This window comes from Halanaerobacter jeridensis, from assembly GCF_016908315.1.
Taxonomy (GTDB): domain Bacteria; phylum Bacillota; class Halanaerobiia; order Halobacteroidales; family Halobacteroidaceae; genus Halanaerobacter; species Halanaerobacter jeridensis.
Map to the genome: position 1 here is coordinate 230,686 of NZ_JAFBDQ010000002.1, position 57,671 is coordinate 288,356.

Below are 57,671 nucleotides of genomic sequence, written 5' to 3' on the forward strand. Positions count from 1 at the left end.
AACTTATATGAAATAAAGCCTCAAGTAATAGACCTTTTAGAGCAAGCCCAAGAGAGAGTTGATATCGAAATGGCCTATTTTGGTGATTGTGATATTACTGATAAAATCATTGAAATTTGTCAACGAGGAATTGAGGTTACAATTATAACTTCTAGAAATTCTAATGTACAGCGTGATTTAAATAAATGTGTGCTGCGCAAATTAATCAAGAAAACAGGTTCTGAATTAACAATTTATTTATCAGAACAATTAATTCATTCTAAATTTATGTGTATTGACCAGCAGGCTTTTTTCCTAGGTTCTGCTAATTTCAACAAATTAGGAATGGAGCAGTTGTCTGAATTAAATGTGTTAGTAAAGAATAGCTCTCAAATTTATCAGCAGTGGAAAGAATGGCGTAAAAGGCATTTAAACGAATGTGTTTTAATTTCTCAAGAAGAAGATTTAGATTATAATAAATTAGTAGCTTTAACCGAGAGAGTATTATGTTAATTTAATAGTTTTATTATACCTGCCTTTGAGTTCTTAAGGTAGGTTTTTTATTTTGCTAATTTAGTTAAAATTAAAGAATTAGTTGTGTTAATTAAGATTAATTACTAATAATTTTGATTTTTTGCAGGTATTATAATCATTTTATTGAAATTCTTTGATAAGATAAATTTTTAAAATTAATTTAAGGAGGTGGAGAACTTGGTTATGTTAAAATAACCAAGTCAATAATGAGTGAATTAAAAGGTAGTAATACAGAAGAAAATTTGTTAATGGCATTTGCATTAGAATCTCAGGCACGAAACAGATATGATTATTTTGCACTGCAGGCTAGAAAAGAAGGTTATGACCAAATTGCTAGAATTTTTGCAGAAACTGCTCAAAATGAAAAAGAACATGGGAAAATATTCTTTAATTTTTTAGAAGGTGGCCAAAGAGAGATTAAGGCAAGTTATCCTGCAGGTAAGATTGGTACAACAAAAGAAAATTTGAAATTATCAATTGATGGTGAGCATAGAGAAAATTCTGATTTATATCCTAAATTTGCTGAAGAAGCTGAAGAAGAAGGCTTTCCTAAAGTTGCTAAAGCCTTTAGAAATATAGCCCAGATAGAAGAGGGGCATGAAAATAAATATCGGGCTTTATTAGATAAAGTAGAGGAGTTAGATTTAGAACCTGAACAAGAAAGTAAAAAGAAATGGGAATGTGTTAAGTGTGGTTATGTACATCAAGGAGAAGAACCACCTGAAGTATGTCCAGTTTGTGACCATGCTAAGCGGCACTTCAGACCACAAAATCGTTTTTTAAGTAGTTATTATAGAAGTGAAAAATCTGACCATAATAAAACTTATTATCAAGGCAAGAAAAGTGAAAAAGACTGTTATTCTGGGTGTTAAAGTTAATAATTTAAAAAGCCAAAATAAGTGCCAGTGAATTTTCACTGGCACTTATTTTGTTTTGGTATTTTATAAAGGTTATTGTATATTTTTGTAGAATAATATATTTTAGATGGCTTTTTATGGGGAGGGAGGAATATGAAAAAATTTTTTAATAAATTTAAATATATAATTATAGCAGTTCTTTTGTTAGTTATAATATTTATTTCTTACCTTAATTATCATAATACTAAGGAAATCATTAAGGATAAATATAATGATCAGCAAGAATTTGTTGAAACTAATATTTTACATACAGTTAACCATGTTAGTGATGCCTATAAAATAGCTGAGAAGCAACTTAATCAAGAAATGAAAAAGTATTCTTTAATGTTAAAAGCTAAATATCGTCGTAATCCTAATATTGCAGAGTGGAATTTAAAGCGATTAAAAGATGAATTTGAAGGGTATAATATATATATTATTAATAAAAAATTAAAAGTAATCAGGTCAACTTTCAAGCCGGATGTTGGGTTGGATTTTAGTAAATTTCCTGGTTTTGCTAGTTTGCTGCGTAAGAGAATTAAAGGGGATGAATTTAGAGTTGATCGTCTTGATTTATCTACAAAAACAGGTGAACTAAAGAAATATAGTTATATGCCGACGCCAGATCATAAATATTTATTAGAGCTGAGTATTGATGTCAAAGATAAATTTCCATCTTTAGAAGATTTAAGTATGTTTGCTAATGCAGTAGAATTGACTAATAGATATGATTCTGCAGAAGAAATTTCCTTTTATAAGTTTAATCCTAATAATAAAACAGTGGGAAAATTACGTAATACAAAGAAACCATATATTACAACTGATATTTCTGAAGAAGAGAGTAATCTTGTTCGTAAAGCTTTTGTGACTAAAAAAGAACAATCAACTGTAGTAAAAACAAAAGATAATCATTATTCTAGTAAATATATTCCTATTTTAGTGCCCTCGAGTGAAGAAGAAGACAGTTGGTGGAACTCTTTTGTAATCGGAATTAAGTACAATAATCAAAAGAGGATACAAGAAATTAGATCACATAGAACTCTATTTATAATTAATGCTTTAATTATTATAATAGTAGTTATTGTTTTTATATTAGTGATGATGCATTTATTACAACGTTTTGAATATTTAGCTTATCATGACCAATTAACTGGACTGCCTAATAGAGATTCTATGGCAGAAAAAGTGAATGAATTAAAGGCGGATGCTAAAAAAGAAAATAATAAATTAGCTATTCTATTTTTAGACCTTGATGATTTTAAAGCAATTAATGATAATTATGGTCATGATATTGGGGATAAATTATTAGAAGCAGCAGCAAATAGATTAAGAACTAGTCTAAGAAAGAGAGATGCTGTATCGCGTTTAGGTGGAGATGAATTTGCTATTGCCATAGCTGATATAAATGATAAAGAAGAATTAGATGGAGTAGCAACTAGAATTATATCTGCTTTTGCTGAGCCAATTATGATAGATGAGAAGCAGATTCAAATTAGCGTGAGTGTAGGGGTCAGCCTGTATCCTGATCATGGAGAGGGTTTAGAAGAATTAATTAAGAAGGCTGATTATGCAATGTATAAAGCTAAAAATGAGGAGGAAGATCTGGTTGTTTATCAGTCGCAGATGATAAAAGAATAAAATTCTATAAATATTTAATAATTATTTTAAAGCAAGGTTAAAATAGTATAATATTAATTATTGAATTTCAGGACAATTAATGTTATACTAATAATATACTAATGATAAAGATTACTAATAAGGAGGAGAAAATTTATGAGTCCATGTATTGATCCTGCAGGAAGAGACGAAGAAGAAGTAGAAACAGAAGAAACTGCTCAGCCTGTTATTAAGAAGGCTAAAGTAGAAAAAGAAGCTAGTGTAGGTGTTGAAGCACCTGATTTTGAAGCTACTGCACTAATTGATGGTGATTTTGAACAAGTTAAGTTGTCTGATTATGCTGGACAATGGGTAGTGCTTTGCTTTTTTCCAGCGGACTTTACTTTTGTCTGACCAACTGAACTATCAGCAGTTGCTGATAAGTATGATGAATTGCAAGATTTAGACGTAGAGGTATTAGCAGTGAGCACAGATAAGGTGTTTGTACACAAAGTATGGGAAGAACAAGAATTATCTAAAATGGTTGATGGTGGTATTCCATATCCAATGGTAGCAGATCCTACTGCTGAAATTGGTAAGAAGTATGGAGTATATGATTCTAACTCTGGAGTACATGTTAGAGGTAGATTCATTATTGATCCTGATCAAGTAATTCAAGCACAGGAAGTACTTACTGATCCAGTAGGTAGAAATGTATCTGAATTGATTCGTCAGGTGAAAGCATTCCAGCATAACCGAGAAACAGGAGAAGCTACTCCATCTGGATGGGTACCAGGTAAGAAAACATTAAACCCAGGACCTGAATTAGTAGGTAAGGTTTGGCAAGAATGGAATCCGAAAGAGAATTATGACGAGTAAAGCGGATACTAGAGCTAAACTTTACTAAGTTACACATAACTAGACCAGGGTCTTTGGCCCTGGTCTTTATTATTGAATTATTAGATTTTGAATTTTATTGATTATTGCTTAAATTAGCAGTAAAGTTCATGATTTCTTCAGTAACTTTTTCTAGGTTATCTTCTTGGATTATTAAAGAAAAATCATCATGCTGTTGCTGAGAATGATTGTACATCGGATCATAATATTTAGTTAATAGAATTTCAATTACTTTTCTTAATCGTCCTTGTTGACAGTGCTCGATTAATTTATTGTAACCATTTTTACCTATCTTTTGAATGATATATTTTTTGACTGCTTTAATAGATTCTAAAGTGCGTTCAATAAAAGCTGATTTATCTTGTTGATAACTTTGGGAATATTCGCTATAGATTTGTTCTATCCGTGCCTCGGTTGACCGTTGTAATAAGATATGGATACCTTGATTCATTTCTTCTAAGAAGAATTCAGGTAATACCGACATGCCAATGCGTTTACTTTCTGCTTCTACAGCAATTAGAGGAGCCTGTGATAATTCTTCTAGCTTTTCCCAAAGTAGAGAATCAAAGTGTTTTTGATTAGTGGGTTTACCTAATCCAATACTGCCGAAGGCAGAACCGCGATGATTGGCTAATCCTTCTAAATCAATTATTGCTAAACCTTGTTCTTGTAATTTATAAAGCAATTCTGTTTTTCCAGTACCAGTAAAACCATGAATTACTAGAAGTTGTCCATTTAAAGAGTAATTTTCTAGTTTATCCATGATGAAGTGGCGATAAGATTTGTAGCCCCCTTCTAATTTAAATATATTACTTAAGCCAATTAATTTGCAAAATGAAATAATACTTTCGCTTCTAAGTCCGCCTCTATAACAGAAAACAACAGTATTCTTATAATCTTGAGTTAAAGATTTTATTTCTTTTAATAGTTCAGGTAATTTAGGTGCTACTAATTCTACCCCTAACATTCTAGCTTGGGCTGGACTATCTTGAGTATAGGTTGTGCCGACTTGCTCTCTTTCTTCATTAGTGAAAATAGGAATATTAATTGCTCCAGGAATTGTTGATTCTTCAAATTCAGCTGGGGTTCTAACGTCTAAGTAGAGAGTTGAGTCTAAATTTAAACTTTCTTGATATGTGATTAGTTGTCTATTGGACATATTTTAAGTCTCCTTTAAAATTTGCTAAGTTTCATTACTTGTAATCATAACTATATTATATTTTTCTTTGCTAATCAAATATAATCTATATAAATTGGCACTATCGTGCCACTAGCTAGTAGATAAAAGCTAGTAGCTAGTAGTAAATTCAAAACCAAAAAACAATTCATAGCTTAGAATTATTGACTACTAGGTTAATGTTTTAGGTTTTGAATTTAATTTTATGTTTTTAACTACTAGCTCCTAGCTACTTACTTTTAGCTATAAATTTGCACTGAAAGTGCCACTTTATAGTGAGTAATTGTAAAAAGAGAGGAGAGAACAATTATGGATCAAAAACGGAAAAATCATTTACGTTCTATTCCGGCTGTCAATGATTTATTGGCTCATGAGCAGGGAGAAAAATTAGTAAATGACTATTCTCATGAGCTAGTAGTAGAAGCAATTAGAGAAGTCACAGAAGAATTGCGGGGAAAGATTTTTAATATTGAATTATCAGGACTAAAAGAATTGAAAATAGATAGCAAAAGTATTTTAGCTCAGGTGCAGCATTATTTAGAAAGTAAAATGAGTGATCAGCTTTTAACTGCAGTTAATGCTACAGGGGTTGTAGTTCATACTAATTTAGGTCGTTCATTACTTTGTGATGCTGCTAAAGATAAGCTATTAGATGTGGCAAGTAATTATTCTACTTTAGAGATTAATCGAGATACTGGAGAACGTGGTTCTCGTTATGAACTGGTTGAAGAGTTATTGACGGAGTTAACAGGTGCTGAAGCTGCATTAGTGGTTAATAATAATGCAGCAGCTGTTTTATTAGCAGTAAGTGCTTTGGCTTCGGGCCAAGAAGCAATCATTGCCCGCGGTCAATTAGTAGAAATTGGCGGTTCTTTTAGAATTCCAGAAGTAATGGAACAAGGTGGGGCGGAGTTAAGAGGAATCGGTACCACTAATCGCGTTCATTTAGCGGATTATAAAAATGCGATTAATGAAGAAACAGGCATGATTTTGAAAGTACATACTAGTAATTATCGGGTGGTAGGTTTTAGTAAAGAAGTAGAATTAGAAGAATTAGTGGATTTAGGAACTCAATATGAGCTGCCAGTAGTTGAAGATTTAGGTAGTGGAGTATTGTTAGATTTAAGGGATGAAGGATTAAGTTATGAGCAGACTGTGCAGGATTGTATAGCTGCTGGAGCAGATGTGGTGACTTTTAGTGGTGATAAGTTATTAGGAGGACCCCAGGCAGGAATTATTGTTGGGCAAGAAGAATATATAGAGCAAATGAAATCTCATCCTTTGAATCGAGCTTTACGAGTTGATAAATTTACTTTAGGCTCCTTGGAAGCAACTTTGCAGCAATATCGTGATTTAGAACAGGCTAAAGAAAAGATTCCAACTTTAGAAATGATTACTCGTACTCAAGAGCAATTAAAAACTAGAGCGCAAGAGTTTGCTACTGAGTTAGAAGAAGTGATTACAGATAATTTAACCTTGGAGATTAAGCAAGATAGCTCAAGAGTAGGTGGTGGGGCTTATCCTAATGAGGGACTTCCTACTTATGTATTAGCTCTTGAAGATGAGAGTTTGACTGCTGAAGAATTGGCTGAAGAATTGCGTCTACATGACCCACCTATCTTTAGTAGAATTTCAGATGAACAGGTGATCTTAGATGTACGAACATTACAATCAGAAGATGAAGAGCATATTATTTCAGCAGTTCAGAATTTATCAATTGTTAGATGATGAAAAATTGAAAAATATACGTTGAAGTTGATTGTGTTTTTAACTAGCAACTCTAAACTTTAAATTGTAAATTAATTTAAGGAGTTGAAAGTATGGCTGAAAATTTGATTATTGGTACAGCAGGTCATGTTGATCACGGAAAAACAACTTTAATTGGAGCCTTAACAGGTGAGAATACTGATCGTTTAGAAGAAGAACAAGAACGGGGGCTTTCAATTGATTTAGGTTTTAGTAGATTAAATTTTGATAATGGATTGCAAGCTGGAATTATTGATGTGCCAGGGCATGAAAAGTTTATTAAAAATATGCTAGCTGGAGCTGGCGGAGTAGATATAGGATTATTAGTAGTAGCTGCTGATGAAGCAATTATGGAGCAAACAAGAGAACATTTAGCTATTTTAGAATTGTTGAATGTAGAACAGGGAGTAATAGCAGTTACTAAGAGTGATAAAGTGGATTCAGAATGGCTAGAATTAGTAATTGATGAAATTAAAGAGTTTGTTGAAGATACATTTTTAGAGGATGCTGCTGTGATACCTGTATCTGGCATAGAAGAGACAGGTATTGAAGATTTAAAAGAAGAATTAGGGCATTTGATGCAGCAACTGCCGGATAAAGATAAAGAAGCTAATGTCTACTTTCCGATTGATCGTGTTTTCTCCATTGGTGGTCATGGTACGGTTGTTACGGGGACTTTAATGCAGGGCCAAATCCAATTAGAAGATGAATTAGAGATTTATCCTTCGCAGTTAAAAGCACGAGTGCGCGGATTACAAGTTCATGAAAAAGATGTAGAAGTAGCTCAGCCGGGACAGAGAATTGGTATTAACCTATCTGGAGTTGATAAAGATGAAATAGAGCGTGGTGATGTACTAGCTGCACAGGATAGTTTGGTCAAGACTGAGTATCTTGATGCTCGATTAGAACTAATTGAATCTGCTCCTTTGGTTTTAGAGCATGGTGAACGGATTAGATTACACTTAGGTGCTAAAGAAGTAATTGGTCGGGTTTATTTATTGGATAGTGAAGAATTACTGCCAGGTGAAGAAGGGTTAGTACAGTTTCGCTTAGAAGATACAGTAGTAGCTAACTTCAAAGAACGATATGTGTTGCGCCGCTATTCGCCGATGACGACAATTGGGGGCGGTAAAATATTAGAAGCTAATCCAGCTCAGCATCGTAAAAATGATGAAGCAGTGATTAAGGCGCTGCAAATTAAAGAAGAGGGTACGACGGCAGAGAGGATTAAACTAGCGCTGCAGCGGGAGGAAGATAAAGCACTTACTGTCGATGACCTTGTGACGCGGACGAGTTTGGCTCAAGAACAGATTAGGGAAGAATTGATGGGGTTACAAAGCCGAAATGAGGTCATAGAGTTAGATGTAGGTACAGAGTCAAGTTTGCTGCATAGTGATGATTATCAGCAGTTAATGGAGGAGATAATAGCTAACTTAAAGGACTATCACCAAGAGTATCATCTGCGGCTGGGGATGCCTAAGGAAGAGCTGCGGACTAAGCTGAGCTTGGCCCTGACTGCTAATGAATATGATAGATTACTAGATGACTTAAAAGAGCAAGAAGTGATCGAAGAAAAGCAAGCGAAGATCAGTTTAGCAGATTTTGCAGTAAAATTAACTGCAGATGAGAAAAAAATCAAAGCTGAAATAGAAGAAAAGTTTGCACAGAATAAATACCTGCCGCCTAAATTAGATGGATTGATTAGCAGTTACTCTGATGAACAGGTAGCCGAAGAAATTTCTAATCTATTAATTAATAATGGAGAATTAATTAAAGTAGCTCATAATATATATTTTGATTATCAAGCAGTTAAAGAGGCAAAAGAACTTTTAATAAATTATTTGAAAAAAAATGAAACTATTGATGTTGCTCAATTCAGGGATTTATTAGATAGTAGCCGCAAATATGCCCTGCCTTTATTGGAATATTTTGATCAGCGAGGTGTCACAAAGCGAGAAGGAGATATCAGAAGATTATCATAATAAGGTATTTTAAAATTATTATTTACAATGGTTACTGATTGTGCTATAATTTATAATAGTGCATCTGGGAATAGCTGTATCCATGGTGGATGCCCTAGACTTCAAATCTAGCGGCAGGCAACTTTAGTTGTCTGCGGTGGGTTCGATTCCCACATATTCCCGCCAATTTAGAAATCATCATTAATTTAATACATATATGAAAGAATTATAGCCCTTTGTTTTCTATCATAGAAAACAAAGGGCTTTTTTTATTATAAATAATTTATTTGGAATAATCTTATTTTTTGTTTAATTTGTAAAAAAATAAAGGTAAATGATTAATTTTGTAGAAAAATATAAACAACTACCACAAACAACTAATATTTATTAGCTATTTGTGGATATTATTAACAATTTATTTGGTACTATCTCATAAAAAAAGGAGGGGTTAAAATGGCGGATTGTCCATTTTATGCGGATTGTCCATTAGCGAATGAACTGTTATTAGCTGATGATATAGAATTAGTTAAAGAATATTTAAATACACCTGGAGTATTGACAATTGATGGTTTAAGTGAATCTTATAGAGAAAAATATTGTAATAATTATTATACTGAATGTGCTCGGTATCAAGTGGTTGAAGAATTAGGGTTTGAATACTCACCAAATAATTTATTACCTCATCAAGAAAATCGGGCTGAACTGATTTTAGATGATAATTCATAGGCTAGATTACAATTTTAAATTACTGCTATAAATAAGCAAGCACCTATTTTTAAAATTAGGAGCTTGCTTTATTTTAGTTTACAATTAAATTCTAATGTAATATTTGAAATTTAATTGTAAACAGGAAAATAGCTCTCAAGATAGAAACAATAAAAAAAGGTAAATTTTTAACTAAGGGGGAGTAAAATGAATGATATAGCATATTTAAATGGTGAATTTATTAAACGAGACCAAGCTAAAGTCTCTATTGAAGATCGCGGGTTTCAATTTGGAGATAGTATCTATGAAGTAATAAAATTATATGATGGACAATTGTTTGCTTTAGAAAGGCACTTACACCGTATGTTAAAAGGAATAAATAGGATTGATATTAATTTCAATTATAATTTAGAAGAATTAAAAAAGATTTGTAAGCAAGTTATAAAGAAGAATCAGGATTATCCTAAATCTAAATCAGGCAGTTTATATATTCAGATTACTAGAGGGGCAGCGCCTAGAAGCCATGAGTTCACCTCTGATTTAGAACCGACAATTATTATGTATCTGTTGCCTACTAAAAAATATAGTCAGGCACTAAGAAAAGAAGGAGCAGCAGCAATTACTATGCCTGATAGAAGATGGGAATTGTGTAGTGTTAAAAGTACTAATTTGTTGCCTAATATTTTAAGTAAACAAGAAGCTAAAGAAAAAGGAGTCATTGAGGCATTATTTGTTGCTGATAATAAAAAAATAACTGAAGGAAGTAGTAGTAATGTGTTTATTGTAAATGAAGGAGTAGTTAAAACACATCCTGCTACTGATGATATTTTGAATGGAATTACTCGTAGTATAATATTAGATTTAGATTATCATGATTTTGTAGTTAGAGAAGAAAAATTTAGTTTAAATGATCTATATGATGCAGATGAAGTTTTTATCACTAGTACAACTAAAGAAGTATTAGGAATAGTAGAAATTGATGATAAGAAAATAAATAATGGTCGAGTGGGTCCGATTACTCAAAAAATTCATCAGAAGTTCAAAAACTATTTAAATGAATATTTAGATTAAGAAAAAACAATTTAATCAATTAAAGTAATAAAAAGAGTAGGAGGCTAAGATATGTTAGCTATATGGAAAAAGTATCGGTCAATTCCGTTGATTTCAAGAATTGCAGTTGCTTTTGTTTTAGGATCAATTCTTGGTTTGATTTTTGGACAATCAATTACAGTTTTAAAACCTTTAGGAGATTTATTTGTACGATTATTAAAGATGATTATTATTCCAATTGTTTTATTTACTTTAATAGCTGGAATGAGGAAATTAACTCCATCTAAATTGGGACAAGTGGGAGTTCAAACTGTAGTTCTCTATATTATAACTACTGCTATTGCTATTGTTTTTGGATTATTAGTTGCAAATCTAATAGAACCAGGAGTAGGTATGACGCTGCCTGGTAATGCAGAAATTCAAACTAAAGAAGCTCCCGATATTGTGCAGGTGTTTATGAATATAGTACCAAAGAACCCCATCGGGGCCTTAGCTGAAGGCAATGTATTACAGACTATTTTTATTGCTATAGTTTTTGGTTTGTCTTTAGCTATACTACAGGAAAATGCTGATGGTAAAATCAAAAAAGGTGTAGAAACTATTTTTAATGTTGTAGAAACTGGAGCAGAAGCAATGTTTAAAATTGTCTGGGGAGTTATGGAATATGGAGTAATTGGAGTATTTGCCCTAATGGCCTCAGTTTTTGGTCAAACAGGTGTAGATGCTATTGTGCCTTTTGGGAAATTAATTCTTAGTTTAACCTTAGCTGTAGCATTACATATTACTATCACCTATTTATTTATTATTATTATGGGTTTGGTAGGCAAGTCACCTATTTCTTTTTTAAAAGGAATCAAAGATGCGATGTTAACTGCTTTAAGTATTCGTTCTAGTAGCGGGACGCTGCCGGTTACTATGTCTGATGCTGATGAAAATCTAAGAATTAATGAAGAAATATTTAGTTTTTCTCTACCGCTAGGGGCTACTATTAATATGGATGGTACAGCTATGTATCAAGGAGTAGCTGCTATATTTGCTGCTAATTTAATTGGAGAGTCTTTAACTATTGCTCAGCAATTAACAGTATTACTGACCTCAGTGTTAGCGAGTGTAGGAACTGCTGGCGTACCTGGTAGTGGTCTAATTATGTTAACTATGGTGTTAACGCAATTAGGTTTACCGCTATCGGTTGTAGGTTTTGTGGCAGGAGTAGACCCAATACTAGATAGATTAAGAACAATGAATAATGTGACAGGAGATTTAGCGGTAACTACTCTTGTAGCCAAATGGAATGATGCTATTGATTTCACTACAGGAATTTGGACTGCAGATGATAATTAAAGTCTAATATTAAATTATTAAGTGCCCTAAATTTTAACTTATAGTTGGAATTTAGGGCTTTTTTTGTTTAATAATTTAATAATCAATGATATAATTTAAATTAAGTTAAATATAATTGGAGGGTAAAAGAAAATATGCTTTATCTAATAACTATAGCACTAATTTTTATTTTATATTTTAAAGATAAAAACAAAACTATTAATGGTGTTAAAAAAGGAATAAAGAAATTGAAGAAGAACTTGCCAGCTTTTTTAAATATGATGATTTTAGTAGCATTATCTTTGCATTTTGTTTCTAAAGATTTAATAGTTGAATATTTAGGGGCAGGTAGCGGTTTAACTGGTTTATCTTTAGCAGGTTTTTTTGGCTCAATAACTTTAATGCCGGGGTTTATTGCTTTTCCTTTGTCAGGGATTTTATTAGAGCGGGGTGTTAGTTATACAGTTATTGCAGTCTTTACAACTACTTTAATGCTAGTAGGGATTTTGACCTATCCAGTAGAGAAAGAGTATTTTGGAGTTAAAGTGACTATTATAAGGAATGTGATTAGTTTAGTGATAGCATTAATTGTTTCTTTACTAGTCGGAATATTTTATGGCGAGGTGGGGTTAATATCATGATTAGTCAGATTAAGAAGTATAGTTTAGCTATTGTATTTGCCTTATTTGTAATAGCTAGTTTTATTTTTAATTATAATCCTGGTTTGGATATATTCAATAAATTTTCAGATTTTTTATTAACTATGCTTAAGTTTTTACCAGCTGTTTTTATTTTAATTGGTTTATTTGAAACATGGGTTGATAGAGAGATTATTGAGAAACATTTAGGGGAAGAATCTAATCTTATAGCTTATGGCTGGTCAATTTTGTTAGCTGGTACTACAGTCGGGGGTTTATATATTGCTTTCCCGATTGCTTATGCTATTTATAAAACGGGAGCAAGCTTAAGGATTGTTTTTACTTATGTAGGTGCTGCTGCTGTAGCACGGATTCCGATGACTTTATTTGAAGCTTCTTTTGTGGGACTAAAATTTACTTTAATTCGATTATTAACTACTATTCCGTTGATTATTATTAGTAGTATTTTATTAGAAAAGTACTTAGAGGGCAAGGGTTTTCAAGTACAGTCCCCAGAAGAAAATTAATTTAACTGCTGATGAGGGTGAGGATTATGGAGAGAATCTTCAGAAATTTAAAATATGTAATGATTGGGGCCTTTATATTTGTAATTATTTTCTTTTATTTTATGGTGTACACGCCTTTAAAAGATGAATTAGAAACAAGCTTGACTAATGAGTTTAAAAAAGAGCTTTCGATTATAGAATTAGATGTAGAAAATCATTTTAAACAGCAAATAGAAGATATGAAAAGTCTATCAAGCCGAACAATGATCCGTAAAAAATTATATCAATATCAGCAAGAACAAATAACTTTAGAAGAATTGCAAGAGTATACTCAACCTAAATATGTTGATGGCATAAAAGCACTAGATGATCTAATAGGAGCTTATAGAATAAGTAATCAGCAAATAGTGGCTAAATGTGGGCAAACAGAAATTATTAATTTAGAGAGATACTATCAGTCTGAAAATAAAAAAAGCAAACTTGAAATATTTCCCCAGCAAAAAATGGCGATTATAAGTTCTCCAATTTATGAACAAAACGAGTTATTAGGTTATGATATTGCTAGTTTTGATTTGAGTGAAGTCTTTAAGAGACTTGATAGCTCAGATATTAATTATAGTATTGTTCATTCTGCTCCTGCGACTAATATTTTTCAGCAGAGTAAAGATAAAATTGAAAGTTTTCGCAGAATATTAAATACCCATTATTTTTTAAAAGCTGAAATGCCGAAGAATGATTTATATAATACTTTATATAATTTTTCAATGCTTTTGATTGTAGTAATTATAATTATTATAGTAATTATTGGCATGACCTTTAAATTTGTGATTGATAAGACATCAAAACAAGTAATTAATGAATTAGAAGATAAAAATCAAAAGATTCAACAGGCTTTAGAGTATCATCAAAAATATGAAAAATTGTTTAATAATATTAACAGTGGAGTAGCAGTCTATGAAGCAGTGAATGATGGCGCAGATTTTAAATTTGTAGATATTAATAAACAGGGCCAAGAAATTGATAATGTAGATAAGAAAGAGTTAATTGGGAAAAGTATTAAAGAAGCATTTCCAGCAGTAGAAGAATTCGGTTTATTTGCAGTGTTGCAAAGAGTTTATCAAACAGGAGAAGCAGAAAAATTTCCGATAACAGAATATGAAGATAATAGAATGACAGGTTATAGAGAAAATTATATTTATAAATTGTCTACTGATGAAGTTGTAGCTGTATATGATGATGTAACTGAAGAAAAGAGAAAAGAAGAAGAATTAGAAGAAACTAAAAATAGATTAGAAATGGCGATTGAAGGGGCTAACTTAGGTTTGTGGGATTGGAATAAGAACACAGGAGAAATAGAAATTAATGATAACTGGTTGGAAATGCTTGGTTATGAAGATAAAGAAGCAGTACAGACTTATCAGCAGTGGAAAAGTAAAATTCATCCTGAAGATAAAAAGCGAGTTCTAAAAAAATTAAATCAACACACTCATGGTCAAGATTCTTATTATGAGAGTGAATATAGATTAAAAACTAAGTCAGGAAATTGGAAGTGGATTAAAGCAATTGGTAAAGTGATGGAGAAAGATGAGAATGATAATCCGCTTAGAATAGTTGGAATTCATCAAGATATAGATGATAGAAAAAAAGCAGAAGAACAAATAAAATATTTATCATTTCATGATGAACTGACGGGCGTTTATAATCGTAGATATTTTGAAAATGAGCAAGAGCGATTGAATTCGTCACGACGATTACCAATTAGTATTATAATTGGTGATATGGATGGGTTGAAATATATTAATGACAACTATGGTCATCAAAAAGGCGATAAGTATATTAAGAAAGTAGCAGAAATATTTGAATTAGTGACCCGGGAAGAAGATGTTGTGGCTAGAGTTGGTGGCGATGAATTTGCTGTGCTATTACCTGAGACTGATGCTGATGCTGCAGAAAAGTTTTGTCAGCGTTTTGATGAAAAGATAATTAAATTCAATAAAGAGCATCAGTTAGTAACTTCATTAGAAGTGTCATTGGGATATGCTACTAAGACAAAAGATACTCAAGATCTCAAAAAAGTTTTTGATCAAGCCGACCAAGCTATGTATAAAAATAAAGAAAATGGGCGTTAGCCCATTTTCTTTATTCATATTTTTCTTTGATGATTCCTTTCTTATAGGCCTGTAACAGTTCCATTAAATTGTTGATTTTATTGTTTAATTTCTCACCAATATCTGTATCAGCAATTTTTTCTTTTTTCTTTAATTCAACAATTCTCATTGAAGAGATAATATCATTTCCACCTTCTAAGGCAGCTTCTTTAGAGACAAAAGGTTTGTGTGAAATCAATCTCATTTCGTCAGAATTATAGATTAAGGTATAACCTGCAATCCCAGTTTTTGGCTGATAGAAAGCAGAAATACCACCATCGATGACTAGTAATTTTCCGTTACCTTTAATCGGTGTTTCTCCCTTTTTCTCTTTGACTGGAGTGTGTCCATTTATAATATGTCCTTCTTCAGGGTCTAAGTTAAATTCATTTAAAATTTTATTACAGATTGCTTCTTTTTCTCGAGCCTGATAATATGGATTTTTCTGCTCTTGATGTAGAGATTTATCATCTATGAAATAACGGCAGAAAGTAGTCATTTTATCTTTTCCAAAGAGAGGAGATAATTCACCTCGCCATAAATACCAAAGCCAATCTCTATAATCTTTTTCTTCAAACTTATATGAGTAACTTTTTCTAACTACATCATCAAAGAAATCTAATAGTTTTTTACCCTGGTAGAGTTCACCATTAATTTCTATAGTAGAGAAGTCCCCTGCTTCGTTTAAAGGGATACAACCATGAAATAAGAGGTTACCATTATATTTTAAATACATACTACCATTATTAAATAAAAATCTAGCATGTTCTTGTAATTTTTCATTGTTCTTAAATGAATAACTAAGTTGATTAATAACTTCTTGTTCTTGTTGATTAAGTTGATAAGGGTTTTCAGGGTCAATGGTAGGGAAATCAGTATTATTTAATTCGTATTCCTGCCCATCTAATTTAATTGTACCTTGTTCATAATCTATTTTATCTAGATACAGAGCTTCATTCATATTGAATTCTGATCTTCTTTTAATTAAATTCCCTTCTAATTTAAATTGGATAATCGCTATTGCTTTTTGCATTTTAGAAGTTATATTTTTATCCTGTTGGTCTAATTCTTCATCTATTAATTTCGGACAAAAATTATTACAATCAATATTTTTATAAAATGATCTGGCTAATCTTGCTAGGGGTCTCATATTAATTCCGTAAGCTTCTTCTAGCAAGTCAAGGTTGCCGTATCTTAAGGTAGTACGAATAGCAGTAGCAATTAAAGACTTTTGACCTAAGGCAGCTCCCATCCATAAGATATCATGATTACCCCATTGGATATCACAATTATGATGGTCTTGTAGTGTGTCTAATATTTTATGAGGAGCAGGCCCTCTATCAAAAACATCTCCAATAATGTGTAGTTTATCTACAGCGAAGGTTTGGATTAAATTTGATAGAGAAATTATGAATTCTTCAGCTTGTCCAATGTCAATAATTGTTTTTATTATTTCATCACGGTAACCTTCTTTATTTTTATTTTCTCCTTTCAAATGGAGAAGTTCTTCTATAATGTAAGAAAAGTTTTCGGGTAGAGCTTTTCTTACTTTAGAGCGAGTATATTTAGAAGAAATTACTTTACAAAGCTTAATTATTCTCTCTAAAGTAGTTTTATACCACTCGGTAGTGAGTTCTTCTTCACTTTCTTTAAGTTTTTTTAGTTTATCTTCAGGATAAAAAATGATTGTTGCTAATTCTTTTTTATCAGCGTCAATAACACCAGTGAAAATTTGATCTATTTTAAATTTGATCAGACCAGAAGCAGTTTTCAACATATGTTGAAATGCTTCATATTCTCCGTGTAGGTCAGTTAAAAAATGTTCAGGGCTTTTAGGTAAGTTCAATATAGCTTTTAAATTAATAATTTCAGTACTAACAGCGGGAATATTAGGATACTGTTTAGATAAAAGTTTTAAATATTTTAAATCATTCATTTCTTTCACCATCCTTAAGATTAATAATGACTTACCTGAAGGGCAAGCCCATTCAGGTTTCTTCATTCATTGAAACGAGCCTAATCTGAACCTACCGTAAATGGCAAGACAAATTAGGTCTTACAGTTTCTAGACTAGCCAAAAGACTAGTTGAGGCAACTTACAATGCCTCCAGAAGCTTTAATTCCCGTCAGCCCGACGGTAATGTATTATATTTTTACCCTTTGCTAATTTAGAGCAGCTTGGTTGTCGCTTACTCTTTATCGTAGGGTTTGATTTTTTTGACTTATATTTAGTATATCATATTTTAGAAATAATTGAATATTATTTCTAAAATGTTATCATTCAGCCCAAAGGCAAGCCCATTAGGGTTTTCTGATAACTAATGCAATAACCCTGTTAATTATATTATTCTAATTAAATTAAATTTTACCTTTTAAAAATTTGAATAAAAGTTTTAAAATAATAGCGAGAGAGATTAAAGCAGATTATTGATTTTATGTCTGAAGTTTTGGTTTTGGTGATTTATGCTGCAGAAGGTCTAGTTTTGATTGAACCAGAGCGCAAGGTAAAAAAGGAGATAAATTAGGTTAAAAAAGAATATTATTTAAGCAGGAGAATATATTTTATTATCTAAATATTATAATGGGAGAAATATAGAATTTTAAAACTTGTAAGGAGGCAAATTATGAGTCGAGAAAATCAACCAGAAATTGAAATTTATACTTTAACATGGTGTCCTTATTGTAATAAAGCTAAGTCTTTTTTGAAGAGCAAAGGTTTTTCATTTAAAGAATATAATATTGATGAAGGGTCCGGAGTCAAGAAGGAAATGGTTAAAAGAACTGACGGAGCCAAAACAGTGCCCCAGATCTTTATTGATGATCAATTAGTTGGCGGCTATGATTCGATGATGGCCATGAAAGAGAGTGGAGAATTATATGATTTGCTTGATATTGACCCCGGGAAAAATTTTGAACAGTTGTGGGATGTAATAGTTATTGGTTCTGGTCCGGCAGGATTAAATACTGCTCTTTATGGTGCTAGAAAAGGATTGGATATATTAATTCTTTCTTCTGCACTAGGTGGACAGATGATTGATACTGGAGAAATTGATAATTATTTAGGAATGGAAGGTGCACAGGGCCCAGATTTATTACAATCATTTTGGGAGCATGTAGATAAATATGATGTTAGTTTAGAATTAGGAGCAACAGTAAGCAATGTAGAAAAAAATGATGAAGAGATAATCGTAGAAACTAAAGGAGGGCAGCAAGGACGAGCTAGATCAGTAGTAGTTGCTAGTGGGACCACTAATCGAGAATTAGGAGTAGATGGTGAAAAGAAATTGAAAGGAAAAGGAGTCCATTATTGCGCTACTTGTGATGGTTATATGTATGAAGGAGAGCCAGTTGCAATTATTGGTGGTGGTAATGCTGGATTAGAAGCTGCTTTGGATTTAGTTAAATTAGGTTGTGAAGTTGATTTAATAGAAGTTCAATCTGAATTGACTGGTGATGCAGTATTAAGTGATAAAGTATATGAAAGAGATGGAATTAATGTTCATACAGCTACTAATGTCAAAGAAATAGTTGGAAATAAAGAAGCAGGAAAAGTTGACTCATTAGTAGTTGAAGATAGTAATACAGGAAGTGAAAATAAACTAGATGTTAATGGAGTATTTATAGAGATTGGATTACTACCAAATAGTGACTTTATAAAGGATAAAGTAGAAGTTAATGAAATGAATGAAATTGTAATTAATGATAATAATGAAACAAGTGTAGAAGGAATTTGGGCTGCTGGAGATGTGACAAATGTTAAAGATAAACAGATAATAGTTTCTGCTGCAGAGGGGGCTAAAGCAGCTTTGAGAATTAATGAATATTTAGATTAATATAAGTCATCAAAAAAATAATTTCATTTACTATACAAGCCTGTATTTATTCAGGCTTGTATGTGTTTTTTGATTATAAATTAGTAACTGAAGTAATGCATTTACCAATAATATTCACTTTGTTTTTATCAATAGTTATTGCTTTATAATCAGGATGAGCAGCAGTTAGAGTGATTTTCTCCTTTGATTGCTCTATTTTTCTAATTAATTCTCTCGATTCAACAGTACAAGCAATTATATCTTTATTATTGATAGTGGCCTGTTGGTCAATTAGTATTAGGCTATCTTTTTTTATGCCTTGATTAATCATAGAATTATCTTTAGCATGAAAAAAGAAAGGGTTAGTTATATCTATACTTTGAAAATGTATTGTCTTGTATTGTTCAATATTAGCTGTATTAAAAACACGCTGCCTGAGGTCTTTAATCACAGGGCCTTTGACTAAATTTTCTTTTTTGATAGAAGTATTTATTTGTGATTTATTTAAATAACCTGCTACTAACATTAATTCTTTATAAGATACTCTACCTTCTGAATAGCTAGCTAACTTTTTTAATATTTCGGGGCTAGGAGGATTATCTAGACTTTCGTTGATAATTTTAGAGATATAAGTTCTATTGACATTACTTTCTTCACTATATTGAGTGATTGATCTATCTCCTATAGCATGGTTTATTAGTTCTTTGAATTTCTTCTTATTAAACATTCTATCACCTCTTTTATTTATGAAAGCCTCTTATAATTATCCCTAATAATTATGATAACCCTAATAGTGAATTTTTTCAACATATATTTGTCGAAAAAATAAAATAAAGAATATTTAATGACAAGCCTTGTCAGTTATCACCAAAAATGTTATTATAATAAGTATAAGACGTGAAAAAAATTAACAACAAGGGGGGTAGTTTATTATATATCCTAATATTACTAAGATCAAAGAGTTGATAAAAAAACATTTTGATAATAATAAAGCTGCATTTGCCAGAAAAATTGGGGTTAGTCGCACAACTGTTTCTAAAGTGATTAAAAGAAAAAAGGCTGGTAGTAAATTTTTTGGTGGTCTAATGAAATTGTGTGATGAGAAGGGACTTAATTATAGAGATTATATATATTTAGACTCAACTAAGGAAGAAGATTAAATAATTCTATTTAGTGAGAAGGTGAGAATCCTATGGGAGAAATACCTAGTCAAGAAGAAGTAAAAGATATATTAAAGAAAAAGTTAAATCAAGCCCATGAAAAATTGTGGAGTTTTGGATTTTTTATTTTAAGTATTAATAACTTAGATGAGTTAGTGAAAAAATATGGAGCAAAGATAAGAAGTGATATCTTAGAAAATATAATTGCAATAATAAATAATAGTTTAAGAGAGTTTGATAAATTTGGTATGTGGTCAGATAATAAAATTATCGTAATTATTATGAATGTTTATAGAGGTGACTTAAGGATAATAGCTAATAAATATAAACGGATTATAGAAGCCCAAAAAATGACTAGTGATGCTGAAAATGTTGGTTTATCTTTTGATATTGTAGGCAGTATAAATAAAGTTGATGATAATCTTAATTCCTTAATAAAAAGAATAAAGCAGTTGCTTAGTGATAAAAATTATTATCAGCAAGCAGTCAGAATAGTAGAATAATAATTGGAATTTTTCTCTGAAATATTATTGTAGGGGGTGGATTAGTGGGAGAATTGATCCGTAATAAAAAATATTTATTAATTGCGATACTAATAATTGCTATTATAGTGTTTGTTTTTAATTTTTTCTCCCTTATTAAAGGCGGATTAAATACTGAAGCTAAGAAAGAAATAAAAGATATTATAAATTTAGATAATAAAAGTTTAAGCTCCCTAATAATGATAATAGTTAGTGGAGGATTAATTATAGCGCTACTGATTATTTTTTTAATAGATCAAGTTTGCAACAGGCTAAATATAGAGCAAAGAGAGAAAAAGCAGAAAATAAAAGAAAGGCTTGAGATGGCAATTAAAGGTGCTAAGATTGGAGTCTGGGATTGGAATAGTAAAACTGGTGAAGTGAAATTTAATCAGCAGTGGGCTCAAATGTTAGGTTATGAATTATCTGATTTAGAATCTAATATTCAAGCCTGGGAAAAGAGAATTCATGCTGATGATAAAAAACGAGTTTTCAAAAAATTAAAGCAACATTTAGCACAAGAATCTGAGTATTATAGGAGTGAACATAGATTGAGAACTAAGGATGGGAATTGGAAATGGATTAGAGATATAGGAAAAGTAGTAAAAAGAGATGAGAATAATAATCCGGTGCGGGTAGTAGGAATTCATCAAGATATAGATGATAGAAAAAGAGCTCAACAAAAAGTTGAGTATCTATCTTTCCATGATGGATTAACTGACTTATATAATAGAAGATATTTTCAAATTGAACAGAAGAAACTTAATAAATCCAGAAGGTTTCCCATTAGTATTATTATTGCAGATTTGGACGGGCTAAAATTGATTAATGATAATTATGGTCATAAAATGGGAGATAAGTATATCAAAAAAGTAGCTGATATATTTACTTCAATTTGTAGGGGGGAAGATGTAGTAGCTAGGATAGGTGGCGATGAATTTGCTTTGCTTCTTCCTGAGACTAATAGTCAAGATGTTAAAAAAATATGTAACCGCTTTAATAATAAATTAGAAGAGGTTAATAAGCAAGAACAGTTAGTGATAAAATTAAGTGTTTCCTTAGGTTGGGCTACAAAAACAAGTTCTGAAGAAAATTTAGAGCAGATATTTGAAGATGCTGATAAAATGATGTATGAAAATAAAAATAGTAGAAAAGAACTTATTTTTAATTAATCCTTGTCTTTGCAGGCAAGGATTAATTTCATTATTATAGAAAGAATATGTTATGAGAAAAAAGGAGGAATAAATATAATGGCGAAAGAAAAAATCGGTATAGCTCTAGGCGGTGGTGGTTCAAGAGGTTTTGTTCATTTAGGTGTATTGAAAGCTCTAGAAGAAAAAGGGATTACTCCAGATGTTATTTCAGGAGTCAGTGCTGGTTCTATAGTAGGAGTCTTTATTGCGGCTGGTATGTCCCCTGAAAAGGTAATGGAGTTAATGAAAGAAAACAAATTTACTGATTATGCTAAAGTGAATATGCCGGTGAATGGGTTATTAAATTTAGATAATTTGAAGAAAAGTCTTGAAGAATATTTACCTGTAGATAGATTTTCTGATTTGGAATTACCTTTTTATGTAGCAGTATCTAATTTGAATAGTGGAGAAATTGAGTATTTGCAGCAAGGAAAACTTATTTCAGCTATTCAAGCATCTTCTTCAATTCCAGTATTATTTTCGCCTGTAGATATTGATGAGAACTCTTATGCTGACGGAGGATTGTTGGATAATCTACCTATTACTCCCTTAGAAGGTCAGTGTGATACTATAATTGGCGTTAATATTATGCCGATTAAAGAAAAAGAAGAAGTTGATAATTTAATGGAGGTAGCAATTCGTACTTTTGAGTTAAGTGTAAGTGGGAATAGAAAAAAATTTAAAGAAGATTGTGATCTATATATTGAGCCAGATGGTGTAGAAGAATATCATATTTTAGATCCAGAACATGCTGATGAATTATTTGAATTAGGGTATGATTATACTAAAAAAATATCTATATAAAGTGGCACTATCGTGCCACTAGCTAGTAGATAAAAGCTAGTAGCTAGTAGTAAATTCAAAACCAAAAAACAGTTCATAGCTTTGAATTATTGAATACTAGGTTAATGTTTTAGGTTTTTGAATTTAATTTTATGTTTTTAACTACTAGCTCCTAGCTACTTACTTCTAGCTATAAAGTTGCACTAAAAGTGCAACTTTATATAGATAAATCTTTTTTGGAAGAAAATACTAAGAATGAAAAAGAATATTTATTCACAAAATATCCCTTGAATGAAGGAATAATAAATAATAATTATTGTAAATAAAGGAAAAAAATATTTCAAAGAGAAATAATAGCTTAAGGATAATTTATAGAGGGGGATAAGATGTGAACTTTTATCAAGAGCAAGTAGAAAGTGTTTTTGAAGAATTAAGTACTAGTCAAAATGGGTTGGCTAATAAAGAGGTACAAAAAAGATTAGAGGAATATGGACCAAATAATTTAGATATTGCCCGTGGAACTCCGAAATGGTTATTGTTTTTACTACAGTTTAAAGATGTATTAACGATTATGCTTGTAGTAGCATCAGGAATGTCTTTTTTAATTCAGAATTATCGTGATGCTTTTGTAATGTTAGCTATTGTATTTATTAATGTAGTAATTGGTTTTTGGCAGGAATTCAAAGCCGAGAAGATAATGTCCTCATTGCAAAAGTTAGTACAATCTCCTGCTAAAGTATATCGTGATGGGGAGGTACAGGAAGTTTCACAGCAGGATTTAGTTCCTGGTGATATAATCAGCTTAGAAGAAGGGGATAAAGTTCCAGCTGATATGAGAATCATTGAAGCTTATAATTTGCGGATTAATGAAGTAGCTTTAACTGGTGAATCTTTACCTCAAGAAAAGCAGAGTAATCATATTGAAGAAGAACTTTCATTAGCTGATCGGGATAATATGGCTTATATGGGCACTAACGTAGCTTCTGGTTCTGCTAAGGGAGTAATTGTAGCTACTGGTTCTGATACTGAAATGGGTAAAATAGCTACTATGACGCAGGAGGAAGAAAAATCGCAATCTCCTTTAGAAGAAGAATTAACAGTAGTGGCTAATCGCTTAGCTATATTTGGAATTATAATTGGTTTTTTACTCTTTGGAGTTAGTATTTATCGGGGACTTGATTTGTATTATGCTTTAGTCTATGGATTAGGCATTACTGTAGCTATTGTTCCCCAAGCCTTGCCAATGCAGATTACTGTAGCTCTTTCTAATGGTGTAGCTAAAATGTCTAAGCAGAATGCAATTGTTAAAAAGCTCTCGTCTGTAGAAACCCTTGGTTCAACTAATGTGATTGCTACAGATAAAACTGGAACATTGACTAAAAATGAAATGACAGTACATAAGGTGTGGTTTAATAATCAGCAGTATGAAGTGACTGGATTAGGATATCAGCCTGAGGGAGATATTCTTGATACCGAAGGTAATTCTTTATCGCAAGAACAGATTGATGAGTTGGAGATTATGTTTGATGCTGCTACTATGGCCTCTAATGCTGAAATTCATCCTCCAGATGATGAGCATGAAGGGTGGTATCCGATTGGAGACCCTACCGAAGCTGCTTTGATAACTTTATCTACCAAATTAGGAACTCGCTCTCCTAATGAAGATGAGGAAAATCCTGAACTGCATGAGTTTAGCTTTGACTCGGATCGTAAACGGATGAGTTCAATCAGACAATTTGAAGATGGCAAGTTTTTGACGATGAAAGGCGCGCTGAATAGTGTTTTATCTGTAACTAAACATATTTATAAGGATGGCGAAAAAGTAGAAATTACTGAAGAAGATAAGCAGAGATTAAATGAATTAAATGAAGAGTACTCTAATGGAGCTTTGCGGGTGTTGGCCATTGCTTATCGTAAGCTTGGCCTAGATGAAACAGACTATGTAATGGAAGAGATTGAACGTGATGTAGTATTTTTAGGTTTAGTAGCAATGATTGATCCTCCTAAAGAAGGAGTTAAAGAAGCTATTGCTGGGGCCCATGAGGCTCAGATTGATACTTATATTATGACTGGTGATCATGCTATTACTGCTAAAGCAATAGCAGAAGAAATTGATTTAGGACATGGAGAAGAAGTAGTTGCTATTTCCAATCAAGAATTAGATGAGTTTTCTGATGAAGAATTGAGTGAGGTAATGCAGGGGGACACTTCAATTGTATTTTCTCGTGTTTCTCCAGAGAATAAACTCAAAATAGTCAAAAACTTAAAAGAACAAGATAAAATTGTTGCAGTGACAGGAGATGGAGTTAATGATGCTCCAGCTTTGAAGAGTGCTCATATTGGAGTAGCAATGGGCCAAATGGGAACCGATGTCTCCAAAGAAGCATCAGAAATGGTGTTATTAGATGATAGTTACCCTACTTTAGTGCATGCAATTGAACAAGGACGAACAATTTATAATAATCTGAAGAAGACAGTACTTGCCTCCTTAACTAGTAATGGTGCTGAACTATCAATTGTCTTATTAGGGTTAATTGGTGCTGCTATTTTTGCTTGGCCAATTCCAATCTTAGCTATTCAAATTTTATCGATTGATTTATTAGCAGAAATTTTACCTCTGACAGCTTTAACTTTTGATCCCGGGTCAGAGAATTTAATGACTACTCCACCGCGCGAACAAGATGAACATATTATCAATCAACGTAGTATTTCAGAAGTTGCTTTTTTAGGGATTTTAATGGGGGGGTTAGCTTTTGTTAATTATGGGTTATTTGCTAGTGGAGTAGATGGTGGTTTAACAGAAAGTCATCAATTATATCCGCGGGCAACAACAATCACTTATTTAACAATTGTAGTTTGTCAGTTGATTAATATTTTATCAAGACGCTATGAATTGACTAGTTTATTTAATAAAAATTTATTTAGTAATTCTAAAATGACTTATTCAATTTTGTTATCTATTGGATTAGTATTAGTAGTTATCTATACTCCTGGTCTAAGTTCTTATCTTGATTTTGTGCCTCTACCATTATCAGATTGGGGTCGAGTATTAACTGCTGGTGGAGTATTTTTATTAGCTTTTGAAAGTATTAAGTTCTATAAGCGTCAAAGAAGAGAGAAACAAAATTAAATATAAAAATTTTAGAGAAGAGTGGTTTTTAGTTACCTCCTCTTCTATTTGAAATTATTAACAGCAGGGGATATAATAAGAGTTGTTGGACTTGATAAAAAAATCATTTAATTGAAAGGATGATATTAATGACTGAAGAAAATAATCCACTAGTTACAATTACTTTAGAAGATGATAAGCAGATTAAAGCAGAGTTGTATCCTGAAGTTGCTCCTAATACTGTTAATAATTTTATTTCTTTAATTGAGCAGGACTTTTATGATGGATTAATCTTTCATCGAGTGATTGAAGGATTTGTCTTACAGGGTGGAGATCCTGATGGTACTGGACGAGGCGGACCTGGTTATAGTATTAAAGGTGAGTTTAAGAGTAATGGAGTTGATAATGAACTTAAACATAAACGAGGCGTAATATCTATGGCTCGCTCACAGCATCCTGATTCTGCTGGTTCACAATTTTTTATTATCCATCAAGATGCACCTCATTTAGATGGTAAGTATGCTGCTTTTGGAGAGGTAATTGAAGGAATGGAATATGTAGATGAGATTGCTAGTGTTGCAACGGGTAGAAATGATAGACCAAAAGAAGAACAAGTGATGAAAGAAGTGACAGTAGAAACTTTTGGTGTTGATTATCCTGAACCTGAGAAAGTTTAAGTGAAAGACTAAAAAATTATTATTAAAACCTTTGTGAAAGTGTTAATGCACTTGAGCAAAGGTTTTTCTATTTTTTTTGCAATAAATTAATTTAAATTTAAACTTGATTTAAAGGCATGTGAAAATTATACTAATAATTACAGTTAGATAAGTAACAATTATTATTACTATCATAAAGAAAGGGGGCAGAAGGCAGAAGCTTATTATTTATTTTCAAAAAAAATTAAGTTTTTAAAGGAGGGTAAATTGTGAAAATTAAAGGAAAAATAACTACAGCAATTTTAGCATCAGCAATTGGATTAGCAGTAATTATTGGCGGTTTTAGTATCTTTCAAAGTACAACAATTCTTGAATCAGAAATTAATGACAAGTTAACTTATCTAGCTACTAGTGAAGCTGAAAAAATTGAGACTAAATTAGCAGAGATTGAATCTAAAGCTGATTATGTTAGTTCAACTATTTTAAATAGTGTTAATTCTCAAAAAATACAGCAAAACAAAGAATATTTATTAGATTATAAAGAAACTACTATTGATAATTTAATTAAGCGAACAGCTCAAATGAAAGGGATGAAAGGGGCTTACTTTTATTTCAATCCGAAATTAATTAATGAGGCTCATGATGTGTGGTATGCAAATCCTAAAGGGGAGCCTGATAAGTATCAAAAGCAAGCTGAAACAGGTATTGATAGTTATTCAAAAGATAATGAAGATATGAGTTGGTACTATCAGCCAATAGAAAAAAAGAAGGCGGTGTGGAGTGACCCTTACGAAAGTTGGTCGGATAATTCAATTGTTGTATCTTATACCAAAGCTGTCTTTAAAGATGGCACTTTGATTGGTGTTTTAGGTATGGATTTCGAGTTTGCCAAAATTAAGGGGCCAATTGAAGATATCCAAGTTTATAATAATGGTTATGGCTTCTTATTGAATAATAATCATGATTTTTTAGTTCATCCCCAATATAAACAAGAGCAAAACTTAGCAAAAGTTGCTAATGGTGCTCTTAAATTTATAACTGATCAAATAAAAGGTCAAAAGACAGGAACAGCAACATATAATTTGGATAATGCAGGCAAAGAGATGGGCTATGCTAAACTATCGAATGGCTGGGTACTAGGAGTTACCGTTCCTCAGTCTGAATTATTTGCCCAAAGAAATAAGCTTATTTTCTTATTAGTAGGAATTTGTTTAGTAGGAAGTTTAATAATTATAGGTATTAGTTACATATTAGGAAAAAGATTTTCTCAACCATTAGAAGCAGCAGTAGAACATTGTGAACAAATGGCGCAGGGAGATTTTTCGCAATTAATGGCCGAAGAGTATCAGGAGCGAGAAGATGAGATAGGAGATTTGGCCCAAGGATTCAATAAAATTAATACTAGTATGCAGAAGATGATATCAGAAATCAAAGAATTCATAGAGAATCTTTCTGCTCAGGGAGAAGAACTATCAGCTTCAGCCCAAGAAGGAAACGCAACTATCGAAACGACTAATGATTTGATTTCTAATATGTCAGCAAGTATCCAAGAAATTTCAGCTAGTGCAGAAGAAGTGGCTAGTTTTGCGCAGGAAGCTGATTCTAAAGCTGGCATGGGCCAAAATAATATGGAAGAAACTTTAGAGAGTATGAATCAAATTAATGAAACAGTAGAGGAAACAGTAACTGTAATTGAAGAATTAGATAATACTTCTGAAGAAATTCAGGATATAGTAGAGATGATTACAGATATTGCTGAACAGACTAATCTATTAGCTCTAAATGCTGCTATTGAAGCAGCTCGTGCGGGCTCTAATTCAGGTGGAGGCCAAGGTTTTGCAGTAGTAGCTGATGAAATAAGGGAGTTAGCTGAAGAGACCAATGAAGCTACAGACCAAATTTCTCAGTTAGTGCAAAAAACCAAGACTAAATCTCATGCTGGATTAGAAGCAGTCAGAGAAGTTAAGAAAAAAGTTGAGATTGGCCAGGATAAAGTAGTTAATACTAATCGCATCTTTAATGAAATTAAAGAGTCTAGTTCTCAAAGTGCTTCTCAGGTTGAACAGACAGCACAAGCTACACAAAATTTAGCTGAAAGTAGTGATCAAGTTCAAGAGGCAGCAGGAGAAATTGAGGAGATGTCACGAGAAATCACTTCTTCATCAGAGGAATTAGCAGAGATGTCGCAGAAGTTACAGGGGTTAATTGAAAAATTTGATATATAATAATTTCTTTAATCCGGGTCAAATATTTGGCCCGGATTATTCTTTTGTCTATAATCTGATAGTTGTGTTAATTATCACAATATTTAAATAATTCAATATAATTAAAGGTGATTCGACAACTATCTACAATATATATAATAAGGAATAATTATTATTTAGAGAAAGGGGAGGGTGCTGTGAAAGTAGTATTCGTTGATGTAGAGAGATGTGTGGGCTGCCGACACTGTGAAATGGCTTGTGCAGTTGAACATTCGGAAAATAAGACTTTAGCTTCAATGTTAGAAGAGACCCCTCAACCAGAACCAAGAATTAAAGTAGGATTAGGAGTAGATTTAATGACATTTCCTAATAAATGTCAGCATTGTGATCCTGCTCCGTGTGAGGATGCGTGCCCGACGGATGCAATTTATCATGATGATGAGTTTGATTCGGTACAGGTGATAGAAGAGAAATGTATCTCTTGTGGGATGTGTGCTATGGTTTGTCCTAATGATGCTATAGCTTACCGTAAGACAGAAGAGGATGGTAATGATGTAGCTTACAAATGTGACCATTGTATTGACCGACTCCACGAAGGTGAAGAACCGGCATGTGTAGAAGCATGTAGAACTGATGCTATGATTTTTGCGGAGGCTAATGAAGTTAGTAATATGAGACAGACGAAATTATTTAGAAATATAACTAGTCAAATTAGAGGTCAAGGAAGTCATAAAGAAGTACCAAAAAATATTAAAGAGTATAAGAAATTGCAGGAGAAAATTGCCCATTTAGGACCGCTACCATCATCAAAAAAAGAGGAGGATTCTAGAGTATGAGTAATGAAATTGATCAAAAAGTAAATGAGAGAACAATAGATAAAGATGAAAAGCAGACGTTAAAGAGAACTTTAGAAGAAGATATTGAGACGGCTTGGGATAGATTAGAAGAACAGCAGCCGCAGTGTGGTTTCGGTCAATTAGGTGTCTGTTGTAATTCATGTAAAATGGGTCCTTGCCAGGTAGACCCTTTTGAAGAAGGTCCGCAGCGGGGAGTTTGTGGAGCTGATGCCAATCTGATTGTAGCAAGAAATTTACTTAATGACATTGCTGCTGGAGCAGCCTCTCACTCTGATCACGGTCGTGAGATTGTGGAGACTTTTTATGAAACTGCTAAAGGTGAAAGTCAAGGCTATGAACTGTTAGATACAGAAAAATTGAAGAATGTAGCTCAAGATGTTGGTATAGAAGTAGAAGACCGTTCTGATGAAGAGATAGCTAAAGAACTAGGTGAAACATTCTTAGCGGAGTATGGAATGATTAAAGGCGGCTTAGATTTTACTGAGCGAGTACCAGAGAAGACGAGAAAGATTTGGAATAAAGCAGGGATTATGCCGCGTGGTGTTGACCGCGAGGTAGTAGAATCTATGCACCGAGTTCATATGGGAGTTGGCGCTGATTATACAAATATGTTACTCCATGGCCTTAGAACAGCACTATCTGATGGTTGGGGCGGTTCAATGATGGCTACTGAACTATCGGACATTCTGTTTGGAACTCCTGAAGTTACAGAATCTACAGTTAATTTAGGGACATTAAAAGATGATATGGTTAATATTGTTTTACACGGTCATAATCCTATTCTATCAGATGTGGTAGTTAAAGCAGCTAATAATGAAGCATTAGTTGAGAAAGCTAAAGAAGCAGGAGCTAATGGGATTAATTTAGTGGGCTTATGTTGTACAGGAAATGAGTTATTGATGAGAAAAGGAGTACCAATGGCTGGTAATATGCTGAATCAGGAGTTGGCCCTTGCTACAGGAGCTGTAGATGCGATGATTATTGACTATCAGTGTATCTTCCCTTCTCTACCGCAGGTGGCAAAATGTTTTCACAGTAAAATAGTTTCTACAAGTGAAAAATCAAAAGTTCCCGGTGCAGTGCACAAAGAGTTCCATCCAGAAAGTGCTTATGATACTGCAACTGAGATAGTTGAACTAGCAATTGATACTTATAAAGAGAGAAATCCGCAGAAAGTAGAAATACCTTGCGAGCCAATGGAGATGGTGGCAGGTTTTTCTGTAGAAGCGATTAAAGATGAATTAGGAGGAACTTTTGAACCATTAATTGAAGCAATTACTTCTGGGCAAATTAAAGGAGTTGTAGGAGTTGTAGGTTGTAGTAATCCTAAAGTGCAGCATGATTATGGTCATGTTAATTTAGCAAAAGAATTGATGAAGAAAGATATTCTAATGATTGAAACTGGCTGTGCAGCTGTAGCATCAGGAAAGGAAGGGTTATTAGTTCCTGAAGCAGCTGAAATGGCGGGAGATGGTTTGCAAAAGGTTTGTGAAAGTCTAAATATTCCACCAGTGCTGCATATGGGGTCTTGTGTTGACTGTTCGCGGATACTTACTTTAGCTGGAGAATTAGCTAATGCCCTTGATGTTGGAATTGATCAATTGCCAGCAGCAGGAGCAGCGCCTGAGTGGTATGCTCAAAAGGCGTTAACGATTGCTTCTTATTTTGTTGCTTCAGGCTTCTATACAGTAGTTGGACTACCTCCTAATACTCACGGTAGTCAAAAAGTGACTGATTTATTAACTGATGACTTAGAAGATGTAGTTAATGCTAAGTTTGATGTTGAACCAGATCCAAAAGTAGCTGCCAGAATGATAGAACGACATATTTTAAGTCAACGGGAGGAATTAGGCATATGATGAGTCAGGATAAAGAAAAAGCAAGAGCCCAAGAAAAAGAAAGAAGAGAGAAAGTCTTTTCTGCAGCAGAAGAAATAGATGGTGAGGGAGCAGCGGATGATTTTAGAGTAGTGATTACAGGTAAGGGTGGAGCAGGTAAAACCACCCTGACTGCTCTCTTATCTCAATTTTTCGCTGCAGATAAGTATCAAGTTTTAGCAGTAGATGAAGACCCACAGCAAAATTTGGCTTTTTCTTTAGGTTTCCCTGAGGAAAAAGCAGATGAAATAGTTCCTGTCTCAGAGAATATAGATTATATTGAAGAAAAGACAGGAGCTAGACCAGGAGAAAGTTGGGGAGCAATGCTGAATTTAAATCCTGATGTATCTGATGTAGTTAATAGATTTGGGATGAATATTAAAGAAAGAATTAATCTATTAGTGATTGGCAGTGTGATTCAAGCTGCAACTGGGTGTCTATGTCCCGAGAATTCTCTGCTTGATTCAATTGTAGGTTATATTAAATTGAGAGAAGATGAAGTTATCTTAATGGATACGCAGGCAGGAGTAGAGCATTTTGGACGTTCTTTAGCTGAAGGATTTCGGAATGCTGTAATTATCACTGAACCAAGCTTTAATGCTGTACAAGTGGCTTTACATTCAGCTGAGTTAGCAGATCAATTAGAAATTGAAAATATTCATTTAGTTGTTAATAAAGTACGGGGAAATAAGGATAAAGATAAAGTAATGGATCGTGTCGGAGAGAAAAAGGAGTTATTTGATTATATTCATTATCTACCATTTGATGAGAATGTTTATCTTAATGAACCTGATGTGGCCCCATTATTAGAGAAAAATACTCCTTATGTCCAGGCAGTAAGAGAACTCTATGATACTTTAATTGATAGTGGAGACTAAGAGGGGGGTAGGTTGATGCGAGTTGTAATTATCGGTTCAGGTCCAGCGGGATTAACTGCTGCCCTTACTTTGCGAGACAAAAGTTTTACTGGTAGAATAGATATTTTCTCGGCTGAAGAAGTGCCGCCCTATTCTCCAGCAGCATTAGGAGAATATTTGATTAATGATCAAGAGAATTTACTCTATTGGCAGGGCCAAGATGTCTGTGAGCAATATGATTTTAATTGTTTTTTAGGAGAAAAAGTAGTTAAGGTCGAGCCGGATGAGCAGTATATCTTAACAGAAGCAGGAAGAAGAAGAGAATTCGATAAGTTATTGATTGCTTCGGGTAGTTCACTGCATATTCCTCCTGTAGTTAAAGGGGCAGATAAAGAAGGGATTACTAATTTTAAAAATATTTATGGGGCTCAAAAGATAAAAGAAATGGCTAATGCCAGTGGTAGCACTTCAGCAGTTATAGTTGGTGGAGGTTTTCTGGGCGTTGAAATAGCCTTATGCTTAGCTAAAATTGGTATTGAACCGTCTGTTTTAAATCGCCGCGGTTGGATTATGCCGCGGCTATTGGATAAAGAAACTGCTGCTTATATAGTTGAAGATTTAGAGAAACAAGGCGTTAATGTGATGCTCAACACGGAAGGTAATCGCTTTATTGGTGATGAAGAAGTAGAAGGGCTGATTACTAGTGATGGACGAGAGTTAACGGCAGATTTTTATATTGCTGCCACAGGTGTTAAACCTAATATTGATTTTATAATTGATAGTGGTATAGAAAATGATGGCTGGGGCATTCCAGTTAATCGTTACCTACAGACTAATTATGATAATATATATGCCTGCGGTGATGTAGCGCAAACTGAGGATTTATTAACTAGAGAGATGACTATTCATGGGCTGCATACAGTAGCAGTCAGTCATGGTCAAACTGCCGCTTTAAATATCTTAGGAGCAGAGCAAAAGTATGAAAGACAGTTTAGTATGAATTCGCTGAAAGAACTGAGCTATAAATTGATGGTCGTTGGAGAACTAGAAGGAGAAGAAATTAAGTATAAGAAAGAAGGAGTGTTGCGCAAAATTTATCTCAAGGACAATAAGATTAATGGCTTTGTCTTATTAGGAGATATCTCTAATGCAGGGCTTTATTTCTCTTTATTGAGAAAGCGGGAAGATATTAGTGAGTATAAAGAGCAGCTTTTATCCCCTTTGTTTAATCTAGGAATGAAAATTACTAAATATAAAAGATAGTAAGTGATTCTAGTTTTCTATTGTATAGTGAATTTAAGCAACTTATAAAAGCGATTGAATAAAATTTAGGTTGACAGATAAAAGAAAAATAAGTTATAATATAAAAAACTAAATATTTAATCAGCCGAATTTTATATTATGTACGATTCTAATATAAAAGCGGGGGATCCACTTTTTGGGGCGAATCCAATTACTTGGTAAGGCTTTCCCTTTGCCTGAGCCCGTCAGCTAACTCCGTAGGCTTTTAAAAGGGAGGTAGAAAATAGCTAGTTACTTGGAAATTTTGTACCATTTTTTGCTATGGGCAATTTTTATCTAATGATAGATTAGCTATTTATTTTAAGCTGTGGCTACCTTGCTGCAGCTTATTTTATTTTTTTGAATAAAAAAAGGGGGGGAGAAGGTATGACGAAAAAATGGAACTTGAAAACTAAAATATTACTCGGCTATTTATTAGTAGTAATTATTTTAGTAGGAGTAGCAAGTTGGTCTATTTATAATTTTATGACTTTAAATGATGCAATTAATGATATTATGGTCGAAAATTATCGCAGTGTAATTGCTGCAGAAGGTATGATGGAGGCTTTAGAAAGGCAGGATAGTGCTGAACTAATTTTTGTTTTTGGGCAAAAAGAAAAGGCTTTGGATATTTTTCAGCGCAATCAAATGAGATTTATGAAACATTTATCGCGGGCGGAAGATAATATTACAATTGAAGGTGAAAAAGAAATCTTAGATGACATAAATAAAAAATATCAAAATTATTTAGAAAAATTTTATGAATTGCGCAGTAAATATGAGCAGGCTGAGATTAATGAACTGCAGAGTCATTATTTAGAAGAGATTATGCCGCAGTTTGAAGCAGTTAAACAAGAAACAAGAAATTTGCTGCAAGTCAATCAAGGGCATATGAAAACAGCGCAGGAAAAAGCAAATAGTAATTCTTCACAGGCTATTTATTCAACGGTTGCTTTTTCAGCAGCAGCAATTATTCTAGCAATTCTTTTAGGGGTTTATATCTCTAATCTGATTTTAAAACCGATTAAAGAATTAACGAAAACAGTTAAAGATATTGCTGGTGGAGATTTAGAGCATGTGATTCAGGTAGAAAGTGAAGATGAAATTGGGGAATTGGCTCATGAATTTAATAAGATGACAGAACGAGTTAAAGAATTCGAAGAAATGAATGTTAGTAAAATTATTAAAGAGAAGAATAAATCTGAAGGGATAGTTAAAAGCATCTCTAATCCATTAGTAGTGACAGATGAAGATAATCAAATTCAACTAATGAATCCTAAAGCAGAAGAAGTATTTAGTTTAGAAGAAAAAGAGGTAACAGGAGATCATTTTTTAGAAGTAATTGATGATGATAGAATTTTTGATTTGATTACTGCTGCTTTAGAAACTGGGGAAGAACAAGGAGGAACTGAACAAGAAGCATTTAAATTTAGAGATGAAGAAGAAGATAAAGAGTTTTATTTTAGAATTAATGTAATTCCAGTGACAGATAAAGAAGATAATATTAATTTAGTAGTTACTTTATTAGAGGATATTACGCATTTAAAAGAAGTAGATCAGATGAAATCTGAATTTGTGTCAATGGTATCGCATGAATTCAGGACTCCTTTAACCTCAATGAACATGAGCATTAATATGCTGTTAGAGGAAAATACAGGTTCGATTAATGAAGATCAGGAAGAACTATTGACAGTAGCGAAAGAAGATTGTGAAAACCTAAATGAGTTAGTGGATGACTTATTAGATTTATCAAAGATAGAGTCAGGAGAAATAGATTTAGATTTTTCCAATGTTGCAGTAGATGAAATATTTGAGGCTTCAGTTAAGCCTTTTACTGAACAAGCAGAAGAACAAGGGGTAGAGTTGACAAAAGAAGAAGTAGAAGACTTAGAAGTCCATGCTGACTTTAATAAAATCACGTGGGTAATTACTAATTTAATAGGTAATGCTTTAAGATATACTGAAGCAGGAGATAGCATAAAATTATCTGCTGATAAAAAGGGCCATAAAGTTCATATTTCAGTAGCGGATACGGGAGCTGGAATTCCTAAAGAATATCAGCATAAAATCTTTGATAAATTTGTGCGAGTTGGTGATGATCAAGATAGTAATACTGGAACAGGATTAGGCTTAGCTATTGCTCAAGAGATGATCGAAGCTCACGGCGGTAGAATTTGGGTTGAAAGTAAAGTAGGAGAAGGGAGCAAATTTACTTTTACGTTAAAATTGCCGCATTAGGAAGGTGATAAGATGGATAAAATATTATTGGTAGAGGATAATAAAAATATAGCCAAAGTGTTAAAAATGTGTTTGACTAAGGCAGATTATGAAGTTAAAAGAGTTGCTAATGGGACCGAAGCAGTTGATGAAGCTTATAATTGGAAGCCAGCTCTAATTTTGTTGGATATAAAAATTCCTAAGATGAATGGTTTTTTAGTCTGTGAAACTTTAAAAGATGACGATGCTACAGCAAATATTCCAATTATCATGTTGAGTGCTAAAGCAGAAGAAGAGGATATTCAACGCGCTTATGATTTAGGAGCAACAGACTATTTAATTAAGCCAATTGAACCGCAAAATCTACTAAAGAAAATAAAAGAACAATTATAAATCCAAACGTTTTAAAATAAAATTATGGTGGTTGATAATAAATTATTAATAAATAAAAGGAGAGATTAATTATGAGTCAGGATAATAAAATTTTAATTGTGGATGATGAAAAGAATATTAGATTAACTTTAGAAAAAAGTTTGAGTGATGATTATGAAGTTGAAACTGCTGTTAATGGAGAAGATGCATTAAATAAGTTTAAAGCAGATGAATTTGATGTTGTATTGTTAGATATGAATTTGCCGGGACTAGATGGAATGGAAGTATTAAAAAAAATAAAAGAAGAAGATGAGGAAGTTAAAGTAATTATTATTACAGGTTATGGCTCAGTAGAAACAGCTGTAGAAACAATGAAAGTAGGAGCAATTGATTATTTAAGAAAACCTTTCACGCCCGATGAAATTAAAGGGATAGTGAAGGAAGTTATTGAGCGAGAAAATGCTGAATTGAAAGAAGAAGAGTTAAATAGTTATGAGGATTATTTGCGTTATGCGAAAGAACTAATTAATAAGCAGCAATTTGAAAAAGCAAAAGAAAATTTACAGCAAGCAGTTAGTTTAGATACATCAAAACCGGAAGCATTTAATTTATTAGGAGTTATTTTCGAGATGCAGGAAAATGTTTTAGAGGCCCAGAAAAAGTATAGAGCTGCTTTAGCTTTAGACCCTACTTATAAACCAGCCCAAGATAATTTAGATAGAACTAGTGAATTTGAATATGATGTTGAAGATGTTAATTTGGGAGAAATTGATGGTGTAGAAGAGGAGGAATAATAATGTATGTATTAGTAATTGGCTGTGGAAGAACTGGTTCTTCCATAGCTAGTTTATTGTCAAAACAAGGTGAAGATGTAGTAGTAGTAGATAGAAACAAGTCATCTTTTAGAAAATTATCCGCTAAATTTACAGGGTTTACAGTGTTAGGCGATGCTACTGAAATAGAAGTGCTAGAAGAATCTAAGTTAGATAAAACTGATTTGGTGGTAGTAACTACTGATGATGATAATGTGAATGCTATGGTAGCTCAAATTGCTAGTGAAATATATGAGGTAGAAAAAGTAGTAGTTCGAATTATAGACCCGGAAAAGAAAGTTATTTATAAAGATTTAGATGTGATGACTATGAGTCCGACTAGTTTATTAGTTGATAACTTAATAGGACAAATAGGAAACTGGTCTAAGGAGTGATAAGATGAGGATTATAATTGTTGGCGGTGGTAAAGTTGTTTATCACTTAGCAAAAAACTTTACTGCTAAAGGATATCAAGTTGTAATTATTAATAAAGACAAAGAATACTGTGACATTTTAGCTCGAGATTTAAAAGGAGTTATTATTCATGGTGACGGTTCTCAGCCTGCTACTTTACGTGAAGCTGAGGCAAATAAGTCAGATATTATTTTAGCTTTAACCTCAAATGACCCTGATAATTTATTTATTTGTCAGTTAGCTCAAAAGGAGTTTGGGATTCCTAAAACTTTTTCAATCGTAAATAATCCTGATAATGAAGAAATTTTTAAAAATTTAGGTGTCGAAACTATCTTTAATACTACTAAGTTAATATCATTATTGATTGAACAGCGAGTAGAAGTAGCAGATGTGAATAATTTGCTATCAATTGAAGAAGGTAAAGTTAGTATTTCCCAAATTCATCTACAGGAAACATCGCCAGTGTTAGGGAAAACAGTGCGCGAATTAGATTTGCCTCATGATATTGTCTTTGGCTGTGTTATTAGAGGGGATGATGTATTAATCCCTAAAGGAGATACTAAATTATTGGAAGATGATAAAGTATTGATTATTACTTTACCAGAAAAGCAGGCTGAGGCTTTTGAAGTATTATCTGGCGAAGAATAGGAGGGAGGAAAAATGAGATATAAAAAAATTATTAGAGGAAGATATAAATTAGTATTCAATTATATCGGAGTTTTAACAATGGGGATAGCTGTATTTTTGTTACTGCCGCTATTAGTACTGCCGTTCTATCCTCAAGATATTAGTTATTTGAATGTATTTTTGCTGCCTAGTTTGGTATTTTTAGTACTAGGTTTTTTACTGTGGAAAGTAACAAATACTGCTCAAGAGCAGGTCAGTTTGTCCTTGAAAGAAGGCGGAATTATAGTTTTAATTTCATGGTTAGTGGCTATTATTGCTTCAGCTATTCCTTTTATGTTAGCAGGGAAGTTGAATTTTACGCAAGCAGTATTTGAGGCTACTAGTGGTTGGACTACAACTGGATTATCTGTAGTAGATGAAGCACAGACTTCGCATATATTTTTAATGTGGCGTAGTATTATGCAGTTTTTTGGTGGGGCAGGATTAATTGTAGTAATGTTATCTTCAATTATTCATCCCTATGGTTTTGGATTGTACAATGCGGAAGGTCGTAGTGATCAATTATTACCTCATGTTAAAAGATCAGCTAAGTTAATTATGCTTATTTATTCAGGCTATACTATAGCTGGAGTGATTTTATATTACATAGTAGGGATGGGCTTGTTTGATGCAGTTAACCATTCTATCGCGGCCTTATCAACAGGTGGTTTTTCTACTCGGCCAGCTAGTATTGGTCATTGGGATAATCTAGGGATAGAGATGGTAACTTGGATTTTAATGTTATTAGGAACAACTAATTTTGCTACTCACTTTGCATTGCTAAAAGGGAAATTTAAAACCTTTATTAAAAATGGAGAGGTTAGATTATTAACTTTTTTAGTGGCAGTTTTTGTTCCAATTGTCAGTTACTTTTCTTTAACTGAATTATACAGTAGTTTACCAGATTTGATGCGGCGCAGTATTTTTGAAGTGATAACTGCTATTTCGACAACTGGTTTTTCTTTGGATACTTTCACTAATTGGAATGCTTTTGGGGTCTTGAGTATAGTTATTTTAATGTTAATTGGTGGTGGAACTGGTTCTACTGCTGGTGGTATTAAGTTATATCGAATTTATTTAATGTATAAATCTTTAGTTTGGGAGTTTAAAAGTTATTTTCTACCGCAAAATGCAGTGCAAAAAAATTATATTTGGCGGGGAGAAAATAAGTTATATATTAAACCAGAGTATATTAGAGAGACGGCTAATTATATCTATTTATATTTAATTACCTATGCAGTAGGAGTTCTAATTTATTTGGCCCATGGATATGACCTGATGGAGTCTATGTTTGAATTTGCTTCTTCATTAGGTACAGTTGGTTTGTCAGTGGGGATTACTGCTGCTGATGCGCCGGCGAGTATTTTATGGTTGGAAACAGTAGGTATGTTGCTAGGGAGATTAGAGTTCTTAGTAATCTTCTTTGCAGTTGCTAAAATGGTTAAAGATGTTAAATATTTGGCGACTGAATAATAAATCGAAGATTATTAAAGTTAAGAGACCTAAATCAACAACGGATTATCAATGTGGTAAAAAAATAGAATTATCGCCTGATTATGCGCGGGTTACTTTGAGTTATGTAGCTTTATATATTTTCACATTTTTAATTGGAGTTTTTGTATTTGTAGCAGCAGGATATCCTGTAGTAGATGCTATGTTTGAATATGCGAGTACGTTATCAACAATTGGTTTATCAGTTGGAATAACTAGCGCTGAGATGCCAACTTTTTTAAAAATAGTGCAGATAATAACTATGTGGTTTGGTAGATTAGAATTTATAGCTATCATTATTGCAGTTTTAAAGATGACAACAAGTTTTTATGATTCAGATGTTGTGGTGGAGAATAATACTCATTCTGTTTAATAAGAATAAAAGAACCCGAATTTCGGGTTCTTTTATTCTTCCTGCAATTTTTCTTTTCGTTCTTGATATTCTTCAGTTGAAATATCTCCTTGGGCATATCTTTTCTTTAAGATTTCTAATGGGGTTTCATCATCAGAAGTTATCTTATCTTTTTTTTCAATATGGTGCGAATGACACATTCCTTCAAAGACCCCTTGTTTATAGAGAAAATAAACGACTCCTCCTGCAATTATCGGCATTAAAAGTGGAAACATCCACATCCCTCCAAACCAAAATGGCATTATTTGATCACTCCAATCTAAAGAACTTCTAAATCAGTTATTTGGATTTTCATAAAAGATTAATATCTAAAGTATCTTTTATGTAAAGCATAGTTTATATTTTTTAGATTGTCAAGAAAAATATTAATCGTATATTGACGATTAACGATTACTATGATAATTTAATGGTAAGAGGAGGATTAAAAATGAGTGATGATAAAAATGAGATCAGATCTAAAATAAGAGAAAATTATTCTCAGGTTGCCCAAGCAGAAAGTGAAGGTTGCTGCGGCAGTAGTGGGTGTTGTAGTGGTGATGCTAATACTCAAGATACTATTCAAATTGCTCAGAATTTGGGGTATTCAGCAGAAGATTTAGATTCTGATTTTGCTGAAGCTAATCAAGGTTTAGGCTGTGGGAACCCTAAAGCAATAGCTGATTTAAGTCAAGGAGAAGTAGTGCTTGATTTAGGTTCAGGTCCTGGTTTTGATGTTTTTCTAGCAGCAGAAGAAGTAGGTGAAACAGGAAAAGTAATTGGAGTTGATATGACTCCAGAAATGATAGAGAAAGCCCGAAACAAAGCTCAAGAAAATGAGGTTAACAATGTTGAATTTAGACTAGGTGAAATAGAACATTTACCAGTTGCAGATGAGTCAGTTGATGTCATAATCTCTAATTGTGTAATTAATTTATCTGTGGACAAAGAAGCTGTCTTTAGTGAAATATATAGGGTTTTAAAGCCTGGAGGCAGAGTAGCTATTTCAGATATTCTAAAGAGTAATCAATTACCAGAAGAGGTAGCAGATGATTTAGATAATTACAGCAGTTGTATTACTGGAGCTTTAAAAAGAGAGACTATGCAAAAAGTAATAGCAGATAATAATTTTTCAGATATTCAGATTAAAAATAAGAGTAATAGCGAACAAATTGTTAAAGACTGGTCACAAAATGTAAAAGTAGAGGACTATATTTTTTCAGCCTATATTACTGCCCATAAACCAAAAAAATAGTGGGGGATAAGAAAAATGAAAACAGATAAAAATAAAGATAATGATAGAAAAAAGTTGGCCCAATTATCTAAAGCATTAAGCCATCCTTACCGCGTTCAGATTATTGAAATTTTATCTAATTTACCATCTGATAAGCAATGTATGGTTAGTAGTTTAGTTGACCAACTTCCTATAGCTCAATCTACAGTTTCACAGCATTTGAAAATACTTAAAGAAGCAGGATGGATTAAGGGCAGGATAGAAGGACCTAAAGTTTGCTATTGTTTAGAAAAAAATATTTTTGAAGATTATCAACAGTTAATCGATAACATACAAAATAATTGAGGAGGAATAAAGAATGGATGTTAAAAATGCAATTCAAAGTAGACGCAGTATTAGAAATTTTCAAGATAAAGAATTAGCTACTAAAGATGTAAATACTATTTTAGAAGCAGCTCGCTTAGCACCATCAGGAACTAATCTGCAGCCGTGGAGATTTGTGGTGATTGAATCTGAAGAGATGAGAAATGAGTTACAAGAATGTACACTAGATTTTGTAGCTGAAGCCCCAGTGACTATTGCGTGTGCAGTAGATTATAATGCATTAGAGAAAGTACCTAAGCGAATTAAAGAATTGGCGCGGGCAGGTGCTTTTAAAGGGACTGCCTTAGAGAAGAATGATGATTCTGATTACAGTGGTCGAGATATGAGTGCAGAAGAAGCTAAAAGGTACTTATATTTAAATGAAGCAATTGCGATTGAGAATATGGCACTGCAGGCAACTGAATTAGGTATAGGTAGTTGTTGGGTGATGATGTTTAATGAGGATAAATTAGCTGATAGATTAGATTTAGATGATAATTTAGAGTTGGTATCGCTTTTAGCTTTAGGTTATCCAGAGGAAATTCCAGAGCAGCGACCTCGTTTATCCTTAGATGAGATAGTAATTAATAGAGTATAATAGCTATCTCTATTAATCCCTTATAAATAATTGATATTTTTGAATTATAGCAAATTGGATATATTATAAAATTAAGGAAGTAGTATCTAATTAGATACTACTTCCTGTTGTAATTGATCATAAAGGTCTGATTTAGAGGGGCAGGTTAGTCCTTTCTTTTTTCCTTACTGGGTATTGAACTCTACTATTAATAAGGATTTACTATCTCAAAAGAAACCATTACCCCACGCGATTTAAGAGTCTCAATAACTTCTCGGGCTTGTGAACGAGGATAAAAAGTTTCATCATAGGTTTTATCATCATTGGTAATTAAATCTGGATTTCCGTATAAATATACAGTCTCCAATTGATCAAATTTCAATAATACATCAATATTTGTTAATCTATTGTAATACAGTGATAATGTTTCTAAGCTCGGCAGATTAGAGAGCCCTGTAATATCAGAAACCAGATTATTTCTAAGGTCTATTATCTCTAAATTTTCTAAATCTCTTAATCCCTCTATATTAGAAATTTTATTCTCAGCTAAAGATAGTTTACCCAGATGAATTTTTTGTGATAGTTTAAATCCGGCAGTGCTAGTCAGATTGTTATTGTAAGCTGAAATAATCAATGCACCAGAGAAACCATCTAAATTGATAGTAGATAATTCATTATTCTCTAAACTCACATCCCAAACATTAGGAAAACCTCTTAAATCTAAGCTACTTAAATTATTATCATGTAAGAAAAGCTTTTTCAGCTTACTTTCTTCAGCTACTCCACTAATAGAGCGGATCCGATTATTGTCAAGTCTTAACTTTTCTAGCTCTGTCAGATCGAAGAATAAAGTGGCAACATCAGTAATCTGATTTTCTTCAAGGTCAAGATTTCTCAATTTAGTTAAATTTAACAGAGGTTGTATATTAATAATCTCATTTTCACTTAAATAAACTGATTCTAAATCAGTTAGCGAAGCAAGAGGACTCAGATCGCTAATCGAATTTTTGTCCTAGATTAAAGATTTTAGATTTACTGCAAATTCTAGTCCTGTTAAATTATAAATTTCTTCCTTAACTGCCCAAAGATTAGTTAACTCTTCTAAATCAGCAGCTGTCATCTCTCTACTTGGAATATTTAACTCTTCTCGAACTGCAGTTTCTAAATTAGGGTCAATGAACTCTACTATTTCTGCCTGCTCTTCTATTACTTCAATTGAGATAGAATCTTCTGCTAACTTTTCTCCAGCTAAACTATAAAGAGTTACTGTTACAGTAAAAAAGTCACCATCCTTTAAATCTGTATACAGATGACTTACATTAGAACTTTCACCTGTCTCGCTAAATGTAATTCCATCTCCAAAGTTCCACTCAAACTCATATTCACCAGTATCGCGGGGTTGAACTACTGCCTCAAAATCATGCTCCGTCTCAGTAGCTCCATCTCTAAGTTCCCAGACGAACTGTCGAGCCCCTGTAATTACAACTTCTTGCTCTAAATCAATTTTTACTACAGCTTCAGCCTGCTCCAGTTCCTTTCCTGACTGATCAAATACTTTTAAATCTATACTAAAGTCACCTTCTGCTAAATATTTATGACTAACATTTATTTCTGCAGTACCATTTTGAACCGCGACTTCTGTTTCACCTTGACTTAAATTACTGCTCTCATCAACTATCCCATCCCCAAAGTCCCAACTAAACTTTAAATTCTCAATCTCTTCTCCCAGATTCTCTGCTTTAAAATTAAAAGTATAGTCTTCTCCATATTCACCAGTTAAAGATTCTGGTGCGATAGATAGTTTAGGGTCACGGTCTCTGATTGTTAAATTAAAAGTGGAAATATTTTCTCCGGTATTAGTTGCTAAAATATAGACAAGCTTGTTTTTAGGAACTTCTAACAAGACCTTATCATCACTATACTTTAGGCTAGCATCTGGTATTGGTGTTGCTGAACCCAAACGCCCTCCATCTGAAATGTAGACATCGGCATAAACACTCAAAGATAGATCGTGGTCTAATGCAAATTCTAAATAACGACTCTCTTTTTTATCATCCATTCCTACATCAACCACCCACAGCGAAGCGGTACCATCTTCTAGAATATTAAAGGTCTTTTCTACACTATTTGCTTCAGCCAAAAGATTACTGGAAACTCCCAAATCAGCAGGAGAATCCTTTAAGGCTGCGCTATCACTGAAGAACATATGACGGACAAAATTATGATAATAATGGGGCAGTGCTTCTTTAGTAGCCAAATAGAGATAATCATCTAGACTCTCTGTTACTTGAATTTTGGGATTATTAGTTATAGCTTCCCACATTTCAATAAAATCAATTCCACCTTTTTTTACAATATAATCTACCAAATGAGCAGTCTGATACTCATGCTCTCCATTTTGCATCGAGATTGGTTTAATAAAATAATCACTCTTGATAGGCTCTAAACTGCCTGCACCTGCTATAATATTAGCAGCATAATCAGCTGTTGCCTCCATCCACCATCTTCTACCTACAAAAAGCATTTCAACAGTTGTAGTATAATAACTAGCCTGTACAGCATGAAATAGTTCATGAGCTGTCTCCTCTTTTAATTCGTCTCTACTATTATAACTAGTCATAAATATGGCACCAGTCTTCCAACTCCATTCACTTTCAACATAGTCTTCATCAAGTCGAACCAGTATCCTGCCATCTTGAAACCAGTGCGGAGGTGGGATATTAAAACTATTATCATCTGTATATACATTATAATATTCTTCTAAATGATGCAATAGTTTATCTGCCATCTCTACTTGAGAATTCCATTCTGTAGGATCAACAAACATCTTTTTATCATATATCAAGCGAAAATGTTGAGAATTTTTAACTGTTAGATCAGAATCCATAAATACTCCTACCGGACTTAAGGTGTCAGTATATAAAGTAGCTTTTGCTCTTTCTTCATCCACTGTAATCGGCTTTGCTTCCCATACATATTTATTTTTATTCCAGTGAATAGCTTTGAGTACATTATCTGCAGATTCTCCTTCAGGGATATCCGATGGATTATAAGCAAATTCAATTTCTATTGTCTTAGAAAACTCATCCATCTCAGCTATCTCAACATCAAAAAGTGCTATCACACCGTTATTCTCTGGAAGAGTAGGATAACTATCTAAAGAAGAAATAATTAATTCTGCCTCTGTAGATAACATTCCTCCTGGAACAGTTACTTTAATCTCATTAGCATACTCTACTGTTTGAGATTGATTAGACACCTCTAAAGTTTCAGTTTTAAGCTCTGTTTTCTCAATCACTATTTCTTCTGCCCGAAAATCAACATCATCTGCAGCAGAAGAAATATAGCGGTTAATTGGGTCAAAAGTGTACCCCTCTTTTCTAGGAGTTATAGTTACACTATCCTTTAGAGCACTAAGCTTCCAACTACCATCACTTAAAGTCTCTGTACTTCCAGTGGCATCAGAGCCGCTGTAGGATATATAAACTCCTTCAATCCCTATTCCATTCTCATCCTCGACTGTCCCACTTAGATTGTAAAGGCTATTACTACTACCAGAACCACCGCTGCAGCCACCTAAAAAGAGCAATAGCAAAATAACAAGCGCTGAACTCCAAAATGAAAAGACCCTTTTTCTAAACATAAGATTCGCCTCTTCTCTACTTGGATTATTAAAGACTTGTAAATGAACGAATTTTTTACTAACTAGTTTAATTATACCATGATTTTATTCTCTTTACACTATAATACCTTGAAATAATTAACCAATCAGTGAACTTTCATTCCTAAATCATAGATTTAGAGGTGGTTTCCCAGGTTCAAGGTCTACCTTAAAAGAATCGCACTGCAAAAAGCAGGTCTGTGATTCCTATATCAATTTCTACAACTTCAGCCTTATAGGGAAAGAGATTTGTCTTTTTTTGAAAGTAGCAGAAACTTTAATTTTACCTTTAGATTGAAGTTTTAACTGCGGCAAATATTTTTGGAATAGAGAAAATAGTTATTATAAAATAAAAAAACCTACTCCTGCATTGACCAGGAGTAGGTTAATAATTGTAATTGATGATAGTAAAGACTTGACTAATTAATTATTTAAATCCTTCACTGTATCTTCATCTCCATCTACTACCTGCATTCCGCTATCTGAAGTGATAGTACTACCACTAGGTATAAATTCTTCTTCAAAGTTGTCTTCCTCAACATAAGAGAAAATACGGCAGTTACGAGTGATAGTAGTATCATCAGGAACTGTAGCTCGTTTAGCAATTATATTTAGTCCATTGGAAATTAGTTCTGGCTTTTCTAAGTTAGGAGTTAAATCATCGCCGTGACCAATTTTGCAATTTTGACCAATTTCTACTTCTTTATCAATAATTGATTTATCTACAATAGTATTGCTTTTAATTGTAGTGTCATTAAAGACAATAGAATCTCTCACAATTGCTCCTTGTTCAACATGGACTCCAGGGCTAATAATTGAATTTTCAACATGTCCATCAATAATTGCTCCATTAGACACTAAACTTCTTGCTGCTTTACCCGAATTACCAAATTTAACTGGTGATCTTTCCTCACTTCTTGTGTGTAATTTCCAGTCTTCATCATGTAAATTTAACTCTGGTAGAGGTTCTATTAATTCTAAATTAGTTTTCCAGAATGCTTCTAAAGTACCAACATCCTTCCAATAACCGTTAAATTCATAAGCAAAAGCTTCGCCATTATCAATAATTGGTGGAATAATATGATGTCCAAAGTCCGAACTTTCTTCATCACAATTTGCCCTTAATGCTTTTAATAGTGTTTCAGTTTCGAAAACATAAATACCCATTGAAGCTAAATTACTTGGAGGATCTTCTGGCTTTTCTACGAAATCTGTAATGTTCATTTCTTCATTATGGTCCAAAATACCAAATCTACTCGCTTCTTCATAATCTACTGGTTGAGCTGCTATAGTCAATTTAGCATCTTTTTCTCTGTGGTATTCAATCATTTTACCATAGTCCATTTCATAAACATGATCGCCTGATAGAATAATTACTTGGTCGGGATTATGACGGCGGATGAAATTAATGTTTTTATAAACGGCATGAGCAGTACCAGTATACCAACCGCCTGCTTTTGGTTTACCGGTAAAAGGTTGTAAAATAGTAGCGCCACCTCTTTTTCTGTCTAAATCCCATGGTTTACCGATACCAATGTGTTTGTTAAGTGATAAGGGTAGATATTGAGTGATAATTCCTACGTTATAAATATCGGAGTTAACGCAGTTACTAAGCGCAAAATCGATTAATCTAAATTTTCCTGCAAAAGGAACACTAGGCTTTGCTCTGTGCTTAGATAAAATATCTAATCTAGTCCCTCGTCCTCCTGCTAAAATCAAAGCTAAAGTATTTTTCATCTAAAAACCCCCTTTTAATATTTTCTTAATTACATTATTCTGTAATAATTGTTATTCTCCTGCCTAATATGAGTTTTATATCAAATAAATTATTATTTTCTAGTTTACTGTCGATAATATTAAATAATACTTTAAAATTAGTTATAAAATTAATTAAGTTTTAATTTTAATTTAAATAATGTATAATATTATCAAATAAGGGAGGAAAACATTCATGAAAATTCAATCTCAAAAAGAATTAAAGAGAAGAATATCAAAACTACAGCATAAATTAAGAGCTAAAGACATAGGGGCAGCACTAATTATTCAAAATGCTGACCTATTCTATTTTACAGGTACTGTGCAAGGAGAATATTTATATGTTCCTAGTCAAGGTGATGCAGTATTGTTTGTTTCTGATAATAATAAACGGGTTCAAAACGAAACTCCTTTAGAAAAAATTACTACTGTACAAAGCCCTTCGGAGTTACCTAGATTAATTAAAAAAGAAGGGGGTAATTCACCTTCAAGATTAGGATTAGAATTAGATGTTTTGCCTTATAAAACTACAGTTAAACTGCAGGAAATATTTGATGTTGATAAAGTAAGTAATATTACTACTTTGATTCGACAAGTAAGAATGATTAAATCAGATTTTGAAATAGAAATGCTTAGAGAAGCTGCTGAAAAATTAGCAGTAGTACCTAATTTAGTTAAAGAACATTTAACAAGTGAGATGAGTGAATTAGAATTATCAGCGATTATAGAGCAAGGCCTGCGGGAAAAAGGACATGCTGGTTTTATTAGAATGCGGGGGTTAAATAATGAAATACCTATGGGAATTTGTACGGCAGGAAAACAGGCTATTTCAGATATAAATATTGATGCTATTTGTGCTGGAGCAGGGGTTGATCCCAGCGCAGGAATTGGGGCTTCAAAGCAGAAAATAGGATTAGCTAATCCTATTATTTTAGACTATATGGCTACTCATAATGGATATATTGCTGATCAGACACGAATGGCTATTGCAGGAAGTGCTAGCGATTATATACAAGAATTATACGATAAAATGCGTTATTTGGAGAAACAATTAAGTCAGTATTTAACTCCTGAGTATAGTTGCGATGATATCTATCAGCAAGGGATTGAATTAGCTAAGGAATTGGGGGTAATTGATTATTATTTAGGCAGTGCTAATCATAGAGAAAAATTTGTCGGTCATGGAATAGGAGTAGAGTTAAATGAATTTCCATTTTTAGCATCTGGCTTAGATTTCAAATTAAAAGCAGGTATGACAATAGCTTTGGAGCCCAAATTAGTAATTCCGGACATTGGAGTTATTGGAATTGAAAACGATTATGTAGTTACTGAAAAAAAGCCAAAGAAATTGACTACTGCTGATGAAGAATTAATTATAGTATAAAAAATATTACAGGCAATATTTGTCGAAAAAAGTTGCTATATAGCTTGAAAATTGATAACATAATTATAATTATTGTACGTATTAGAAATTATTTTTTAAATATAGTAATTCATTAAATATAGTAATTCATTTGATATGAGGATTAAGTAGGAAGAAAGGAGGAATCAAATGATTGTGGGGGATAGTGAAAATGATTTCAAAAGGAGGAATAAAATACTAGAGTCAATTTATAATAGTATAGATCAAGGTGTTTGTCTACATGAAGTAATTTATAAAGATGGTCAAGCTGTAGACTATAAAATAGTTGATGCTAATCCTGCTTATGAAGAAAAGTTAAATATTTCGGTTGAGCAGGCTAAAGGTAGTTTAGGTTCTGAAATTTATCAAAGTGATAAACCGCCTTACCTTGAGAGATATGTTGAAGTAGCGGAAACTGGGGAAACTAAAAAATTCGAAGATTATTTTGAACCTCTAGGTGCTTATTTTGAGATTACAGTTACTTCGCCTGAGTCTGGAAAGTTTATTACCTTATTTGATGATATTACAGATAGAAAAAAGCGTATAAAAAAATTAGAAGAAAAGAAAGAAGAATTAAATGCTAGTTATCAACAACTAGAAGCATACAGCGAATTAATAACTGCTATGAATGATGCTCTATCAACTAAAATAGAAGAAGTTAATCAACTCAATAGTCGCTTTGATAAAATGATAAATTTAGTATCTGATTTGAATTTAGCAGATTATTATGATGAAGAAAAGTACCTTAGTAATTTATTATATACAGCAGTAGAAATTTTGCCTGAAGCCGACTATGGTAGTGTTTATATGTATGAAGGAGAAAAAGTTAAATTTATTGAGTGTATTGGTCATGATGTAGAGCAATTAAAGGAGTTAGAAATTCCAGCTGATGTGTTTTACAATGATCAACCGATTCAAGTATTTAATATGAAAAAGTTAAGAGCTCAAGATAGACAAGTGATGGACCAAGAAACTTTCGCTAAATTTTCACGAGCAACTAAAGAAACTAAAGAAATTATTACTTTTGATTTAGAAATTGATGGTCAAAAGAAGGCTGGAATTAGTATTGATATAGCTAAAGGTAATCAAACTTCATTCAGTGAAGATTCACAGAGAATATTTAAGTCTTTTTATAGCTTATCCAATACTTTTTTTAAGGTAGAAGACTATAATATTTTATATAGTAAATTTACCAAGAAGTTAATTACTTCAATTGTAGGTATTTTAGAGGTTTATGATGAGTATACAAGTGGACATTCAGAAAATGTAGCTTTTACTGCTGTAGATATTGCTGAAGAACTAAATTTAAGCGCAGAAGAGAAAGATTTGGTTTACTGGGCTGGAATGGTTCATGATATTGGTAAATTATTAGTACCATTAGATATATTAAACAAAGCTGGTAATTTGACAGATGAGGAATACTCTACAATTAAAAAACATCCAGTTTGGGGTTATAAGGCTCTAAAAAAGAGTTCTTTAAATAATATTGAGAATTATGTTTTACATCATCATGAAAATTGGGACGGTAGCGGGTATCCAGATGGACTGAGTGGTGAAGATATCCCATTGCTTTCTCAAGTTTTAAGTGTTGCAGATGCTTGGGATGCAATGACTTCAAATAGATCATATCGTGATGCTTTATCAAGAGAAAAAGCTTTAAAAGAAATTAAAGATAATAAAGGAACTCAATTTGCTCCTGAAGTAGTAGAAGCATTTTTGAAAATCAAAAATGAAATATAAACTTAAAAAACCCTAAGATTCCAATTTTAATGTGGAACCTTAGGGTTTTTTTATTTATTGTTTGATTAAACGAGTTAATATGATATATTAAACTAAAGAAAATATATTTTAGGAGGAGTAAAATGGATAATAATTCCTCAACAGACAATAATTTTATAAAATTATTACAGGAATACAAACTGAAATTTTTAAGCAAAGATTTAATGGCTGGTCTTTCAGTAGCTGCTATTGCTCTGCCACAGAATATGGCTTATGCTTTAATAGTAGGAGTTAGTCCTATTTATGGAATTTATACTTCAATTATGTCCATGATTATTGCTACCCTTGTTAGTAAAACAAGATATGTAGTAGTAGGACCAACTAATATGTTAGCAATGGCAATTGCTAGTAATTTAAGTTCAATCTCCAATGAAAATTATTTAAGTGTGATATTTTTACTAACGTTTTTAGTCGGATTATTTCAATTTTTATTAGGGGTATTTAAATTAGGAGATTTAGTTACTTATGTATCTCATCCAGTCATAATTGGTCTTAGCACAGGAGCAGCATTATTAATTGGATCAGGACAGCTGCAGAACTTTTTAGGATTATCATTAGATGGAGGAATTAATTTTTTCACTGAGGTTTATACAGTACTTACTAATTTGGATGGTATTAATACATTAACCTTATCTTTGGGATTTTTTACAGTAGCAATGATTTTAATATTAGATAAAATAAAATCAGAGTTACCGAGTTATTTATTAGCTTTAGTTATTTCTACTATAGCAGTGTATGTTTTCAATTTAGAAAATACTTTAAATACTGTGGGAACTTTACCGAATTCTTTATTTAATATTAATTTATTTTTCTTTGATATAAAATTAATTCGGAGTTTAGCTAGCGAATCATTATCTGTGGCTTTATTAGGATTAATTCAAACAGTAGCAGTCTTAAAATCTTTAGGGCATAAAAGTGAGCAGGAGCGAGAGGTTAATCGAGAATTTATTAGTCAGGGAATAATTAATGTTACCTCTTCATTTTTTAGTTGTTTTGCTTCAGCACCTTCTTTTACTAATTCTTTTGCTAATTATCAAGCAGGGGCCAAAACAAGGTTATCGCAATTTTTTGTAGCTGCTACTATTATGTTATTTGTGATATTATTTAGTCCCTTTGTTAAATATGTACCGATTGTTGGTTTATCTGCGTTGGTGATCGTGGTAGCTATAAGAATAATAGACATTGAAGAAATTAAAAGAACAATTACTACTACCAAGGTAGATGCTTTAATTTTTCTAATTACTTTTGGGGCAGCGATAGTGATGCCGAGTTTAGATTATGCAATTTATTTCGGGGTTTTAGCTTCATTGATAGTAGTGCTTAAAGAGAGTAAAAAAGCTAATGTAGAGCCCATTCGCTATGATGAAGAATCAGAAGCAGTAAAACGAGAAGAACTCAATGAGTTAGCCGAAATAAATGATAAACATGAATGTATAGTGCTTAATTTGAGTGGAGATCTACATTTTAGTACTGCCGAAGATTTAAAAGATAAATTAAATAAAGTTTATAGTGCTGGAGAAAATTTTGTGATTCGACTGCGTCATATTGAACAGATTGATATAACTGTTGTTAAAGAGTTAGAAAAGTTTATTGTGAAGGTTAAAACTGGTGATGGGGAAGTAACTTTTTCTGGTGTTAATGAAGATAATTACGAAGTTTTAAAAAGATATGGGATAGTATCTGACTTAGGGGATGAGAAAATATTCCGTTCAGGTGATGAATTGCTTGATTCTACTCGTGAAGCTGTGGAAGCTACTAATGGTGAGGAAGCAAATAAAAAAACAGAAGAACAATAAAATATTACTGTTGGAATTATTGATCCAGGCTGTTAATTACAAGCCTGGATTTACTTTTTAAGTCTTTCTAAGATAATCTTTAGTTAATCAATTAGGTCACAACATAATATTCTGGGCCCAAATTCAGTTTCAAACATAATAGAAAGAGTAATACACATATGTCCACCATTGATAGAAAAATATGGTTCAGTAATCTGTAATTGATTTGGAGACTGAACTGCTTGTTTGAGATATTTTTTACGCGACCAATCAGCATTTTCAGCATCTTTTAGAGGTTTATACTGTTTATCCTTTTGTCCCAATTCGTGTTTCGAAACTACATCTCCAATTTGAATTCCTTCTTTGCTTAATAGATAAGCTCTTGCTACCTTTTCATCTTCTAATAATTTTTCTAAAGATTTAGCTAGTTTCTGACCATTTTTGAGTTTTTTTATGACTTTTTTAATGGGATCATGATAGCGATTATAAAATTCATTATTGGCTTTTTTCTTTTTTTGAACATATTTTTTATGTTCTTGCAGTAACTTTTCAAATTGTACCTGTGGTTTGTTTAATTTAGAAAAATTAGTTTTTGGTTTAGCAAAATAATATCCTTGAACAAAGTCACTTCCACTATCTAATGCTTTCAGAACTTGTGATTTATTTTCCACACCTTCAATTAAAACTAATGAACCTGCTTGGCGGAGTAATGAAATGACTTTTGGTAATAGTATTTCTCTTTGTTCTTCATTAATAGCATTGAAGAGTAATGATTGGTCTAATTTAATGATATCAGGATTTAGGCTCCACACACGATCAAAATTAGACATTCCAGTTCCGAAATCATCAATAGCAATTAAGCAGCCCAGATCTTTATAATAGTTTATTTTTTTGGCTAATCGTTCTGTATCAGAGATTGATTTTTCAACTACTTCAATCACTATTTCTTCTGGCTCTAATTTAGTTTCCGATAGTAGATTTTTAAAAAAGGATCCGTAATTTGAACCGTTGTTTATAATCTCAGGATGAACATTTAAAAATAGCCACTTATTTTTTGGCTCTAGTTTTTTGAAGTTATGAGTGTGTATATAGCGGCATAATCTATCCAATAAAATAATATCAGGTTGATTAAAATCTAAGTTAAATAGCTTTGCTGGACTAATCCAATTATTATTTTGATCCTTAACTCTGACTAGTCCCTCATAGCCAATCACCCGTTTGTGGGCCAAACTAAAAATAGGTTGCAGAGCAGTATATAATGTATAATTTTTAAAAGTAGCAACTAATTTATTATTTTCTTGATGAATTAGTTTTTTTATAAAGTTATAATTCAAATTCATAGATATGCCCTCCTAGTCTATAAGAAACTCATCAGTATATATTATTGGATTTAATTATAAAAAGCAATATAAGCAAATTATATGTTAACTATATGTCAACTATAGCATATAATATGCTATTTTACAAGTTAAATTGCTGACAAACTAAGAAAATTGTCGAAACATAAAAGGATTCTTTGCTGTAAAATAGAATTAATTTATAAAGAGGGGGGGGAGAATAAATGAAAAAAAATAAAGTTAAATGGTATAAAAGCTTATTGTTTAAAGTTAATTGGAGTATAATTCTTATTTTGATTATTTTTATTTTATTGTTAAGTTTTTTTATTAATAATTTAGTTTCAAAAGAAATTACTAAACAGGTTAAAGAAAAAAACTTAGAAATAGCTACTGCTTTACAGGACAACGTTAATGATTTTTTAGATCAAACCGAAAATATAATTAATGTTACATCTGAATTAGAAAAAATTAAAACAGGAAATGACCAGTCTATTTTAGAAGTATTAAAAAAAATAAAAAAGGAATATAAACATTTTAAATATATTTATGTAGCTAAAAAATCAGGTCAAATGATTATGCATCCCCAAGTTAAATTAGGGTCTGATTATATTCCGCAAGATAGAGTATGGTATCAGAAGGCTATTGAACAGAATGAATTAATTTGGACAGATTCTTATTTAGATGCCAATGAGAATTACTTAATGATTACTGTAGCGATACCAATTAAAAATGATAATGGAGAATTTATTGGAGTTTTGGCTGGCGATATATTATTAAATGATTTAAGTCGTACAATAGCTGATAAAAAAATTGGTGAAACGGGATATGCTTATATTACAAATGAAAAAGGAGAGGTAATTGCTCATCCTAATGCTGAATTTATTAAAAATAAATATAACATTGACCAAGTAATGAATTATAATCAAATATTAAAAAAAGGAAAAGGATTTATAAAATATAAAGATAGCGTTAATGATAAAAAATTAGCTTCTTATGTATCAATTAAAAGACTTAATGGTATTATTTTTGCTCAAATGGAAGTTGAAGAAGCTTTTGCAGTAAAAGACCAATTACAATTAATGATTTTGGGAATTAGCTTATTGGTATTAATTGTTTTAGGAATTTTATTTTATTTAATAAATAAAAAATATTTATTAACTCCGATTAATAAGCTAATAAATTCTATTGTTGAAGTAGCTCAAGGTGATTTTAATAGCAAAGTAGAAAATATAAGAGAAGATGAAATTGGTAAATTAGCTAGCAACTTTAATTATATGATAGAAGAAATTCATGCTGCGTATCAACAACTGGAAGCTTATAATCGAGAAATTACTAATTTAAATCAAACTTTAAAGTTTCAAGCTGATCATGACCCGTTAACTGAATTACCTAATAGACGAAAATTTATACGTGAACTTGAAATAGAGTTAAAGAAAAACAAAGCAGGAATCATAATGTTACTAGACCTTGATGATTTTAAAGATGTTAATGATACTTTAGGTCATATTTATGGTGATAAATTACTCAAAAGAATTAGTCATACCCTTATGGACATTGCAAATAAGAATGTTTTTGTTGCTAGATATGGTGGTGATGAATTCTTGATTTTACTCAAAGAGATTACTTCAGATTTAAAAATTAAAGAATATATTAAAAAATTAAAAGAAATTATAGAAGAGCCATTTAGAATTAATGACAAAGAGGTTCATATTGGTTTTAGCTTGGGGATTACTCGTTACCCTCAAGATTCTACTACTACGTATCAATTAATTACAAATGCTGATACAGCAATGTATGAAGCTAAAAAAATGGATGATAAAGATTACCTTTATTATAATCAAAATATGAAGAATAAAATGAAAAAGAAGAAAGAAATAGAAGATAAATTGAGAAATGCCCTTAATAATGATAAGTTCAAATTAAAATATCAGCCGCAAGTTGATTTAACTGATGGACAAGCGAAATATTTTGAAGCACTAATTAGATTAAAAGAAGATAATATTTCACCAGGTGAGTTCATCCCAGTAGCAGAAGAGAGTGGATTAATCATTGAAATTGGCAGGTGGGTGACTAAAGAAGCAATTGAACAATTGGCTATTCATGAGGATAATGAAATTAAAATATCGATTAATTTTTCAGTGCAGCAGTTAAATGATAAAGAATACATTGACTTTTTAGTTGAAGAATTAAATAAGAATAATGTAAACCCGGAATTGTTAGAAATAGAAATTACAGAGAGTGTTTTAATTGAAAAAGAAGCAGAAGCAATTGAGTTTTTGAATCAATTATCACAACTTGGTGTGCAGTTAGCATTAGATGATTTTGGGACAGGATATTCTTCTTTTAGCTATTTGGCTTATATTTCTTTTGATAAAGTAAAACTGGATAAGTTTATTATTGATAGGTTTTTAGAAGGTCAAAATCTAAAAACAATTGCTAATTTAATTAAACTCTTTCATAGTATTGATTTACCAGTTGTGGCAGAGGGAGTGGAAACGAAAGAACAGTATATCAATTTAGCGGAAATGAATTGTGATTATATTCAAGGTTATTTGTTTAGCAAGCCGCTTGCTAATAACAAAATAAAAAAATTGCTTCAAGAAAATTTGATTCAAGAAATTTAAAGTTACTTGAATATATCGTCGTTAAATAAAAAAATTATTTTGTTTTTTTAATAGTTAGATATTGAGAATATTATCTTCAGAGATTGTGGAGGGAAGACCATGAAAAAAACAGGAATAATACTAGGTGTTATTTTATTAGTGGGTATTAGTGCTTTATTTTTACTCGGCCAGTCTGCTAGTAAAGTGGATTATACAAGAGTAGAAAGCAGAGAAATAGTTAATTCATTACTGGCTATGGGGACAGTAATTCCTGAACAAAAGATTGAGATTAGAACTTCCCGAGCCGAAACAATTGAAAGAGTTGCGGTTGCAGAAGGAGAGTTTATTAAACAGGGGCAAACTTTATTTGCTTATGATAGTGATTTGCTTAAATTAGATCTAAAACGAGCTCAAGCTAATTATCAGCAGGCCCAAGCTAATTTAGCCCAAAGTAAATTAGCAATTAATGAAGCGCAACTGAGTTTAGAATTAGCTAAAGTAAAAAAAGAAAATGCAGCGCAAACTACTGTGGCCCCTTTAAAAGAAGAAGTTGAGCAGGCTAAATTAGAAGTGAAGCATAGTAAAAAAGATTTTGAGCGAGCAGAAGAATTATACAAGCAAGAAGCACTCAGTAAAGTTGAGTTTGAACAACAGAAAAACAGATTAGAAGTTTTGCAGTCTAAATTAAATTTAGCTCAAGCAAAGCTTAAGCAAGCTCAAAGAGAAAAAGATGACAGGATAGAAGAAGCTAGACTAGAAGTTAAAAGAGCTAACAGTAGATATCAAAGAGCCCAAAAAAAATATCAATCCAGTAAGGCAGCTTTATCTACGGCTCAAGGTGCTTATCAGCAAGCAAAAATCAAGCTGCAGCGTTATACCATTGATGCGCCCCTAGCTGCTTTTATTTTAAATAGAAATATTGAGGCTGGTGAATACGTACAGCCGGGTCAAAAAGTATTGACATTAGGGTCTAAAAAATTATTGGTACGGATTAGTCCTGATGAAGAAGAGTTAGCTTTGCTAGAGCTGGGTAATGAAGGTTATGTTTCTCCTGAGGCTTATCCAGAGCGCAAATATAAAGTGCGAGTTGTGCGTAAAGCTCCTCAGGTTAATGAAGAACAAGGTACGATTGATATTTATCTAGAGTTTATTAATAAAGACGATAAAATAGTTCCTAATATGTCAGTCTCTGTAGAAATAAAAGAGGATAATTCTAAAATGGGATTATTTATTCCTCCCGAGTATATTGTTAGTGACAACGAAAAAAATTATGTTTATGTAGAAGATGATGGAGTAGCCCACAAGAAAGAAATAAAAGTAAAAAGCCGCCAGACTGGGCAATGGCAAATAGAAGGCTTAGCTG

Annotated in this window: 47 protein-coding genes, 1 tRNA gene and 1 riboswitch (2 of these 49 only partly in view); of the genes, 40 read left to right on the forward strand and 8 right to left on the reverse strand. The window is 32.4% G+C overall.

The genetic code is table 11. The features are described from left to right. The 4 genes from JOC47_RS02760 to prxU form a co-directional block, all read left to right on the forward strand. Nucleotides 1-492, forward strand: the final stretch of a protein-coding gene (locus JOC47_RS02760) for a phospholipase D-like domain-containing protein (RefSeq protein ID WP_204700446.1). 612 nt of this gene lie to the left of the window's left edge; 492 of the gene's 1,104 nt are visible here — the last part of the coding sequence; its start codon lies off the left edge, out of view; it ends in the stop codon at nucleotides 490-492. A 227-nt stretch (nucleotides 493-719) separates the two neighbouring features. Beyond that, complete coding sequence (gene rbr / locus JOC47_RS02765) at nucleotides 720-1,385, forward strand: rubrerythrin (protein WP_204700447.1); 666 nt, start codon at nucleotides 720-722, stop codon at nucleotides 1,383-1,385. Between the two features lie 138 nt (nucleotides 1,386-1,523). Beyond that, entirely contained in the window at nucleotides 1,524-3,047 is a 1,524-nt protein-coding gene (locus JOC47_RS02770) for a GGDEF domain-containing protein (RefSeq protein WP_204700448.1), read from the forward strand. Between the two features lie 135 nt (nucleotides 3,048-3,182). Next, nucleotides 3,183-3,884 (forward strand): thioredoxin-dependent peroxiredoxin, encoded by a 702-nt coding sequence (prxU, locus tag JOC47_RS15320; protein ID WP_239550876.1) that lies wholly within the window; start codon nucleotides 3,183-3,185, stop codon nucleotides 3,882-3,884. Nucleotides 3,885-3,978: 94 nt separating this feature from the next. Here the strand turns inward: prxU and mnmH are convergent, their stop codons facing one another. Beyond that, nucleotides 3,979-5,061 carry a tRNA 2-selenouridine(34) synthase MnmH gene (mnmH, locus tag JOC47_RS02785; RefSeq protein ID WP_204700451.1) on the reverse strand — a complete coding sequence of 361 codons (1,083 nt, stop codon included), beginning with the start codon at nucleotides 5,059-5,061 and terminating at the stop codon, nucleotides 3,979-3,981. A gap of 327 nt (nucleotides 5,062-5,388) precedes the next feature. Between mnmH and selA the strand changes: the two genes are divergently transcribed. The 9 genes from selA (at nucleotide 5,389) to JOC47_RS02830 (ending at nucleotide 15,134) form a co-directional block, all read left to right on the forward strand. After that, nucleotides 5,389-6,807, forward strand: coding sequence for an L-seryl-tRNA(Sec) selenium transferase (selA, locus tag JOC47_RS02790; protein ID WP_204700452.1), 1,419 nt, complete (start codon nucleotides 5,389-5,391; stop codon nucleotides 6,805-6,807). A 92-nt stretch (nucleotides 6,808-6,899) separates the two neighbouring features. Beyond that, a complete protein-coding gene (gene selB / locus JOC47_RS02795) occupies nucleotides 6,900-8,807 on the forward strand; it encodes a selenocysteine-specific translation elongation factor (RefSeq protein ID WP_204700453.1) in 1,908 nt (635 codons plus the stop codon). Nucleotides 8,808-8,873: 66 nt separating this feature from the next. Further along, a tRNA-Sec gene (locus JOC47_RS02800) sits at nucleotides 8,874-8,972 on the forward strand. Nucleotides 8,973-9,239: 267 nt separating this feature from the next. Beyond that, the gene (locus JOC47_RS02805) at nucleotides 9,240-9,512 is read left to right on the forward strand and encodes a hypothetical protein (protein ID WP_204700454.1); all 273 of its coding nucleotides are present in this window, start codon (nucleotides 9,240-9,242) and stop codon (nucleotides 9,510-9,512) included. Nucleotides 9,513-9,698: 186 nt separating this feature from the next. Then, nucleotides 9,699-10,562: a D-amino-acid transaminase gene (gene dat, locus JOC47_RS02810; protein WP_204700455.1), complete on the forward strand. Its 864-nt coding sequence runs from the start codon at nucleotides 9,699-9,701 to the stop codon at nucleotides 10,560-10,562. A gap of 51 nt (nucleotides 10,563-10,613) precedes the next feature. Further along, nucleotides 10,614-11,882 carry a dicarboxylate/amino acid:cation symporter gene (locus JOC47_RS02815; protein ID WP_204700456.1) on the forward strand — a complete coding sequence of 423 codons (1,269 nt, stop codon included), beginning with the start codon at nucleotides 10,614-10,616 and terminating at the stop codon, nucleotides 11,880-11,882. Nucleotides 11,883-12,016: 134 nt separating this feature from the next. Beyond that, nucleotides 12,017-12,502, forward strand: coding sequence for a hypothetical protein (locus JOC47_RS02820; protein WP_204700457.1), 486 nt, complete (start codon nucleotides 12,017-12,019; stop codon nucleotides 12,500-12,502). Next, a complete protein-coding gene (locus JOC47_RS02825; protein WP_204700458.1) occupies nucleotides 12,499-13,026 on the forward strand; it encodes a permease in 528 nt (175 codons plus the stop codon). The genes JOC47_RS02820 and JOC47_RS02825 overlap by 4 nt, the downstream gene beginning before the upstream one ends. A gap of 26 nt (nucleotides 13,027-13,052) precedes the next feature. Further along, complete coding sequence (locus tag JOC47_RS02830) at nucleotides 13,053-15,134, forward strand: sensor domain-containing diguanylate cyclase (RefSeq protein WP_204700459.1); 2,082 nt, start codon at nucleotides 13,053-13,055, stop codon at nucleotides 15,132-15,134. A 10-nt stretch (nucleotides 15,135-15,144) separates the two neighbouring features. On the opposite strand, the gene JOC47_RS02835 is transcribed toward JOC47_RS02830, so the two are convergent. Then, nucleotides 15,145-17,088 carry a fructose-1,6-bisphosphatase gene (locus JOC47_RS02835; protein ID WP_204700460.1) on the reverse strand — a complete coding sequence of 648 codons (1,944 nt, stop codon included), beginning with the start codon at nucleotides 17,086-17,088 and terminating at the stop codon, nucleotides 15,145-15,147. A gap of 688 nt (nucleotides 17,089-17,776) precedes the next feature. Between JOC47_RS02835 and grxC the strand changes: the two genes are divergently transcribed. Then, a complete protein-coding gene (grxC, locus tag JOC47_RS02840) occupies nucleotides 17,777-18,985 on the forward strand; it encodes a glutaredoxin 3 (RefSeq protein WP_204700461.1) in 1,209 nt (402 codons plus the stop codon). 73 nt (nucleotides 18,986-19,058) lie between these two features. On the opposite strand, the gene JOC47_RS02845 is transcribed toward grxC, so the two are convergent. Beyond that, entirely contained in the window at nucleotides 19,059-19,691 is a 633-nt protein-coding gene (locus tag JOC47_RS02845; protein ID WP_204700462.1) for a S24 family peptidase, read from the reverse strand. 235 nt (nucleotides 19,692-19,926) lie between these two features. Here JOC47_RS02845 and JOC47_RS15940 point away from each other — a divergent pair, with 235 nt between their 5' ends. From JOC47_RS15940 to JOC47_RS02930, 18 genes are all read left to right on the forward strand, one after another. Next, the gene (locus JOC47_RS15940; protein ID WP_369127954.1) at nucleotides 19,927-20,124 is read left to right on the forward strand and encodes a helix-turn-helix domain-containing protein; all 198 of its coding nucleotides are present in this window, start codon (nucleotides 19,927-19,929) and stop codon (nucleotides 20,122-20,124) included. Between the two features lie 32 nt (nucleotides 20,125-20,156). Then, nucleotides 20,157-20,627 (forward strand): diguanylate cyclase domain-containing protein, encoded by a 471-nt coding sequence (locus JOC47_RS02850; RefSeq protein WP_204700463.1) that lies wholly within the window; start codon nucleotides 20,157-20,159, stop codon nucleotides 20,625-20,627. Between the two features lie 44 nt (nucleotides 20,628-20,671). Next, nucleotides 20,672-21,817 (forward strand): diguanylate cyclase, encoded by a 1,146-nt coding sequence (locus JOC47_RS02855; protein WP_204700464.1) that lies wholly within the window; start codon nucleotides 20,672-20,674, stop codon nucleotides 21,815-21,817. A gap of 78 nt (nucleotides 21,818-21,895) precedes the next feature. Continuing rightward, nucleotides 21,896-22,642 (forward strand): patatin-like phospholipase family protein, encoded by a 747-nt coding sequence (locus JOC47_RS02860; protein WP_204700465.1) that lies wholly within the window; start codon nucleotides 21,896-21,898, stop codon nucleotides 22,640-22,642. Nucleotides 22,643-23,009: 367 nt separating this feature from the next. After that, on the forward strand, nucleotides 23,010-25,751 hold the full coding sequence (locus JOC47_RS02865; RefSeq protein WP_204700466.1) for an HAD-IC family P-type ATPase: 2,742 nt from the start codon (nucleotides 23,010-23,012) through the stop codon (nucleotides 25,749-25,751). A gap of 128 nt (nucleotides 25,752-25,879) precedes the next feature. After that, nucleotides 25,880-26,407: a peptidylprolyl isomerase gene (locus tag JOC47_RS02870; protein ID WP_204700467.1), complete on the forward strand. Its 528-nt coding sequence runs from the start codon at nucleotides 25,880-25,882 to the stop codon at nucleotides 26,405-26,407. A 248-nt stretch (nucleotides 26,408-26,655) separates the two neighbouring features. Next, nucleotides 26,656-28,611, forward strand: coding sequence for a methyl-accepting chemotaxis protein (locus JOC47_RS15860; protein WP_204700468.1), 1,956 nt, complete (start codon nucleotides 26,656-26,658; stop codon nucleotides 28,609-28,611). A gap of 176 nt (nucleotides 28,612-28,787) precedes the next feature. Then, nucleotides 28,788-29,426 carry a 4Fe-4S dicluster domain-containing protein gene (locus JOC47_RS02880; protein ID WP_204700469.1) on the forward strand — a complete coding sequence of 213 codons (639 nt, stop codon included), beginning with the start codon at nucleotides 28,788-28,790 and terminating at the stop codon, nucleotides 29,424-29,426. Further along, the gene (gene cooS, locus JOC47_RS02885; RefSeq protein ID WP_204700470.1) at nucleotides 29,423-31,306 is read left to right on the forward strand and encodes an anaerobic carbon-monoxide dehydrogenase catalytic subunit; all 1,884 of its coding nucleotides are present in this window, start codon (nucleotides 29,423-29,425) and stop codon (nucleotides 31,304-31,306) included. Before JOC47_RS02880 ends, cooS begins: the two co-directional genes overlap by 4 nt. Further along, complete coding sequence (locus JOC47_RS02890; protein ID WP_204700471.1) at nucleotides 31,303-32,202, forward strand: ATP-binding protein; 900 nt, start codon at nucleotides 31,303-31,305, stop codon at nucleotides 32,200-32,202. The genes cooS and JOC47_RS02890 overlap by 4 nt, the downstream gene beginning before the upstream one ends. A gap of 15 nt (nucleotides 32,203-32,217) precedes the next feature. Continuing rightward, complete coding sequence (locus JOC47_RS02895; RefSeq protein WP_204700472.1) at nucleotides 32,218-33,444, forward strand: NAD(P)/FAD-dependent oxidoreductase; 1,227 nt, start codon at nucleotides 32,218-32,220, stop codon at nucleotides 33,442-33,444. 112 nt (nucleotides 33,445-33,556) lie between these two features. Further along, nucleotides 33,557-33,702: riboswitch (cyclic di-AMP (ydaO/yuaA leader) on the forward strand. A 147-nt stretch (nucleotides 33,703-33,849) separates the two neighbouring features. Further along, on the forward strand, nucleotides 33,850-35,700 hold the full coding sequence (locus JOC47_RS02900) for an ATP-binding protein (protein WP_204700473.1): 1,851 nt from the start codon (nucleotides 33,850-33,852) through the stop codon (nucleotides 35,698-35,700). A 12-nt stretch (nucleotides 35,701-35,712) separates the two neighbouring features. Next, complete coding sequence (locus JOC47_RS02905; protein WP_204700474.1) at nucleotides 35,713-36,072, forward strand: response regulator transcription factor; 360 nt, start codon at nucleotides 35,713-35,715, stop codon at nucleotides 36,070-36,072. Between the two features lie 71 nt (nucleotides 36,073-36,143). Then, the gene (locus tag JOC47_RS02910; protein ID WP_204700475.1) at nucleotides 36,144-36,845 is read left to right on the forward strand and encodes a sigma-54-dependent transcriptional regulator; all 702 of its coding nucleotides are present in this window, start codon (nucleotides 36,144-36,146) and stop codon (nucleotides 36,843-36,845) included. Nucleotides 36,846-36,847: 2 nt separating this feature from the next. Next, nucleotides 36,848-37,258, forward strand: coding sequence for a potassium channel family protein (locus JOC47_RS02915; protein WP_204700476.1), 411 nt, complete (start codon nucleotides 36,848-36,850; stop codon nucleotides 37,256-37,258). A gap of 4 nt (nucleotides 37,259-37,262) precedes the next feature. Next, nucleotides 37,263-37,925, forward strand: a complete 663-nt coding sequence (locus JOC47_RS02920) for a potassium channel family protein (protein ID WP_204700477.1) — start codon at nucleotides 37,263-37,265, stop codon at nucleotides 37,923-37,925. Nucleotides 37,926-37,937: 12 nt separating this feature from the next. Then, nucleotides 37,938-39,416, forward strand: coding sequence for a TrkH family potassium uptake protein (locus tag JOC47_RS02925; protein ID WP_204700478.1), 1,479 nt, complete (start codon nucleotides 37,938-37,940; stop codon nucleotides 39,414-39,416). Then, entirely contained in the window at nucleotides 39,391-39,807 is a 417-nt protein-coding gene (locus tag JOC47_RS02930) for a potassium transporter TrkG (protein ID WP_204700479.1), read from the forward strand. Before JOC47_RS02925 ends, JOC47_RS02930 begins: the two co-directional genes overlap by 26 nt. 32 nt (nucleotides 39,808-39,839) lie before the next feature. Here JOC47_RS02930 and JOC47_RS02935 read toward each other — a convergent pair whose 3' ends face one another. Next, nucleotides 39,840-40,061, reverse strand: a complete 222-nt coding sequence (locus tag JOC47_RS02935; protein WP_204700480.1) for an SHOCT domain-containing protein — start codon at nucleotides 40,059-40,061, stop codon at nucleotides 39,840-39,842. Nucleotides 40,062-40,273: 212 nt separating this feature from the next. On the opposite strand from JOC47_RS02935, the gene arsM reads away from it, so the two are divergent. From arsM to JOC47_RS02950, 3 genes are read left to right on the forward strand one after another with little or no spacing between them, the layout of a single operon-like run. Next, nucleotides 40,274-41,077 carry an arsenite methyltransferase gene (arsM, locus tag JOC47_RS02940; protein WP_204700481.1) on the forward strand — a complete coding sequence of 268 codons (804 nt, stop codon included), beginning with the start codon at nucleotides 40,274-40,276 and terminating at the stop codon, nucleotides 41,075-41,077. Nucleotides 41,078-41,092: 15 nt separating this feature from the next. Further along, nucleotides 41,093-41,401, forward strand: a complete 309-nt coding sequence (locus JOC47_RS02945) for an ArsR/SmtB family transcription factor (protein WP_204700482.1) — start codon at nucleotides 41,093-41,095, stop codon at nucleotides 41,399-41,401. A 13-nt stretch (nucleotides 41,402-41,414) separates the two neighbouring features. Then, nucleotides 41,415-42,017, forward strand: coding sequence for a nitroreductase family protein (locus JOC47_RS02950; RefSeq protein WP_204700483.1), 603 nt, complete (start codon nucleotides 41,415-41,417; stop codon nucleotides 42,015-42,017). A gap of 187 nt (nucleotides 42,018-42,204) precedes the next feature. Here JOC47_RS02950 and JOC47_RS02955 read toward each other — a convergent pair whose 3' ends face one another. The 3 genes from JOC47_RS02955 to JOC47_RS02965 all read right to left on the reverse strand — a co-directional run bounded on the left by JOC47_RS02955 (nucleotide 42,205) and on the right by JOC47_RS02965 (nucleotide 47,394). After that, entirely contained in the window at nucleotides 42,205-42,996 is a 792-nt protein-coding gene (locus tag JOC47_RS02955; RefSeq protein WP_338035305.1) for a leucine-rich repeat domain-containing protein, read from the reverse strand. 12 nt (nucleotides 42,997-43,008) lie between these two features. After that, a complete protein-coding gene (locus tag JOC47_RS02960; RefSeq protein WP_204700485.1) occupies nucleotides 43,009-45,639 on the reverse strand; it encodes a PKD domain-containing protein in 2,631 nt (876 codons plus the stop codon). Between the two features lie 441 nt (nucleotides 45,640-46,080). Next, nucleotides 46,081-47,394 (reverse strand): glucose-1-phosphate adenylyltransferase, encoded by a 1,314-nt coding sequence (locus tag JOC47_RS02965; protein ID WP_204700486.1) that lies wholly within the window; start codon nucleotides 47,392-47,394, stop codon nucleotides 46,081-46,083. A 214-nt stretch (nucleotides 47,395-47,608) separates the two neighbouring features. On the opposite strand from JOC47_RS02965, the gene JOC47_RS02970 reads away from it, so the two are divergent. From JOC47_RS02970 to JOC47_RS02980, 3 genes are all read left to right on the forward strand, one after another. Further along, nucleotides 47,609-48,796 (forward strand): M24 family metallopeptidase, encoded by a 1,188-nt coding sequence (locus JOC47_RS02970; RefSeq protein ID WP_204700487.1) that lies wholly within the window; start codon nucleotides 47,609-47,611, stop codon nucleotides 48,794-48,796. 168 nt (nucleotides 48,797-48,964) lie between these two features. Then, nucleotides 48,965-50,554 carry an HD domain-containing phosphohydrolase gene (locus JOC47_RS02975; protein WP_204700488.1) on the forward strand — a complete coding sequence of 530 codons (1,590 nt, stop codon included), beginning with the start codon at nucleotides 48,965-48,967 and terminating at the stop codon, nucleotides 50,552-50,554. Nucleotides 50,555-50,676: 122 nt separating this feature from the next. Continuing rightward, entirely contained in the window at nucleotides 50,677-52,389 is a 1,713-nt protein-coding gene (locus tag JOC47_RS02980; protein ID WP_204700489.1) for a SulP family inorganic anion transporter, read from the forward strand. A gap of 83 nt (nucleotides 52,390-52,472) precedes the next feature. Here JOC47_RS02980 and JOC47_RS02985 read toward each other — a convergent pair whose 3' ends face one another. Continuing rightward, complete coding sequence (locus JOC47_RS02985; RefSeq protein ID WP_204700490.1) at nucleotides 52,473-53,708, reverse strand: EAL domain-containing protein; 1,236 nt, start codon at nucleotides 53,706-53,708, stop codon at nucleotides 52,473-52,475. Nucleotides 53,709-53,929: 221 nt separating this feature from the next. On the opposite strand from JOC47_RS02985, the gene JOC47_RS02990 reads away from it, so the two are divergent. Next, complete coding sequence (locus JOC47_RS02990; RefSeq protein WP_204700491.1) at nucleotides 53,930-56,329, forward strand: bifunctional diguanylate cyclase/phosphodiesterase; 2,400 nt, start codon at nucleotides 53,930-53,932, stop codon at nucleotides 56,327-56,329. Between the two features lie 99 nt (nucleotides 56,330-56,428). Continuing rightward, on the forward strand, nucleotides 56,429-57,671 hold the 5' portion of the coding sequence (locus JOC47_RS02995; RefSeq protein ID WP_204700492.1) for an efflux RND transporter periplasmic adaptor subunit. Its footprint extends 65 nt past the window's final position; only the first 1,243 of its 1,308 coding nucleotides appear in the window; it begins with the start codon at nucleotides 56,429-56,431; the stop codon falls past the right edge of the window.

Coding starts and splice junctions, on each gene's coding strand:
- rbr (WP_204700447.1), top strand. CDS start 720: ATGAGTGAATTAAAAGGTAGTAATACAGAAGAAAATTTGTTAATGGCA.
- JOC47_RS02770 (WP_204700448.1), top strand. CDS start 1,524: ATGAAAAAATTTTTTAATAAATTTAAATATATAATTATAGCAGTTCTT.
- mnmH (WP_204700451.1), bottom strand. CDS start 5,061: ATGTCCAATAGACAACTAATCACATATCAAGAAAGTTTAAATTTAGAC.
- selA (WP_204700452.1), top strand. CDS start 5,389: ATGGATCAAAAACGGAAAAATCATTTACGTTCTATTCCGGCTGTCAAT.
- selB (WP_204700453.1), top strand. CDS start 6,900: ATGGCTGAAAATTTGATTATTGGTACAGCAGGTCATGTTGATCACGGA.
- JOC47_RS02805 (WP_204700454.1), top strand. CDS start 9,240: ATGGCGGATTGTCCATTTTATGCGGATTGTCCATTAGCGAATGAACTG.
- dat (WP_204700455.1), top strand. CDS start 9,699: ATGAATGATATAGCATATTTAAATGGTGAATTTATTAAACGAGACCAA.
- JOC47_RS02815 (WP_204700456.1), top strand. CDS start 10,614: ATGTTAGCTATATGGAAAAAGTATCGGTCAATTCCGTTGATTTCAAGA.
- JOC47_RS02820 (WP_204700457.1), top strand. CDS start 12,017: ATGCTTTATCTAATAACTATAGCACTAATTTTTATTTTATATTTTAAA.
- JOC47_RS02825 (WP_204700458.1), top strand. CDS start 12,499: ATGATTAGTCAGATTAAGAAGTATAGTTTAGCTATTGTATTTGCCTTA.
- JOC47_RS02830 (WP_204700459.1), top strand. CDS start 13,053: ATGGAGAGAATCTTCAGAAATTTAAAATATGTAATGATTGGGGCCTTT.
- JOC47_RS02835 (WP_204700460.1), bottom strand. CDS start 17,088: ATGAATGATTTAAAATATTTAAAACTTTTATCTAAACAGTATCCTAAT.
- grxC (WP_204700461.1), top strand. CDS start 17,777: ATGAGTCGAGAAAATCAACCAGAAATTGAAATTTATACTTTAACATGG.
- JOC47_RS02845 (WP_204700462.1), bottom strand. CDS start 19,691: ATGTTTAATAAGAAGAAATTCAAAGAACTAATAAACCATGCTATAGGA.
- JOC47_RS02850 (WP_204700463.1), top strand. CDS start 20,157: ATGGGAGAAATACCTAGTCAAGAAGAAGTAAAAGATATATTAAAGAAA.
- JOC47_RS02860 (WP_204700465.1), top strand. CDS start 21,896: ATGGCGAAAGAAAAAATCGGTATAGCTCTAGGCGGTGGTGGTTCAAGA.
- JOC47_RS02870 (WP_204700467.1), top strand. CDS start 25,880: ATGACTGAAGAAAATAATCCACTAGTTACAATTACTTTAGAAGATGAT.
- cooS (WP_204700470.1), top strand. CDS start 29,423: ATGAGTAATGAAATTGATCAAAAAGTAAATGAGAGAACAATAGATAAA.
- JOC47_RS02890 (WP_204700471.1), top strand. CDS start 31,303: ATGATGAGTCAGGATAAAGAAAAAGCAAGAGCCCAAGAAAAAGAAAGA.
- JOC47_RS02895 (WP_204700472.1), top strand. CDS start 32,218: ATGCGAGTTGTAATTATCGGTTCAGGTCCAGCGGGATTAACTGCTGCC.
- JOC47_RS02900 (WP_204700473.1), top strand. CDS start 33,850: ATGACGAAAAAATGGAACTTGAAAACTAAAATATTACTCGGCTATTTA.
- JOC47_RS02905 (WP_204700474.1), top strand. CDS start 35,713: ATGGATAAAATATTATTGGTAGAGGATAATAAAAATATAGCCAAAGTG.
- JOC47_RS02910 (WP_204700475.1), top strand. CDS start 36,144: ATGAGTCAGGATAATAAAATTTTAATTGTGGATGATGAAAAGAATATT.
- JOC47_RS02915 (WP_204700476.1), top strand. CDS start 36,848: ATGTATGTATTAGTAATTGGCTGTGGAAGAACTGGTTCTTCCATAGCT.
- JOC47_RS02920 (WP_204700477.1), top strand. CDS start 37,263: ATGAGGATTATAATTGTTGGCGGTGGTAAAGTTGTTTATCACTTAGCA.
- JOC47_RS02925 (WP_204700478.1), top strand. CDS start 37,938: ATGAGATATAAAAAAATTATTAGAGGAAGATATAAATTAGTATTCAAT.
- JOC47_RS02930 (WP_204700479.1), top strand. CDS start 39,391: ATGTTAAATATTTGGCGACTGAATAATAAATCGAAGATTATTAAAGTT.
- JOC47_RS02935 (WP_204700480.1), bottom strand. CDS start 40,061: ATGTTTCCACTTTTAATGCCGATAATTGCAGGAGGAGTCGTTTATTTT.
- arsM (WP_204700481.1), top strand. CDS start 40,274: ATGAGTGATGATAAAAATGAGATCAGATCTAAAATAAGAGAAAATTAT.
- JOC47_RS02945 (WP_204700482.1), top strand. CDS start 41,093: ATGAAAACAGATAAAAATAAAGATAATGATAGAAAAAAGTTGGCCCAA.
- JOC47_RS02950 (WP_204700483.1), top strand. CDS start 41,415: ATGGATGTTAAAAATGCAATTCAAAGTAGACGCAGTATTAGAAATTTT.
- JOC47_RS02960 (WP_204700485.1), bottom strand. CDS start 45,639: ATGTTTAGAAAAAGGGTCTTTTCATTTTGGAGTTCAGCGCTTGTTATT.
- JOC47_RS02965 (WP_204700486.1), bottom strand. CDS start 47,394: ATGAAAAATACTTTAGCTTTGATTTTAGCAGGAGGACGAGGGACTAGA.
- JOC47_RS02970 (WP_204700487.1), top strand. CDS start 47,609: ATGAAAATTCAATCTCAAAAAGAATTAAAGAGAAGAATATCAAAACTA.
- JOC47_RS02975 (WP_204700488.1), top strand. CDS start 48,965: ATGATTGTGGGGGATAGTGAAAATGATTTCAAAAGGAGGAATAAAATA.
- JOC47_RS02980 (WP_204700489.1), top strand. CDS start 50,677: ATGGATAATAATTCCTCAACAGACAATAATTTTATAAAATTATTACAG.
- JOC47_RS02985 (WP_204700490.1), bottom strand. CDS start 53,708: ATGAATTTGAATTATAACTTTATAAAAAAACTAATTCATCAAGAAAAT.
- JOC47_RS02990 (WP_204700491.1), top strand. CDS start 53,930: ATGAAAAAAAATAAAGTTAAATGGTATAAAAGCTTATTGTTTAAAGTT.